This window comes from Acinetobacter sp. CS-2 (genome assembly GCF_016599715.1).
In the GTDB taxonomy this organism is placed as follows: Bacteria; Pseudomonadota; Gammaproteobacteria; order Pseudomonadales; family Moraxellaceae; genus Acinetobacter.
Map to the genome: position 1 here is coordinate 980,414 of NZ_CP067019.1, position 57,671 is coordinate 1,038,084.

General features: G+C 42.4%; 51 protein-coding genes, 3 tRNA genes, 1 other RNA gene and 2 pseudogenes (1 of these 57 cut by a window edge). 30 read left to right on the forward strand and 27 right to left on the reverse strand.

What is annotated here, in order from left to right; genetic code table 11:
• Together JFY49_RS04560 and JFY49_RS04565 are read right to left on the reverse strand one after the other, a co-directional pair.
• Positions 1 to 445 carry the 5' portion of a DUF1376 domain-containing protein gene (locus JFY49_RS04560; protein ID WP_200224046.1) on the reverse strand. 50 nt of this gene lie to the left of the window's left edge, so only the first 445 of its 495 coding nucleotides appear in the window; the start codon lies at positions 443 to 445; its stop codon lies beyond the left edge, outside the window.
• A 48-nt stretch (positions 446 to 493) separates the two neighbouring features.
• Positions 494 to 763 (reverse strand): hypothetical protein, encoded by a 270-nt coding sequence (locus JFY49_RS04565; protein WP_200224048.1) that lies wholly within the window; start codon positions 761 to 763, stop codon positions 494 to 496.
• Positions 764 to 1,106: 343 nt separating this feature from the next.
• Here JFY49_RS04565 and JFY49_RS04570 point away from each other — a divergent pair, with 343 nt between their 5' ends.
• The 4 genes from JFY49_RS04570 to JFY49_RS04585 all read left to right on the forward strand — a co-directional run bounded on the left by JFY49_RS04570 (position 1,107) and on the right by JFY49_RS04585 (position 4,545).
• A complete protein-coding gene (locus JFY49_RS04570) occupies positions 1,107 to 1,310 on the forward strand; it encodes a helix-turn-helix domain-containing protein (protein ID WP_200224049.1) in 204 nt (67 codons plus the stop codon).
• A gap of 391 nt (positions 1,311 to 1,701) precedes the next feature.
• Positions 1,702 to 2,898 carry a reverse transcriptase family protein gene (locus JFY49_RS04575; protein ID WP_200224051.1) on the forward strand — a complete coding sequence of 399 codons (1,197 nt, stop codon included), beginning with the start codon at positions 1,702 to 1,704 and terminating at the stop codon, positions 2,896 to 2,898.
• Position 2,899: 1 nt separating this feature from the next.
• The gene (locus JFY49_RS04580) at positions 2,900 to 3,604 is read left to right on the forward strand and encodes a retron Ec48 family effector membrane protein (protein ID WP_200224053.1); all 705 of its coding nucleotides are present in this window, start codon (positions 2,900 to 2,902) and stop codon (positions 3,602 to 3,604) included.
• Positions 3,605 to 3,942: 338 nt separating this feature from the next.
• Positions 3,943 to 4,545 carry an HAD family hydrolase gene (locus tag JFY49_RS04585; RefSeq protein ID WP_200224055.1) on the forward strand — a complete coding sequence of 201 codons (603 nt, stop codon included), beginning with the start codon at positions 3,943 to 3,945 and terminating at the stop codon, positions 4,543 to 4,545.
• Positions 4,546 to 4,763: 218 nt separating this feature from the next.
• Here the strand turns inward: JFY49_RS04585 and JFY49_RS04590 are convergent.
• A pseudogene (locus JFY49_RS04590) lies at positions 4,764 to 4,916 on the reverse strand (integrase); the annotation flags it as partial.
• Positions 4,917 to 5,036: 120 nt separating this feature from the next.
• Here JFY49_RS04590 and JFY49_RS04595 point away from each other — a divergent pair.
• Entirely contained in the window at positions 5,037 to 5,861 is an 825-nt protein-coding gene (locus tag JFY49_RS04595; protein ID WP_200224057.1) for a calcium-binding protein, read from the forward strand.
• 477 nt (positions 5,862 to 6,338) lie between these two features.
• Positions 6,339 to 6,926, forward strand: coding sequence for a 1-acyl-sn-glycerol-3-phosphate acyltransferase (locus JFY49_RS04600; protein ID WP_200224059.1), 588 nt, complete (start codon positions 6,339 to 6,341; stop codon positions 6,924 to 6,926).
• A 121-nt stretch (positions 6,927 to 7,047) separates the two neighbouring features.
• Here the strand turns inward: JFY49_RS04600 and JFY49_RS04605 are convergent, their stop codons facing one another.
• Both JFY49_RS04605 and JFY49_RS04610 read right to left on the reverse strand, forming a co-directional pair.
• Entirely contained in the window at positions 7,048 to 7,290 is a 243-nt protein-coding gene (locus tag JFY49_RS04605) for a hypothetical protein (protein ID WP_413784591.1), read from the reverse strand.
• Positions 7,291 to 7,569: 279 nt separating this feature from the next.
• On the reverse strand, positions 7,570 to 8,304 hold the full coding sequence (locus JFY49_RS04610) for a sulfite exporter TauE/SafE family protein (RefSeq protein ID WP_200224063.1): 735 nt from the start codon (positions 8,302 to 8,304) through the stop codon (positions 7,570 to 7,572).
• Between the two features lie 241 nt (positions 8,305 to 8,545).
• On the opposite strand from JFY49_RS04610, the gene JFY49_RS04615 reads away from it, so the two are divergent.
• Positions 8,546 to 8,752, forward strand: coding sequence for a hypothetical protein (locus tag JFY49_RS04615; protein ID WP_200224065.1), 207 nt, complete (start codon positions 8,546 to 8,548; stop codon positions 8,750 to 8,752).
• 81 nt (positions 8,753 to 8,833) lie between these two features.
• On the opposite strand, the gene rsmD is transcribed toward JFY49_RS04615, so the two are convergent.
• Positions 8,834 to 9,391 (reverse strand): 16S rRNA (guanine(966)-N(2))-methyltransferase RsmD, encoded by a 558-nt coding sequence (gene rsmD, locus JFY49_RS04620; protein ID WP_200224066.1) that lies wholly within the window; start codon positions 9,389 to 9,391, stop codon positions 8,834 to 8,836.
• Between the two features lie 3 nt (positions 9,392 to 9,394).
• On the reverse strand, positions 9,395 to 11,419 hold the full coding sequence (gene mrdA / locus JFY49_RS04625; protein WP_200224067.1) for a penicillin-binding protein 2: 2,025 nt from the start codon (positions 11,417 to 11,419) through the stop codon (positions 9,395 to 9,397).
• A 235-nt stretch (positions 11,420 to 11,654) separates the two neighbouring features.
• Between mrdA and JFY49_RS04630 the strand changes: the two genes are divergently transcribed.
• From JFY49_RS04630 to JFY49_RS04645, 4 genes are all read left to right on the forward strand, one after another.
• Positions 11,655 to 12,173: a hypothetical protein gene (locus JFY49_RS04630; protein ID WP_086195128.1), complete on the forward strand. Its 519-nt coding sequence runs from the start codon at positions 11,655 to 11,657 to the stop codon at positions 12,171 to 12,173.
• Positions 12,174 to 12,237: 64 nt separating this feature from the next.
• Positions 12,238 to 13,554, forward strand: coding sequence for a hypothetical protein (locus JFY49_RS04635; protein WP_166171004.1), 1,317 nt, complete (start codon positions 12,238 to 12,240; stop codon positions 13,552 to 13,554).
• An 82-nt stretch (positions 13,555 to 13,636) separates the two neighbouring features.
• Positions 13,637 to 14,296, forward strand: coding sequence for an adenylate kinase (adk, locus tag JFY49_RS04640; RefSeq protein ID WP_086194920.1), 660 nt, complete (start codon positions 13,637 to 13,639; stop codon positions 14,294 to 14,296).
• A gap of 83 nt (positions 14,297 to 14,379) precedes the next feature.
• A complete protein-coding gene (locus JFY49_RS04645) occupies positions 14,380 to 14,589 on the forward strand; it encodes a hypothetical protein (protein WP_180176365.1) in 210 nt (69 codons plus the stop codon).
• A gap of 43 nt (positions 14,590 to 14,632) precedes the next feature.
• Here JFY49_RS04645 and nth read toward each other — a convergent pair whose 3' ends face one another.
• Together nth and JFY49_RS04655 are read right to left on the reverse strand one after the other, a co-directional pair.
• Positions 14,633 to 15,328 (reverse strand): endonuclease III, encoded by a 696-nt coding sequence (nth, locus tag JFY49_RS04650; protein ID WP_200224068.1) that lies wholly within the window; start codon positions 15,326 to 15,328, stop codon positions 14,633 to 14,635.
• Positions 15,328 to 16,122 (reverse strand): RnfABCDGE type electron transport complex subunit B, encoded by a 795-nt coding sequence (locus JFY49_RS04655; protein WP_200224070.1) that lies wholly within the window; start codon positions 16,120 to 16,122, stop codon positions 15,328 to 15,330. Before JFY49_RS04655 ends, nth begins: the two co-directional genes overlap by 1 nt.
• Before the next feature lie 334 nt (positions 16,123 to 16,456).
• Between JFY49_RS04655 and gdhA the strand changes: the two genes are divergently transcribed.
• On the forward strand, positions 16,457 to 17,800 hold the full coding sequence (gene gdhA, locus JFY49_RS04660; protein ID WP_180176367.1) for an NADP-specific glutamate dehydrogenase: 1,344 nt from the start codon (positions 16,457 to 16,459) through the stop codon (positions 17,798 to 17,800).
• A 71-nt stretch (positions 17,801 to 17,871) separates the two neighbouring features.
• Here the strand turns inward: gdhA and JFY49_RS04665 are convergent, their stop codons facing one another.
• From JFY49_RS04665 to rlmH, 3 genes are all read right to left on the reverse strand, one after another.
• On the reverse strand, positions 17,872 to 18,639 hold the full coding sequence (locus tag JFY49_RS04665) for an META and DUF4377 domain-containing protein (protein ID WP_200224790.1): 768 nt from the start codon (positions 18,637 to 18,639) through the stop codon (positions 17,872 to 17,874).
• 139 nt (positions 18,640 to 18,778) lie between these two features.
• The gene (locus tag JFY49_RS04670; RefSeq protein WP_200224071.1) at positions 18,779 to 19,555 is read right to left on the reverse strand and encodes a dioxygenase; all 777 of its coding nucleotides are present in this window, start codon (positions 19,553 to 19,555) and stop codon (positions 18,779 to 18,781) included.
• 201 nt (positions 19,556 to 19,756) lie between these two features.
• A complete protein-coding gene (gene rlmH, locus JFY49_RS04675) occupies positions 19,757 to 20,239 on the reverse strand; it encodes a 23S rRNA (pseudouridine(1915)-N(3))-methyltransferase RlmH (protein WP_200224072.1) in 483 nt (160 codons plus the stop codon).
• Between the two features lie 154 nt (positions 20,240 to 20,393).
• Here rlmH and JFY49_RS04680 point away from each other — a divergent pair, with 154 nt between their 5' ends.
• A complete protein-coding gene (locus tag JFY49_RS04680) occupies positions 20,394 to 21,353 on the forward strand; it encodes a M28 family peptidase (RefSeq protein ID WP_200224073.1) in 960 nt (319 codons plus the stop codon).
• Between the two features lie 265 nt (positions 21,354 to 21,618).
• Here JFY49_RS04680 and lon read toward each other — a convergent pair whose 3' ends face one another.
• From lon to JFY49_RS04695, 3 genes are all read right to left on the reverse strand, one after another.
• A complete protein-coding gene (lon, locus tag JFY49_RS04685) occupies positions 21,619 to 24,045 on the reverse strand; it encodes an endopeptidase La (RefSeq protein ID WP_200224075.1) in 2,427 nt (808 codons plus the stop codon).
• A 147-nt stretch (positions 24,046 to 24,192) separates the two neighbouring features.
• Positions 24,193 to 24,780 carry a 5-formyltetrahydrofolate cyclo-ligase gene (locus JFY49_RS04690; protein ID WP_180176371.1) on the reverse strand — a complete coding sequence of 196 codons (588 nt, stop codon included), beginning with the start codon at positions 24,778 to 24,780 and terminating at the stop codon, positions 24,193 to 24,195.
• Positions 24,781 to 24,828: 48 nt separating this feature from the next.
• Entirely contained in the window at positions 24,829 to 25,209 is a 381-nt protein-coding gene (locus JFY49_RS04695; RefSeq protein WP_180176372.1) for a MerR family transcriptional regulator, read from the reverse strand.
• A gap of 82 nt (positions 25,210 to 25,291) precedes the next feature.
• On the opposite strand from JFY49_RS04695, the gene JFY49_RS04700 reads away from it, so the two are divergent.
• Positions 25,292 to 28,384: a heavy metal translocating P-type ATPase gene (locus JFY49_RS04700; protein WP_200224077.1), complete on the forward strand. Its 3,093-nt coding sequence runs from the start codon at positions 25,292 to 25,294 to the stop codon at positions 28,382 to 28,384.
• 171 nt (positions 28,385 to 28,555) lie between these two features.
• Here JFY49_RS04700 and ssrS read toward each other — a convergent pair.
• The 3 genes from ssrS to JFY49_RS04715 form a co-directional block, all read right to left on the reverse strand.
• Positions 28,556 to 28,739: non-coding RNA, 6S RNA (gene ssrS, locus JFY49_RS04705), on the reverse strand.
• Between the two features lie 100 nt (positions 28,740 to 28,839).
• The gene (locus JFY49_RS04710) at positions 28,840 to 29,124 is read right to left on the reverse strand and encodes a cell division protein ZapA (RefSeq protein WP_086194931.1); all 285 of its coding nucleotides are present in this window, start codon (positions 29,122 to 29,124) and stop codon (positions 28,840 to 28,842) included.
• Positions 29,125 to 29,126: 2 nt separating this feature from the next.
• Entirely contained in the window at positions 29,127 to 29,678 is a 552-nt protein-coding gene (locus JFY49_RS04715; protein ID WP_166170981.1) for a hypothetical protein, read from the reverse strand.
• A gap of 64 nt (positions 29,679 to 29,742) precedes the next feature.
• Between JFY49_RS04715 and JFY49_RS04720 the strand changes: the two genes are divergently transcribed.
• The 6 genes from JFY49_RS04720 to JFY49_RS04745 all read left to right on the forward strand — a co-directional run bounded on the left by JFY49_RS04720 (position 29,743) and on the right by JFY49_RS04745 (position 35,781).
• Complete coding sequence (locus tag JFY49_RS04720; protein WP_180176374.1) at positions 29,743 to 30,375, forward strand: UPF0149 family protein; 633 nt, start codon at positions 29,743 to 29,745, stop codon at positions 30,373 to 30,375.
• 75 nt (positions 30,376 to 30,450) lie between these two features.
• Positions 30,451 to 31,782 (forward strand): Xaa-Pro aminopeptidase, encoded by a 1,332-nt coding sequence (gene pepP, locus JFY49_RS04725; RefSeq protein WP_200224079.1) that lies wholly within the window; start codon positions 30,451 to 30,453, stop codon positions 31,780 to 31,782.
• A 444-nt stretch (positions 31,783 to 32,226) separates the two neighbouring features.
• Positions 32,227 to 32,463 (forward strand): DUF378 domain-containing protein, encoded by a 237-nt coding sequence (locus JFY49_RS04730; RefSeq protein WP_200224081.1) that lies wholly within the window; start codon positions 32,227 to 32,229, stop codon positions 32,461 to 32,463.
• A 440-nt stretch (positions 32,464 to 32,903) separates the two neighbouring features.
• The gene (gene ubiH / locus JFY49_RS04735; protein ID WP_200224084.1) at positions 32,904 to 34,112 is read left to right on the forward strand and encodes a 2-octaprenyl-6-methoxyphenyl hydroxylase; all 1,209 of its coding nucleotides are present in this window, start codon (positions 32,904 to 32,906) and stop codon (positions 34,110 to 34,112) included.
• On the forward strand, positions 34,109 to 35,356 hold the full coding sequence (locus tag JFY49_RS04740; protein WP_200224087.1) for an FAD-dependent monooxygenase: 1,248 nt from the start codon (positions 34,109 to 34,111) through the stop codon (positions 35,354 to 35,356). The genes ubiH and JFY49_RS04740 overlap by 4 nt, the downstream gene beginning before the upstream one ends.
• A gap of 176 nt (positions 35,357 to 35,532) precedes the next feature.
• Positions 35,533 to 35,781 carry a hypothetical protein gene (locus JFY49_RS04745; RefSeq protein ID WP_086194938.1) on the forward strand — a complete coding sequence of 83 codons (249 nt, stop codon included), beginning with the start codon at positions 35,533 to 35,535 and terminating at the stop codon, positions 35,779 to 35,781.
• Between the two features lie 80 nt (positions 35,782 to 35,861).
• Here JFY49_RS04745 and rsmI read toward each other — a convergent pair whose 3' ends face one another.
• Positions 35,862 to 36,701, reverse strand: a complete 840-nt coding sequence (gene rsmI, locus JFY49_RS04750) for a 16S rRNA (cytidine(1402)-2'-O)-methyltransferase (RefSeq protein WP_200224090.1) — start codon at positions 36,699 to 36,701, stop codon at positions 35,862 to 35,864.
• Between the two features lie 12 nt (positions 36,702 to 36,713).
• Here rsmI and JFY49_RS04755 point away from each other — a divergent pair.
• The 4 genes and pseudogenes from JFY49_RS04755 (at position 36,714) to JFY49_RS04770 (ending at position 39,697) form a co-directional block, all read left to right on the forward strand.
• Positions 36,714 to 37,651: pseudogene (locus JFY49_RS04755) on the forward strand (penicillin-binding protein activator).
• Positions 37,648 to 38,076 (forward strand): YraN family protein, encoded by a 429-nt coding sequence (locus JFY49_RS04760; RefSeq protein ID WP_180176380.1) that lies wholly within the window; start codon positions 37,648 to 37,650, stop codon positions 38,074 to 38,076. The pseudogene JFY49_RS04755 and the gene JFY49_RS04760 overlap by 4 nt, the downstream one beginning before the upstream one ends.
• A 60-nt stretch (positions 38,077 to 38,136) precedes the next feature.
• A complete protein-coding gene (locus tag JFY49_RS04765; RefSeq protein WP_200224093.1) occupies positions 38,137 to 38,820 on the forward strand; it encodes a BON domain-containing protein in 684 nt (227 codons plus the stop codon).
• On the forward strand, positions 38,810 to 39,697 hold the full coding sequence (locus tag JFY49_RS04770) for an alpha/beta hydrolase (protein ID WP_200224096.1): 888 nt from the start codon (positions 38,810 to 38,812) through the stop codon (positions 39,695 to 39,697). The genes JFY49_RS04765 and JFY49_RS04770 overlap by 11 nt, the downstream gene beginning before the upstream one ends.
• Position 39,698: 1 nt before the next feature.
• Here the strand turns inward: JFY49_RS04770 and nudC are convergent, their stop codons facing one another.
• From nudC to dnaQ, 3 genes are all read right to left on the reverse strand, one after another.
• The gene (nudC, locus tag JFY49_RS04775) at positions 39,699 to 40,472 is read right to left on the reverse strand and encodes an NAD(+) diphosphatase (RefSeq protein WP_200224098.1); all 774 of its coding nucleotides are present in this window, start codon (positions 40,470 to 40,472) and stop codon (positions 39,699 to 39,701) included.
• Positions 40,472 to 42,118 carry a chemotaxis protein gene (locus JFY49_RS04780; RefSeq protein WP_200224100.1) on the reverse strand — a complete coding sequence of 549 codons (1,647 nt, stop codon included), beginning with the start codon at positions 42,116 to 42,118 and terminating at the stop codon, positions 40,472 to 40,474. Before JFY49_RS04780 ends, nudC begins: the two co-directional genes overlap by 1 nt.
• A 126-nt stretch (positions 42,119 to 42,244) precedes the next feature.
• Complete coding sequence (gene dnaQ / locus JFY49_RS04785) at positions 42,245 to 43,717, reverse strand: DNA polymerase III subunit epsilon (RefSeq protein WP_180081400.1); 1,473 nt, start codon at positions 43,715 to 43,717, stop codon at positions 42,245 to 42,247.
• Between the two features lie 221 nt (positions 43,718 to 43,938).
• Between dnaQ and JFY49_RS04790 the strand changes: the two genes are divergently transcribed.
• From JFY49_RS04790 to JFY49_RS04815, 6 genes are all read left to right on the forward strand, one after another.
• Positions 43,939 to 47,217, forward strand: a complete 3,279-nt coding sequence (locus JFY49_RS04790) for a lytic transglycosylase (RefSeq protein ID WP_200224102.1) — start codon at positions 43,939 to 43,941, stop codon at positions 47,215 to 47,217.
• 28 nt (positions 47,218 to 47,245) lie between these two features.
• The gene (locus JFY49_RS04795; RefSeq protein ID WP_180042733.1) at positions 47,246 to 49,084 is read left to right on the forward strand and encodes an extracellular solute-binding protein; all 1,839 of its coding nucleotides are present in this window, start codon (positions 47,246 to 47,248) and stop codon (positions 49,082 to 49,084) included.
• Between the two features lie 39 nt (positions 49,085 to 49,123).
• Positions 49,124 to 50,188 carry a microcin C ABC transporter permease YejB gene (locus JFY49_RS04800; protein ID WP_180042732.1) on the forward strand — a complete coding sequence of 355 codons (1,065 nt, stop codon included), beginning with the start codon at positions 49,124 to 49,126 and terminating at the stop codon, positions 50,186 to 50,188.
• Positions 50,188 to 51,201 carry an ABC transporter permease gene (locus JFY49_RS04805; protein WP_180042731.1) on the forward strand — a complete coding sequence of 338 codons (1,014 nt, stop codon included), beginning with the start codon at positions 50,188 to 50,190 and terminating at the stop codon, positions 51,199 to 51,201. The genes JFY49_RS04800 and JFY49_RS04805 overlap by 1 nt, the downstream gene beginning before the upstream one ends.
• On the forward strand, positions 51,176 to 52,765 hold the full coding sequence (locus JFY49_RS04810; RefSeq protein ID WP_200224792.1) for an ABC transporter ATP-binding protein: 1,590 nt from the start codon (positions 51,176 to 51,178) through the stop codon (positions 52,763 to 52,765). Before JFY49_RS04805 ends, JFY49_RS04810 begins: the two co-directional genes overlap by 26 nt.
• A gap of 100 nt (positions 52,766 to 52,865) precedes the next feature.
• Entirely contained in the window at positions 52,866 to 54,110 is a 1,245-nt protein-coding gene (locus JFY49_RS04815; protein WP_200224104.1) for an NADH:flavin oxidoreductase/NADH oxidase family protein, read from the forward strand.
• Positions 54,111 to 54,435: 325 nt separating this feature from the next.
• On the opposite strand, the gene JFY49_RS04820 is transcribed toward JFY49_RS04815, so the two are convergent.
• The 5 genes from JFY49_RS04820 to JFY49_RS04840 form a co-directional block, all read right to left on the reverse strand.
• Positions 54,436 to 54,511: transfer RNA gene (locus tag JFY49_RS04820), tRNA-Glu, on the reverse strand.
• Between the two features lie 10 nt (positions 54,512 to 54,521).
• Positions 54,522 to 54,597, reverse strand: a tRNA-Glu gene (locus tag JFY49_RS04825).
• Between the two features lie 127 nt (positions 54,598 to 54,724).
• The gene (locus JFY49_RS04830; protein ID WP_200224106.1) at positions 54,725 to 55,618 is read right to left on the reverse strand and encodes a hypothetical protein; all 894 of its coding nucleotides are present in this window, start codon (positions 55,616 to 55,618) and stop codon (positions 54,725 to 54,727) included.
• An 81-nt stretch (positions 55,619 to 55,699) separates the two neighbouring features.
• Entirely contained in the window at positions 55,700 to 57,118 is a 1,419-nt protein-coding gene (locus JFY49_RS04835; RefSeq protein ID WP_200224108.1) for an amino acid permease, read from the reverse strand.
• A gap of 110 nt (positions 57,119 to 57,228) precedes the next feature.
• Positions 57,229 to 57,304: transfer RNA gene (locus JFY49_RS04840), tRNA-Glu, on the reverse strand.
• Positions 57,305 to 57,671: the final 367 nt, after the last annotated feature.

Sequence of the window (57,671 nt, forward strand, 5' to 3'; positions counted from 1 at the left end):
TTTGAGGTGAAGATGAAGATGAAGATGAAGGGCATTCTTTAGGTAATGCTTGTGCATTGCTAGAGCATTGCGAATCTGATGCATTAGCATTGCTTGTGTTTTTATTCCAACGTGCTTGTGCTGCAACTTTTCCACGTTCGGATTTCAGCTTTTGATTCTGAATGGCTTGTTCTTTCAAAGCGGTGAAGTAGTTAGATTGAATGAAACCATTCACTTCCTCAAAAAGATTTAAGGCTTTTAAGGTAGTCATTAGACTCTTTGTTTTAGGACTCGTTAGCTTTGTTACACTCATCAGAATGTGAGGGGCGTTTGGTATAGGACCATTCTTCCAAAAATCCATCATGAGAAAAAGAGTAGCACCTACTTGCTCACTCGAAAGGCGAGTAAATTTTGCTTGAAGATCACCAATGTACAACGGCATCCAGATTGTTGTGTCAGTATTCATTTTGAACCTACAAAAGGCAGGGTCATTTCAATCATGACCCTGAATAAATTAAGAAATGACTTTTAGAAATTTAGTACGAGCTGTTTGGATGAGATCTTCTAAGTCGTAAATATTGAAATCATGAGAAATTGGATAGTTATCACATAAACGATCAGCCCAAAGGCGTACTGCTTGATGGTCATTAAAGCAAGTATTAACCCTGAGTTTAGGTGCTAAATGATCTAAGCGTGGAATTTCAAATTCCTTAATAATATGTGTTGCCATTACATTTGCAGCTTCACATACAACGACACCATCAAATACAGATTTATTAAACATATGGGATCTCCTGACAGCCGAAATAAGGCAGTGCAAGGAAATAGGGATATCGTTTATGCGTTAATTTCATTATCATTGGTGAATACCTCATGATTTGCGTCTTGGTGGTATCTCAGGTTTGTTTGGATTACTTATGTTTCACTTTGGCGAGAGAGGTATAAGTAACTTGGACAGGCCTGAGTTGTTTCTGTTTCTATTAAAATTTATGGGGAATTATCTGTAGCTATGGCATAATTAACCCCATGAAAAGTACTAGGAAACTAGGAATATTTATTCCTTAAACGTAAATTATCATACTTTTACGTTATTTCAAGTATTTTTTACTACTTAAGTGGGAGAAAATATGATTAAGTCAAACTTAGCTGTATTGCTAGCTGAAAGAAAAATGAGAGTTGCGGATCTTGTAAAAGAGACGGGAATTAATAAAAGTACGCTTTATAAGCTGTATAACGATGAGTCCGTACGTATTGATTTTGAGACAATTGATAAGATTTGTTTGGCTTTGGATATAGAAGTTGGGAACTTGCTCATCTATAAAAAAGAGTAATAGGCTTTTGTTAAGTGATCAAATTTTTGTTTTAGGACTAATGAGATGGATAATAATAAAGTATATGGTTCTGTTAAAGAAAAAATATATGATTGATTTAAATTGTTTTTTATATATAATTTAAAGACCCCAAGCGTTTCGTTTGGATGTCGATGTCGCATTAAAAAAAGTATCTATTTGCTGATTATTCTTAATTAGCGTTGGGGAAACCTAACATGTGTGGAGGGGATCCGGGTTCCGTCACTTCCTCTGCCAAGCAAGTAGCTGATAAGTGAAGTTAATAGTTGATTTGGTTTATTCTTGGATATGTATGCGATGAGACATAAATTAATTATTTTCCCTTTGTTATGCCTGAGCATTAAGGGTAACTTCACTTATATCAAATACTAATATGACTATTCCTGATAAATATTTATTTAAATTAAATACAACAAACAAAATATCCTCACTTAATAATTTGGCATCAGCTCTAGGAGTTACTTTATCGGATTTAAAATATGCAGCAAATTTACCTGATAATAAAAAATATGAGCATTTTTTTATAAAGAAAAGTGATGGCAGGGAAAGACTCATTCATAAGCCATGTAAAGAAATACGAAATATTCAAAGGCGAATTAACCATCGTATTTTTAAGCCATTAGTAATTTGGCCAGTATATTTATTTGGGTCAGTTCCATCTGAAAAACATGAGCCTGCACATGATTATATTAATTGTGCAAAAAGACATTGTTTAAGCAAATCTGTTTTGAAATTGGATATTAAAGACTTTTTTGATAATATCGATGAGTCATTAGTTAAAAAAATATTTAGAGAATTTTTTAAGTATTCAGAAAGTGTGGTTAACATACTTACAAAAATTTGTTGTGTGAATGGTCATGTTCCACAAGGAGCATTAACATCTAGTTATATCGCTTCATTATGTTTATTTTCGATTGAACCTTTGTTGGCACAGCGTCTAAATAATAAGAACCTAAGATATACTCGTTATGTAGATGATATTACGATTTCAACTACTAAACATAAATTCGATTTTAATGCGACTATTAATATAGTAGAAAATTTACTAAATTCTGTTGATTTACCACTAAATATAGAAAAAATAAAAACGGAATATTTTTCTACGGAACCACTAAAAGTTCATAACTTAAGAATTGATTTTAATAAACCTCGATATGATAAAAGTGAGACTAAAAACTTAAGAGCTGCAATTAATAGGCTTTCTATACAAAAGAAAATACCCAATTATAGATCTCACTATTTTTATAGATCAGATTATAATCGTTGTGTTGGGCTGATTAATAAAATTAGTCGTGTAAATAATCCTTGTTCTAATCGTTTTTTTAAAAAAATAAAAAAAATTAAACCTTTGCCAAATCCTAACGATTTAGAATATGTAAGAAAGAGTATATTTGAGTTAATAAGGGACTCCTTAACCCATAAAAATACCTATCGTTACAGAAAGAAATTTTTTAGAACACAGCAAAGATTAATTTTTATTAGATCTCATCCGCAATATATATATGAAGGGTCTGCTAATGCTCTAAATATATTGCTACAAAAATATCGACTAAACTATGAAGAGAAGTAAAGTGGAAAAATTTAATAAAAAAATAGATGTTTCTATTAAAATTATTATTTTTTCAAGTTTTATAATTTTTGTGATATTTTTTTTGGTTACAACATATCAACTCTATAAAAATGGAGTTGATGTCTGTTTTGTGGATGATTGTCTAGGTAATTTTCTAGAATATTATGAAAATACTTTAAAGATTCCACCTGCTACACTTGCTATATTAACATTGATTTTTTTGTGGCATGCCTCAAATATTTATGTTCACACATATAATACAACTCATAAGAATAATTTAAATACGCAGATGGTAAACACTCAGACTACATATTTAAATCATTATAAAAATTTTTCCGAAATTTTAGATCATTATTTGAGTAAGGTTGAATTTATTAGTATTCAAAGTATTGATAAATTTGAGTTTTATCACTTCATTCATAATGATTCTGTCAATGGTGATTTTAATATATCACAAAGATATAATGAATTCATTGATGATATTAATAACAATATTTTAAATTTACAAAATAATCCAATAAGAGATAAGGAATATAGGTTTCATATAGATGAGATTGTAAAAAAATTTTCTATGATTGGTTTTTCACTTCCCAATTGTCCACGTAAAGAGTTTATGAAAATTGAATTTAATTGCTATATATTACTTAATTTAATTAATAAAAGTAAAAATATTAAAGAGATAAATAGTCCATCTCATTGTTTTTAATTTAAAATCAAAATTCTTTTAATTTAACCTGGATTCTTAAGCAGAATTCGGGTTGACTTACGATAAAATCACTCGTCAATTTTATTAAATGCATTTAAATTTATTATGTGATTTTTCTTGTTAATATCAACTAAATGTTTAGTCATTTCTCTGCGATCTTTTAACCAGCGAGCATGATTGTAAGATGCGCGAGTCATATCACTATGTGCATGGGACTAACTGTAATCCTGCTAATTTGAATAAATAACTATTCAATGTGTTTTTAGTTAAATGCAAAAAAAAATCTTAGTCTTTATTAGGCTAAACTCACCATAAAATCTTTATTCGTAGTTAAAAATATGAGCCACTTTCCTAAAGTTCTTGTGTTTGATGCTTTTGGGACACTTGTCAAAATTGGTGCGAGCCGATCCCCATATCGTAAGTTGATGAGATGGTTAAAAGCTAATGGTAGAAAAACAAGTGCAGATGATGCAGGCATAATTATGTCGAATCCTGTTGACGTTGCACAATTAGCAAGGATTTTTGGAGCAGAACTACCAGAACAACTTTGCATGGAAATCAACAATGATCTTGAGTTTGAGTTAAGTACAATTCAGCTCTATGAAGATACAGTTCCTACACTTCAAATTTTAAAACAAAGTGGTTTCAAAATTGCTCTCTGTTCTAATTTGGCTCTGCCTTATGGTGAGCAACTCAAAAAAATACTTCCTAATCTTTTTGATGTCATTGTTTTTAGTTATGAAGTCGGGGCTATCAAACCTGAGCAGCAAATTTATGGGGTAATTCAGGCATATTTTGGCTGTGAATTTTCTGAAATGTTGTTTATTGGGGATCATCCTATTTTGGATGTTGAAAAACCCATTTCTTTAGGAATGTCGGCAAGACTTATTGAACGCCAAAAAGACCAAAAACTGTTGGATGTCATTCACTGCTTAATTTAAAGAAGGTAGATTGTCAGGCTACGTACAACAGTGCTATGAATCTCACTACGTTAAATATGACCACGATCGATTCTGATGAGAAAAGTAAGAGACTCCTGATTGTGTTGAAATTGCAGGAGTCTTTGAGCAGAAAAAATGAGTTTAACTATAGTTTTGTACGCATTTTATTGCTATCAATACTCGTAGTTTTTTTGAGATTAGATAGTTTATTTTTGGTGTTATTCATGCCAATGATCAATAGCATCAGCTAAATGCTGCATCATCTGTCTTCGATCTTTTAACCAACTCGCATGGTTGTAAGAAGCTCGGGACATGTCGCCATCCACATGGGCTAACTGTAATTCAATCCAGTCCTTATTGTAATTCTGCTCGATCTAGGTCTAAGTTTCACGGTTGAAAACACTGCATTACTAGGTCTTTTAGGTCCGACTTCAACACTCACGATTACTGCAATTGACGGCGGTGATATCGATAACTGGGCAATTAATGAGTTGCTTGCGACAGTAAGATTACAATCTGACGGCATTAACTTGTTAACTGTCTTACAAACCTTAAATGGCGGATTAACGCTGGATGTCAGTGTATTGGGTACTTTCACCATTACAGCAACTGACAGCTATAATTCAACAGATAGCGATATTATCGCTTCTCTTGCTGATGCAGCGGTTCTTGAAGGTCTAATCGGTCAGAGCGGTAGTCCTGATATTATTCAAGGAACTTCTGGAAATGATGTTTTGGATAGTAGCTTATTAGGATTCAGCAGTGAACGTCTATATGGCTTTGATGGTGATGATGTCCTGAATGGCAATGATGGTAATGACTTGTTACGAGGTGGTACAGGTAACGATACATTAAATGGTGGTGCTGGTAATGATTTACTCATTGATGGTAATGGTTATGACACTATGAATGGCGGTTCAGGCAATGATACGATTATGATATCTGGCACTGGATTTGAATCTGTGAATGGTGGCTTAGGCATTGATACTTTGACATTATTGGGAGGAATCAATCTTGATCTATCCTTGCATAATAACATCACAGGTATTGAGCACATTAATTTGGGTAATGAAGCAGAAGGATCAACACTTACTCTGACAGCTCAGGATGTTCTAGATATTTCTGATACTGATATATTGGCAATCTACGGTGATGCTGCTGATAAAGTTACATTGGAAACAGGTGCTATTAAAGGAGCTGTTATTACAGATGCCAATAATGTCACTATGACTGAGTATACTTGGAGTGATTCTAGTGCCAAAGTATGGGTTGAGAATGAGATCGTTGCTGCAGGTGGTGTAAATATCATTATCTAAAACTCATCTTAGATATGTTGCAAAGGCAGCATATTGGGTCAAACCCAAATCCCAGTTTTAATCTCTTAAAACTGGGATTTTCTTTAAGTAAGTCTGAACTAATAAACTTAAGAAGGTACGCATCCGGCGAACTCATCTTACCAATCTATCCTATAAGCTGTAAGTGTCCAGTGGACCCCACTTTTCCTACCTCATTAACACCATGATAGTGTTCACTAAATTAAATGGAATGAATAGCCACCGACTTTATTCGGTCTTTTTTACATGGTTTAGATATGGAACTTCGGCTTAAGATCATCAGTTTATGATCTTAATGTGGAAATGGGTGCAAAATAAAACAGCAGCCCTTAGCTATTTTATTTGAACTTGACAGTTATGTCTTGATCTATTAACTGGTTGATTATTATTCACAATGCACTTTTATATTTCAGCGACCTTGTTAAAATTTGCGCACTTGATTAAGTGGCGGTGCGGTAAGTGTTTGAGAAATTAGCTGAACAAAGTTTAAAAATGATGGGCTGGGAAATCGATAACCATTGGCCTCTTGATCTGGATCAGTGCGTCATGATTGCTGCACCGCACACCAGCAACTGGGATGCCTTATATGCACGTCTGGCACTCAAGGCCTTAGGGGTCAACGTTCGTATTACCATTAAAGACAGCTATATGAAATTTCCTTTTGGTCCATGTGTACGCGCAATGGGCGGAATCGGAATTGACCGTACAGCGAAAAAAGAGGGTGAGCCACGACCAAGTATGGTTCAGGTGATGTCGGATTTATTTAAAACCCATCCAAAACTGGTGATGTTGGTTACACCGGAAGCAACGCGTGCCAAACAGAAACAATGGAAGACTGGTTTCTACCATGTGGCAGTCAATGCAGGCGTGCCCATTGCATTGGCTTATATGGATTATGCCAAGAAGAAAACCGGGGTGGGTAAAATTGTTTATCCTAGTGGTGATTATGAAAAAGATATGGCTGAAATTATGGCTTTTTATGCACAAATTCAGGCCAAATTTCCAGAACAGTTTAGCGTGGATACACGTTATTACCATGAAACCTAAGTGAAAACGTACGGTTTCCCTGACTGATCTTCAAGCGAAGCCAAGAGATGCAGATGGCAACATCTTGGCTCGATGCACATGATGGATCAGTCACTGTGAAATTCAATTTTCGCTTAAAAAATTATTGATTTTGTGCCGGGTTAATCCCGCCTAAATGTTGGCAAGCTTCCTGATAAATATAATATTGTTCCTCGATCACTTCTGTTAATGGCACCTTAAATAACTCCTCTCCATCTTTATAGCTTTGTACATAAGATTCGGCTTTCTGGCGGCTAGAAGCGAGTGCCTGTTCATGATAGGAGGTAATCGAAGTATGCGCCATTTGTGCGGTTTCAATTCTATTGCACTGAAAATTTGTCAGCATTTTTTCTGCATGTTTCAGCTCATGAGAGGTGGTCAGAGAACAGCCAGATAGAAGAATCATTCCTGCTAATAAAATTAAGGTTTTCATTTCTAGGAAAATGGATGATGGGGTTAGGTTATTGTATAAAGTTTTCCTGCCAATATATTTGATCTGCCCGACTGATTGGGTGTTTTTTGTTTAAGTGAGATTTATTGTAATTTTGACCGGTTGTTATAGATAAATAAGGTTGCAATATCTCAACATATAAACCTGATTTTTTTTGGAGGTAGACACTACTCTTTAGAGCAGTGTATTGAAAATCAGGAAACAGCCAGAAGCAAATAAAAGGCTTAAAACCGTATGTTTAAATTGTGTTTCCGAAATTTTATAAAATAATTTTGCCCCTAAAATGGCGGGAAAACTGACACTGATCAGCAAAATTGTCATATAAGGCCAGAGCTGGATGTCAAGCGTGCCTTGCAGTAAATAGGCCAGTAAGGTAAACAGCTGAATGCCAAAATTAAAATGTCGTAAAATGTAACGTTGTTGCTGTTTGGGAAGATTTTTCAGCATGACCCAGGCAGAAGGCAACGAACCGCAAAAACCGCCTAAACCACCCAGAATTCCGCCCAAAAATCCAACCAGACTGTCTGCCAGTTTTCCGGATTGTTGCAGCCGTGGAAATGCCGGATTGAAAAACATCACCGGACACCACAACATCAAAAATAAGCCTAAAACGACTTTAAAGGCTTCGGGCTGAATAATATGCAGCAGATATGTGCCCAAAGGTACGCCAATCAGCCCGGCAATTAAATAAGGCAGCACCAGTGCTTTATTTAGATGTGGATGCTGCTGTTCATTGGACAATGAAATGACATGGCTCCACACCGAAGCAAAGACCACCAGTGGGGCAGCAATTTGCGGGGGGAGGACCCACACCCAGAATGACATGGCAATGAGGGCAAAGGCAAAGCCCGTCAGTCCCTGTACAAAACCTGCGACCATTGCCCCAACAATAAATAACAACCAAGTCATAGCGATCTGTACAGATGAAAAATCGGTAGTATTCAAAAGATCAGTCAAAAAGCCAAGCATATGTTTAGCAGGATTTATGCAAACCTAAGGAGAACTTTGTATAAAACCGCTTCAGCATTCAGGACAGAAATTGTTCCTGTGAATAAAAAAGACATAAATGACTACAAAATTTCACATAGACTCCCATCGCTCTTCATCAAAGCATCTAATACTGAAGTCACGCCGTAAAGAGGTGATGAAGATGATGAAAAAAGTGATCTTACTTTCTGTATTGGCAGTGTCATTAACTGGTTGTGTCCTGGATCCTTATGATGACGATTATGGTGGTCATCGAGACCGTAACGGGCATTATGACCGACACCATCATGGTGACCGTGACTGGCACAATAAAGACCATCCGGACTGGGATCATGATAGAAATGACCGAGACTGGCGCTATGGTCGTTAATTAATCTATCACCGATCTGAAATTGACTGACTACATTTAACAAAAAAGGATTCCATTCAGGAATCCTTTTTTTATTTTTAATCAGGATGCATTTTTTTGATACAGTCCTGCACGGACTGTTCCAGCCTTGCTTTGTTTAATCTGTTGCCAAGAAGCGGGGAGTTTAAGCTGATTTAACTCGCGATCGGCCTCCACATAGATAAAGGCACGGTCTTTAATCAGCGGGTCAGCAAGTTGGGCCAGTTCTTCCCATAAATCCAGACTATAAGGCGGATCTAAAAAAACCAGATCAAAGGACTGTTTCAGGGTAGGTAAGGTTTGCTGTGCCGTGGCGACTTTGAGTTTGGCATGTTGGCTGGTCACTTTCAGCAACTGCAAATTATCGGTTAAAAAAGCAGCTTGTGCACGGTTCGGTTCAATCATTACCACCTGTGCTGCACCGCGGGATAAAGCTTCAAAACTTAAAGCTCCTGAGCCGGCACAGATATCGAGAACCTGTGCATTTTGAATATCCCACATCAGCCAGTTAAACAAAGTTTCACGGACACGGTCGGGTGTAGGGCGTAAACCTTCAACACTGGCAAAAGGAAGCTGACGGCGTTTCCATTCACCGCCAATAATACGGAGTTGATTTTTCATAGATCAGTCACCTTCAACTTCTGCGGGTTGTGCGCCTGATGCGGCTTGAGTAGCATGCTGTGTCGCTGCTGCTGTTGTATTGCTCTGAACATTGGTCGCGGTGTCCACTGGTGCCGTGCCACTTGGCAATTCACCTGGTTTGATGCCTGCGGTCATGAGGCCGCCACTAATTTGATGGCCCGCAGGACGGATCGGATTCTTTTTACGGGTGTATAACCAATAGTCAAACAGAGGACGAGCCAGCTGCGCGGCCGAACCACCGTGTTTACCATTTTCCCAAACAATCGCAACCGCAATCTCAGGATTTTCAGCCGGGGCAAAACCAATAAATAAACCATGGTCAAGCTGACGTTCACTTAATAATGCTTCGTTGTATTTTTTACCTTGGGCAATACTTTTGACCTGTGCAGTCCCGGTTTTTCCTGCAATATGATACAGCGGGGTACGAATACCACGACCTGTACCGGTCTCGATAACATCAATCATGGCATCGCGCATTTTAATCCAGTCTTCGGGTTTGCCGTTAAACTGAATTTTACCATCTGGTGCATTACGCATTTGAAAAGGTTTGGCGCCGTGACTTTCACGCAGTACGTGAGGTGTAATATGCGCACCTTGGTTTGCAGTAATTGCAGTAGCCATAGCCAGTTGCAGCGGCGTTGCAGTAAAGGCACCTTGTCCGATACTGACGGAAATGGTTTCACCTTTTAGCCATTTGCTCTTACGGGTCCGCATTTTCCAGTCCGGGTTCGGATACAAACCGGTACTTTCACTCGGTAAATCGACGCCAGTTTTTTCACTAAAGCCAAATTGGCGCATCCAGGCATTCATTTTTTCAATGCCCATGCGGTAGGCCAAAATATAATAATAGGTATCACAAGAAACCACTTGAGCTTTATGCAGATTGACCGTGCCATGACCTGATTTGCGCCAATCACGGAATTTATGCGAATCGCCTGGTAAAGAAAAATACCCGGGGTCTGAAATGGCGGTGTTCCAATCCACGATATTGTAATGCAGCCCACCTAAACCAAACATCGGTTTAATGGTTGAACCTGGAGGATAGGCACCTTGTACAGCACGGTTATACAGCGGCTGGTCAAGATTGTCACGTAGTGCACTATAGTCGGTATTGCTAATCCCGGTCACAAATAAATTCGGGTTAAAACTTGGACTGGAAACCAGGGCCAGAATTTCTCCTGTTTTCGGATTTAGCGCCACAATGGCACCGCGACGACCCGCCAGTTGCTCGGTGGCTGTGACCTGTAAGCCATAGTCAATTGAAAGGTACAAGTCATTTCCGCGTACCGGCTCTTTACGACCTAAATTACGTAATACGTTACCGTGAGCATCAGCCTCGACAGATTCATTGCCGGGCAAGCCATGCAACAGATCTTCATAAGATTTCTCCACCCCAATTTTACCAATCAGGTTGGTGCCGGCATATAAGTCTTTGTCAATCGACTTCAATTCTTTGTCGTTAATACGCCCTACATAACCAATCACGTGCGCAAACAGCTCACCATGCGGATAGTAGCGCGTCATCTGGGTTTCAATATTGACCCCGGGAAACTCAAACTTGACTTCGCTAAATTTAGCAATATCGGTTTCGGTTAAATTTAATTTTAATGATACACGTTCGGTTTTTTTAGCGGTCTTGATGCGGCTGCTAAAACGGTCGATATCTTCTTGGGTCAGCCTTAGAATCGGGGTTAAACGCTTGACTGTATCTTCAATATCTTTTACATCAGCCCGGGACATAGTCGCAGAAAATACCGGATAATTATCTGCCAGCAAAATACCATTACGGTCATAGATATAGCCGCGTGCAGGTGCCAAAGGCTGTAGCCGGATACGGTTCTGGTCTGAAGCGGTTGAAAACTCATTATAATGCGCAATTTGCAGATAGGCATAACGGGCAACAAGCAGGAGCAGAAAGAATGCCACAATCCCGATGGAGATAAAAACCCGATTGCGATAAATGCGCTTTTCTTGCTGAACATTTTTTAAAGGAAAGTGCTGCTTCATACGCGATCGACTTACATACAGGGGAGTGAAAAATCTGGTGGCATATTCTAACGCAAGTCAGCATTTTTTGATATTTGTTCTGGCGAACTGTTAGGCGGGTTTAGTTTAAACTTTGACTTTACAGACATTAAAATTGTAAAGTGCAGTATATAAGAGTTCTGATAATTCTGCTAAAGTCAAAATTCAAAAAAAGGACTGTACTAAAAAATAAAATTTAGGGACAACGATGAAAATAATCACAAAAGTGTATCCTTTGCTGGCTTTTTTTGCGCTGGTAAATATTGCTCATGCACAAGACCATTCATATTTACCTGAAGCGAAATTGACATCAGACAGTGCTAAAACATGGAATATCGGGGCTGGATTTACCAAAAAGCTTCTTCATCTGAATGCAGAATGGGTCAATCCTTATGGCATCGCCTATGCAAAAGCGGGTGTGTTTTATAATGATGACTATAATGCCGGTGCTCAGGTTGGGTTTCGTTATCCTTATTACCTTACCGGAAAAGATAAAAACGGTTACTACCTGGGTGTCTATGCAGGGCATCTGGAAAGTAAACACATCAACAATGAATATGAAGCAAGACTGGGTGCGGGTATAGATTTAGCCTATGTATTGCTCAGTAAAGAACGGATTAGCAGTTTTAGTATCGGGATTGGGGCTGGCGAAGAGATGACGGATCAGAAGGGTAATGTGGTTGCAGAGACAGAACCCATGCTACAATTTTCCTATACTCTAAGTGTCGGTTTATAGTGAGAATAGTGAGCTTTTATAATTAAGTATTTTGTGATTAAAAAATTAAATATGGAAATCGTGCATGTTTGAGTACGTCAACGAATTGTGGCAAACCTTCTTGAATCGCCCTGATTTCTGGGCAGTACTTAGCATCATTCCTGTGACAGCTTTTGTAACTTGGGCACATGTGTGGATGGCACTGAAAATGGTGTTTTACCCCCTGACGTTTTGGGGATTCCACTTAGGGCCACTCCCTGTCGGCTGGCAGGGGATTGTGCCACGTAAAGCCGGTCGCATTTCAGGAATTATCACCGACAATACCTTATCGAAATTGGGTTCTTTACGTGAATTTCTGGATGCCATGGATCCGGAAGATATGGCACGGATTATCGGTGAGCAGGTCGGTTTTGAACTTGAACATCTGATTGATGAAATGATGATCGACCGTAATGCGGTACTGTGGGAAAACTTACCCTATTCAATTAAGCGCCGTATCTATTCGCAAGCGCATAAACAGCTGCCAGGTATTTTAAGAGAATTAGTGACTGAGCTGACCATGAACGTCGAGTCACTTGTGGATATGCGGGAAATGGTGGTGCGCCAAATGGAAGGTGATCGCCGTTTAATGGTGAACATGTTCCTGAAAGTGGGACGTAAAGAAATCAACTTTATCTGGCATATCAGTGCATTAATTGGAATGTTCTTCGGTATATTCCAGATGATTGTCTGGTTTGTTGTACCCTGGCACTGGACGGTTCCTTTCTGGGCAGCGGTGTGGGGTTTCCTGACTAACTGGATTGCCATCTGGATGGTGTTTAATCCGCTGGAACCGCATTATATCCGCTATCCACAGTTTTTTGCGCGTACTGAAAGTCGCACGTTCCCGTGGATCAAACCGGTGATTCCACATATTGGCACCTATAATATCCAGGGTGCATTTATGAAACGTCAGGATGAGGTTTCCGATGTTTTTGCCCGAGTAGTCACAGAAGACTTAATTACGTTAAAATCCATTATGACTGAGATGATGTATGGCGGGAAGAAAGATAAAACTCGTCGTATCGTCAAACGCCATATTAACGAAATTATGGAAACTCCGATTGTTCGAACCTCTTTGCAGCTGTCTTTAGGACCAAAAGAGTATGCAAAACTCAAGACGGACTTGATCGATCGCTCGATTGAAATTACGATGGTGCCTGTATGCGACCCGGCCTTTAATGCGAGCCGTGCACAGAAAATCTATCAAATGTTTAGAGACCGTATTCGCGAGTTGACGCCAAGAGAGTTTCAGAATTTATTACGTCCGGCCTTTCAGGAAGATGAATGGATTCTGATTGTCTTGGGTGGCGTAACCGGATTTATCGCGGGTACAATACATTTGTTTGTGGCTTTCTTATAATTAGATGCTGGACTACATGACGAATAAAGAGATTCGTTATGCAAACGCATCACATATATTTGTTAAATGAGGATGTTTTTTTATGCGCATTATATTACTCGGACCACCTGGAGCAGGTAAAGGTACACAGGCTCAGTTGATCTGTAAGCGCTACAATGTCCCACAAATTTCAACCGGTGATATGCTCCGTGCTGCAATTCGTGAAGGTACTGAATTAGGTCTTAAAGCTAAAAGCGTGATGGAAAGTGGCGGTCTGGTATCAGACGAGCTTATCATCGGTCTGGTTAAAGAACGTATTGCTCAACCTGATTGTGTAAACGGTTGCATTTTTGATGGTTTCCCTCGCACTATTCCTCAAGCAGAAGCTTTGGAAAAAGAAGGCATCAACATTGATCACGTGATTGAAATTGATGTTCCAGACGAAGAAATTGTAAAACGTCTTTCTGGTCGCCGTCAGCACCCAGCTTCTGGCCGTGTTTACCATGTGGTTTACAATCCGCCTAAGGTGGAAGGTAAAGATGATGAAACGGGTGAAGAGCTGGTTCAACGTCCTGATGACCAGGAAGAAACCATCCGTAAACGTTTAGGTTCTTATCACACTGAAACTGAACAATTGGTAGGTTTCTACCAAGGTCGCGCAGCATCAGGTGAAAATGCACCGACTTATGACAAGTTAAACGGTCTGCGTCCAATTGAAGAAGTTCAAACTGATTTGTTTGCCATTCTAGATCAATCAAAATAATCGTATTTCGATGATTTTGACAATCGAAGAGCCCTAAGTCATATTAGGGCTCTTTTTATTATGCTCTCAAAAAGGACGCTGCTGTGAAGTTTGCTGTATTAGGGTTAATGGTCGTATTTCTGGCAGTATTGTTTGCTTTGTTCTATGTCAGTTTCAAGATGCTGAAAAAAGTACGTCAGCAAGAGCGTAGCGAAAATGCTGGTAAGGTGCCTGTGCGTCGACTGCATCCCAAGTTACAGGCAGAACTCGAACAAAAACGCCAGCAAGAACAGGCAAAACAAAATAAAAAATAATGGCTTTTAAACGGAGCACATCACCTGGCTGAACTCATCTCACTTATGATTCAGCTTCAATGTTCTTGACAGGAATCGCACGGCCAGCACCAAATTCAAAACGATCTGGCCAGTTGCACACATCACACACTACACATTCATGACATTTGGGCTTGCGTGCAATACAGGTATAACGACCGTGTAAAATCAGCCAATGATGGGCATCGACTATAAATTCCTTGGGAATGACTTTGACCAGCCGGTGTTCAACTTCAAGCACATTTTTGCCAATAGCCAGACCGGTACGATTACCTAAACGGAAAATATGTGTATCGACTGCCATGGTCGGATGGCCAAAAGCGGTATTCAGCACCACATTGGCAGTTTTACGCCCCACACCTGGTAATGCTTCCAGATCAGCCCGATTGTTGGGCACCACACTGTTGTGTTTTTCCATCAGTATCTTGCAGGCTTTAATTACATTCTCGGCTTTAGCGTTATATAAGCCGATGGTCTTAATATATTCTTTTAACCCTTCAACACCTAGAGCATAAATGGCTTCCGGGGTGTTGGCCACTGGAAACAGCTTGTCGGTGGCTTTGTTGACACTGACATCGGTGGCTTGAGCCGAAAGCGTAACGGCCACCAAAAGTTCAAAAGGATTGCTGTAATTCAGTTCGGTTTTAGGGCTAGGTCTTTGTTCACGTAAGCGTTCAAAAAAAATCTGAACCTGCTTTCTGGTCATGTTTTTAACCGCCATCATGAAGCTCCCAGAACAATCAGCTGCTGTTGCAAATCATCCAGCAGGTCACGTTTCTTAAGGTCTTCACGAACACTGAGCTGTTTTTCTAATTTTTTGATTTGGGTGCGAATTTTTGCCAGTTGAATGGTGGTTGCTGCATCGTGGCTTACCACAGGATCAGCTGTTTTTTCTACCACTTGAATCTCTGGAACCAAGTCACTTTGCGCTGAAAATTGGGCAAATAAGGCCGTATCAATATTGGCACGCACCACCGGACCTTTGCGGTTAATCCGGCGTTTCTCTTCACGCTGAATATGGGCGTAATAGCGCTTGCGCAGGTCAGTTTGTTCAGCAATACGCGCCTCTTCTGAAGGCACGACGTGGTTGTCTTCCACAAGGTCAATACAGTCGACTGGGCAGGGCGGAATACAGAGTTCGCAACCGGTACACAGGTCAGTCAAAATGCTATGCATGAGCTTACCTGAACCAATAATCGCATCGACCGGGCAGGCGTTGATGCACTTGGTACAACCAATACATTCATCTTCACGAATAATCGCTTTCATACGTTGTGGACGACCATCACTTTGAATTGGCCAAACACTTTCTTCTGCTTTGAGTTTTGGGCGACCCAGCAATTCAGCCAAAGCATCGGCAACGGGTTGTCCGCCTGGTACACATTTATTGGCCTCTTCACCTTCACTTATGGCTTTTGCATAAGGGAGGCATCCATCTCGGTGGCCGCAAAGTCCGCATTGTGTTTGCGGCAACAGGGCGTCAATTTTTTGAATCAAGCTAATTTGAGTGTTCATGTATAACCGGGAGTGCTGGGCAAGCAGCGTGAAACAATGTGCTGGAGAGCAATACTAGCATGTTTTTACATAGAATTCCTGTGCGCAAAAATGGGACTAAAAATGCATTAATATTGGGCAAAATATTACATTGATATATAGCTAAAAGTTATTAAATTTATAAATAAAAAGACTAAATAATTAAATTAAATATATGTTCTATATAGAAAATTGAAGTTTTTTTCAAAAAACTATTGCTGAATAGGTGCAAGTGATATTTAATGTTTTGCGCCAAAATATATCATTGATTGAAATTTTGACCAATTTTGATCCATTTTCTGCTGAGGATTAAGCGTTGAAATACAACAGCCTTAACGACTTCCTAAACTACGTTAAATCACGTGATCAACATCAACCAGAGTTTCTACAAGCTGTAGAAGAGGTAATGACTAGCCTTTGGCCATTCATTGAAAAGAATCCAGAATATGCTGATCATGGATTACTTGAACGTCTTGTAGAACCTGAACGTGCGATTCAGTTCCGTGTTTCATGGGTAGATGACAAAGGCCAAACTCACGTAAACCGTGCTTTCCGTGTACAGTACAACTCAGCTATTGGTCCATTTAAAGGGGGGATGCGTTTCCACCCTTCAGTGAACCTTTCAATTTTGAAATTCCTAGGTTTTGAACAAACTTTCAAAAATGCCTTGACTACATTGCCGATGGGCGGTGGTAAAGGCGGTTCAGACTTTGACCCTAAAGGTAAGTCTGAAGGCGAAATCATGCGTTTCTGCCAGGCATTAATCATCGAGTTGTACCGTCATCTGGGTTCAAATACTGACATTCCTGCGGGCGATATCGGTGTAGGCGGCCGCGAAGTGGGCTACATGGCAGGTATGATGAAGAAGCTCAGCAATGACACTTCATGCGTATTCACTGGTAAAGGCTTGACTTTCGGTGGTTCACTGGCTCGTCCTGAAGCAACGGGTTACGGTACGGTTTATTTCGCGGAAGAAATGCTGAAAACTCGTGACGATAGTTTTAAAGATAAAGTGGTGACTATTTCTGGTTCTGGTAACGTAGCTCAATACGCTGCTGAAAAAGCCATGTTCCTGGGTGCAAAAGTGGTTTCACTTTCTGACTCTGCGGGTACTGTATTCGTTAAAGACGGTTTCACTGAAGAACTTCTTGCTGAAGTAATGGAACTTAAAAACGTTCAACGTGGCCGTATTTCTGAGTTTGCGTCTAAACACGGTTTTGAATATATGGAAGGTCAACGTCCTTGGGGTATCAAGTGTGACATCGCGCTTCCATGTGCAACTCAAAACGAATTAGATGCAGACGATGCAGCTCAACTTCTTGCAAATGGCGTGATTTGTGTTGCTGAAGGTGCAAATATGCCGTCTACGCTTGAAGCAGTGGAAAAATTCGTTGAAGCGAAAATCCTTTATGCGCCAGGTAAAGCATCGAATGCAGGTGGTGTAGCGACTTCTGGTCTTGAAATGTCTCAAAATGCATTGCGTTTAGGCTGGACGTTTGAAGAAGTTGATGAACGTTTACACGCGATTATGAAAGAAATTCACCGTAACTGCGTGAAATACGGTACTAAAGAAGATGGTACTGTGAACTATGTTGATGGTGCGAACATTGCTGGCTTCGTAAAAGTTGCCGATGCAATGCTGGCTCAAGGCGTATTCTAAGTCTGACTTGGTTTAAGCTTTAAAAGAACCGAGGCTATGGCCTCGGTTCTTTTATGTCTTGAGTAAATGCTTTACTTAACCGTTGAGCGTTCAACCGTCATGTCATGAATATAAGCATATTTCGACTGATCTGCAGCAGGATGCTTGATTTCATAACGCTTGACCCGGATGATTTGTCGCTCATTGGGGTTATGGGTAAAACCTTCGATTTGATCATAGAATAAAGTCCAGTCTTTATCGACTCGGGTTTTTATCCCGCTTTCACTGTATTTAATTTCACGGACCTGCAAGCAGGTTTGTGCTGCAACACCAGTACATGGCTTAGTTTCAGGTGAAATTTCCAGAAAAATGGTTTCAGCCTGAGAGTTGTATTTTGTTTCAGGTGTCATGGTGCCAGTGAAAACATATTTCTGACCTGTGGCTGAAATGATGGTCAATGTTGGTTGTTGTGAATTTTTTAAATCTAAAATAAACGGTACTTTGCGGTTATTAAACAGATCTTTGGCAATGTTTTCTTGCTGCATGGAGGCGTCCGGACATGCCATTTGGGTTCCCATGAGGGGACCTGTCACGATCTGATTATTTTCAACTTTCCAGCTGCTACCCATACTATTACAGCTGGTAGCAATGCTCAAACGGCCTTGATCGTCAAAATTCAGTACCAATGGTTTAGGTGCAGTACCGGTACGGGTACTCCATTGATAAGAAGCTAAAGTCTGATCGGCTTTTTGTTGATGTAACACTGACATGGCAACATCTCCAGCTTTTTGAATATCGCCAGACTGACATGCGGCAAGCATGAGAGGGAAAAGGGCTATCGCTAAAAGTTTAACTTTCATTTTTAAAGTACGTGGTTTTGAAGAATTTTTATTAGAATAAAGCATGAATATTCAAAAAATATGGATACATTTTGGTGAATTAGGTATCAAAATGTATCCATAACTATAATTTTGTTAATAATTAATAAAAAGTTATGAATTAATCAAAACGATAAATATCCATACCCAGCGAACCCATGCTGAAACTGCTATGCACGATATTGAAACGATGTCCGGTCCCCATCGCAAAGAACAGGGGAGCAAAGTGTTCTAAGGTAGGATGATTACGCTCTACATAAGGGATACTTTGCCAGTCCAGAACCGCAGCATAATCGCTGTGATTCATTTTGCTGACCACATAATTCCGAAAAGTCGATGCCCACTCGGGTACAGTAGCAGCTTCACCATGCCATGCCAATTCACGCAAGTTATGGGTAATACTTCCTGAACCGATCATTAATATTTGTTTTTCACGTAATGGTGCCAGGGTTTGACCAATTTTATAAATCTCCTCAGCAGACATGTTCATCGGTAAAGAGATTTCTACCACAGGAATATCAGCCTCGGGATACATATGCAACAATGGCATCCACACGCCATGATCACGTGGACGAGTGCTGTTGGCATGGGCTGTAAAGCCGGCATTTGCCAAAAGATGCAGAACCTGTTCTGCAAGTTCAGGTTGACCCGGTGCCGGATAGCGGATTTCATACAGCTCAGGCGGGAAACCACGAAAGTCATGCCAGGTTTCTGGACGAACGCTACTACTCACTTCAAGCGCATTACTTTCCCAGTGCGCAGACATCACAATAATAGCTGCAGGTTTAGGCAAATTTAAGCTCAATCGTTCCAGAGCAGGACCTACCTGTTCCGGATTCAGCGCCAGCATGGGTGAGCCATGTGAAATAAATAAACCGGGTAAAGTTTGTAGATTCATGTTGATGCGCCTAATTTAAATAACATCGATTGAGGCTATGATGCCAAATAAAGAGAAATAGAATAAATACAATTTATATCAACATTTTGTTCTGTTTATGGAACGATAATGGTTGATCAGAACAGGTGTATGATTCAGGCTCAGAAATACGTTCTCTTTACAGTATTTTGCCGAGCTTAAATCATCCTGTTCTGAACCTGCTTAGCCCGCCCGGTGATAAGGATGATTATGGTTAATACTCATTGCGCGGTAGAGCTGCTCGATCAGCATGACGCGAACCATAGGGTGAGGCAGGGTGAGTTTGGATAAAGACCAGTGCCATGCAGCAGCTTTACGCACCGCTTCGGAGTGACCATCCGGACCGCCAATCGCCAAGACCACATCATTACCGTCCAGCATCCATTGTTTCATGGTTTCAGCCAGTTTTTCAGTACTGAATTCTTTACCCCCGACTTCAAGGGCAATCAGGGTTTCATTATGTTTCAGTGCATTCAGAATGCTTTCACCTTCAATCTGGCGATATTTCAGGATATCGGCTTCAGAATCATTTTTTCCGCGTTTTGCCATAGGTAATTCTATAATTTGGGTCTGCACAAAAGGCTGGATACGTTTGAAGTAATCTTCAAAACCTGTGAGCACCCAGGCTGGCATTTTTTGACCGATGGTAATAATACGGATTTTCATAAGATTCGATGATTTAAGACTCATCTTTATTATAAACGCTAAAACTGATTTTACTTGTTTTTGAGCAACAAATTGCAATTGAAAAGGCGTGCCAGATGCTGCTTTAATCTTCAGTAATGGATTGAATATACATAAGAAGAGAGGAAGATAATAAATGAGATTAAAAAAGGATAAAAATTTAGGCTTATGGTTGAGCACCTTCCTTTGCACTCTTTTGTTCAATACTTCAAGTTGGGCATTACCGAGCATAGCACCCGCCAGTAGCGATAATTTAAAGGTCTATCTGGAGCAAATTATAGGTCAGCAGGGGCATCGTAATTATAAAAACTCACAAGAGCTACAACGCGTTTCTGCCTGGATTAAAGAACAGATGCGTTTGTTTGGCATACCCTGTCAGTATCAAAATTATTCGGTGAATGGTTTGGGCTATCGCAACGTAGTATGTACCTTAACAGCAGGTCATGCTGACAAAGTGATTGTCGGCGCGCATTATGATGTGTTTGGTGAAACTCAAGGTGCAGATGATAATGCTTCCGGAGTAGCAGGGGTGATTGAAACCGCACGCATACTGTCACAGCAGAAATCGCAACTGCCCTATAATGTTGAATTTGTATTTTATACCTTGCAGGAGCCGCCATTTTTCAAGACTGAATATATGGGCAGTTTTGTACATGCAAAATCCATCCAGGCTCAGAAAGATCACATTCGCGGCGTTTATATTTTAGAGATGATCGGGTTTTTTGATGAAAATCTGGTACAGGAGTATCCTGCCGGCCTGAAATGGGTTTATCCGCAACATGGTAACTTTATTGCGGCTGTCAGTAATTTGCAGTCGTATGATTTGGGTGCAAAATATTGTGAATCCATGCGAATACTGAAGCGCCTGGAGTGTCAACGACTGGTCGCACCGTCTTTTATCACGGGGATGGAGTTTTCAGATCATCTAAATTACTGGAAGCTGGATATTCCCGCCATGATGATTACAGATACGGGGCATTTTCGTAACAGGTACTATCACAGCGCCAAGGATACCTTGAAAACTTTAAATATTGCCAAAATGGCCAGTGTCATAGATGGTCTGGCTTATAGTTTAATAATTCAAGCTGATGAATAAGAACGCATAAAAAACGCAGTCCCCTAATGAAATATTGGGACTGCGATCAAAAGGTCATCCACCTGGAGATGTAGATGACCATTCACATAACTTATTAATAACTTTTTAAGTAGAAATAAATCAGAAACCTACAGCGCATCACTATCTATACCATATTAAATGGGGATGAGCTGCTGGTTTTTCAAGCTGATGTGTTATGAATATTGTAAAAAATTTACACAAAAAAAGAGAGCCGAAGCTCTCCTCTTTTTGTAGCAAAATGCAATTAATGACGCGCTGCTTTGCCTTCTGCAATTGGTTTCACGATCGGTGCTTTCACCAAAGGTTTTGGTGCTTCCACCAAGGCCAATGGCAAGATCTCATCGATGCTTTTCACGGTCTTAATTTCAAGGCCGGCTTTAACATTTTCTGGAATTTCCACCAGGTCACGAGCGTTCTCTTGAGGGATGAATACCAGTTTAATACCACCGCGATGTGCAGCTAAAAGTTTTTCCTTCAAGCCTCCAATGCGCATTGCACGACCGCCCAGATTGGTTTCACCGGTCATGGCAATATCAGCACGTACTGGAATGCCTGTGAAAGCTGAAACCAGTGCCGTAGTTAAGGCCAAACCTGCAGATGGACCATCTTTCGGTGTTGCACCTTCAGGTAAATGCACATGAATATCGGTTTCTTCAAATCTTGAAGCCTCAATACCCAAGGCATCGGCACGAGTACGCACCACAGTCATTGCAGCGGTAATGGATTCTTTCATGACATCACCGAGTGAACCGGTGGTAATGAATTTACCTTTACCTTTTACCGCAGCAACTTCAATCGAAAGCAATTCACCGCCAACTGAGGTCCAAGCCAGGCCATTGACACGACCGACTTGCGCTTCTTCTTCCGCCATACCGAAGTCGAACTTATGTACGCCCAGGTAATCAGACAGGTTTTCAGCAGTCACATCGATATGCAGGTTTTTGGCTTTTTTGCTGACCGCTTCTTTTACCACTTTACGGGCAATTTTTGACACTTCACGTTCCAGGCTACGCACACCGGCTTCGCGAGTATAACGACGCACGATGTCACGAATCGCTTCTTCATGAATGGTCAATTCTTTTGCACGTAAACCGTTGTCCTTAATGGCTTTAGGAACCAGATAACGTTCGGCAATATTGACTTTTTCCTCTTCGGTATAACCCGGTAGACGGATCACTTCCATACGGTCTAAAAGAGCCTCAGGAATATTCATGCTGTTTGCAGTACAGATGAACATCACTTCAGACAGGTCAAGATCAAGATCGAGGTAGTGATCGTTGAATTTACTGTTTTGTGATGGATCCAGTACTTCAAGCAAGGCAGAAGCAGGGTCGCCACGGTAATCCTGTGCCATCTTGTCAATTTCGTCGAGCAAGAACAGCGGGTTCTTCACGCCTACTTTTGTCAGTGATTGCACGATTTTACCCGGCATCGCACCGATATAGGTACGACGGTGACCGCGGATTTCTGCTTCGTCACGTACGCCACCTAAAGCCATGCGCACAAATTCACGACCTGTGGCTTTAGCAACCGACTCGCCCAGTGAAGTTTTACCTACCCCTGGAGGGCCAACCAGGCAAAGAATCGGACCTTTGAGCTTTTTCACACGAGATTGTACTGCAAGATATTCCACAATACGGTCTTTGACTTCATCTAAACCGTAGTGATCGGCATCTAAAATCTCTTGTGCTTTCGCCAAATTGATGCTGACTTTGCTGGCTTTATTCCAAGGCGTATCTAAAATCGCCTCGATATAGTTGCGCACCACAGCAGCTTCACTTGAAGCAGGTTGCATGGCTTTGAGCTTACGGAATTCAGATTCGGCTTTTTTACGCACGTGTTCAGGTAAATCCGCTTCTTCCAGACGACGTTCAATTTCAGCGACATCATCTTCAGCACCGCCATTCATGTCGGAAAGCTCGCGCTGAATCACCTTCATTTTTTCATTCAGGAAATATTCGCGCTGGTTTTTCTCCATCTGGCGTTTTACCGAGTCATGCAAGGTTTGTTCAATCTGCTGTTCTTCAGACTGTTGCAACAAATAAGTCATGAGCTCAGTCAAATGTGCTTCAAAGTCATCCTGTTCCAAAAACTTTTGCTTGATATCAATGTTCAGTGGGACACGGGTGGCCACAAAGAACAACAGTTGCAACAAGTCATCGATTTTATTTGCAGCAGTAACCAATTCACGTGCATTACGTAATTTGGCTTCTGCATACTGGGCAAATAAAGTTCGCAGTTCTTGTACACGCGTTGCTTGAGAGTCAGCTGCAACATTGACCGTCATTGGGCTGAGGGCATGTTCTGCTGATAAATATTCATCATGGTCGATGATTTTCACCAGTTTAGAACGGTGTAGACCCTCAATAAGTACTTTTATACAGTTTTCATCATTTTCATGATTCACAACTTGCACAATCTTCGCGACAGTACCGTATTGATATAAGTTGTCGTGATCAATTTCTTCTGTAAGAGAATCTTGTTGTGCAACTACAAATACGAGATTGTCACTGTTACGGGCCACGTCAACTGCTTTGATCGATTTTTCACGACCTACAAATAACGCAATTTGCATGTGTGGATAAACCACCACATCACGTAGCGCTAAAAGTGGTAATACGCTTGGAACCTGTGTATCTAAGGTTTCTTGATTCATAATAATTTCAGACATGGGCACTCCTAATGAGTAACAACAGTGTTGCCATGTTTTTTATAGTGATGGGTATTTTAAAAAATACAAGGGCAGGGCAAATGAAAATGTATAAAAAATGAGTAAATGTGTGATTTTAAAATATTCTTATCAGTCAAAAATACCCATTCAACGCTTAAAGTGTAGGTATTTTGCAGGGGTAAGTAAGGCATCGAGAGGTTGATCCCAGACTTCACGATGTAAAGGCTGCTGAATCAGCTGAAAGGCATGTGCAATACCAAGCCGATAGGGTTTATGGGGGGCGCTGGCCAGGGTTTTATCATAGAAACCGCCGCCCATCCCAATGCGGGTACCGTGAATATCACAGGCCAGCAAAGGCATCATTAAAAAATCCAGCGTCGAAACATGCAGGCCACGCCCGGCCATAGGCTCTTTCATGCCGAGTGGATGATATGAAAATTGATTGTTTCGGTATTGCTGTTGCGTGATTTTGACCCAGTGCAATTGCTGGTTCATGGTGCAAATCATTGGCAGATAAACCTGTTTATGCTGTTTAAAGCAGTATTCAATGATTTTTTGGGTATGGATTTCACCAAAGGCATTCAGATAGATGCCGATTTTTTTGGCATGCTGAAAAGGTTTTAGCCGGATCAGTTGCTGAAATACTTTTTGTTGCGCCTGTTTTTGTTGAAAGCTGGAAACGGCTCTGCGCTGATGTCGAAGTTGCTTGCGTAAAACTTTTAAATCCACTGACATCGGTTATAAATTCCCCAAAAATATATACATTTTCATCGTAAAAGCAGTTTAACTGTTTTTTAGCTCTTTCAAAATCGGGCAACAGCTTTCATTGGTGGTTTTACATTCATCTACCCAGCTGCTTAAACGGGTTTTGAGTGCCTGCAATTCCTGAATTCGTTGATCAATTTTTTCCAATCGTTGCTCAATGACATGTCTCACCTGTTCACGGTCTTCGAGTTGAAGTTGCAGTAATTCCTGTATTTCACTGAGTTGCAAGCCTGCATCTTTGCCTTTTTGAATAAAGCTTAAGGTTTCAATATCTTTGTCATTGTAATAACGGTAACTCTGCGTGGATTCAGGTACGCGCATTAAACCGATGCGTTGATAATAGCGAATGGTTTCGACGTTTACATGACAGTGTTTGGCCAGTTTTCCGATAGTGAGCATAAAATATCCTCAAATGACTTGACTCTGTACTTGGGTACAGACTTTATGCTAACACAATGAAAGAATAAAATAGGTGAGTCGGATGAATGAGCAACAAAAATCTGCCTGCTGTGCAAAACAGGATTCAGTCCTTGAATTAGTGAAAGTTGATCCAGTCTGTGGAATGAACGTTTCGGAAAGTTCAGCACATTATTTTGAATATCTGGGGAAAAAATATTTATTTTGTTGTGATGGCTGCAAACAAAAGTTTATTAAAAATCCTGAAGCTTACCTTCAAGAAACCACGCCTAAATCAGACTGTGGCTGTGCAAATAAAGCTAAAGTTGTAGCGGCCTCATCTTCATGTTGTGGTAGTCAAAAAGCTGAGTCACAACAGTATATTGATCCCGTCTGTGGTATGACCGTGACGGATTTATCCAAGCCGCACACTACATACTTAGATAAAAGTTATTATTTTTGCGGTCAGGGCTGTTTGAATAAATTTCAGGCCAATCCAGAACAGTATTTAGAAAAAAATAAATCTAAAACTTCGGGCTGCGGTTGTGCATCTCAATTAAAAACAGATGAAAAAAAATCTTGCTGCGGTTCTCAAAATCAACCACCCGTAGCGCAATCATTAGGCTGTTGTGCGGGAAATAAAGCACAAACCGTAGAGCAGGTGAGTGAAATAATAGTTGATCCGGTTTGTGGCATGCAGGTTAAAACGGATTCTAAATGGCATAGCAAGTTTGAATCAAAAGATTATTATTTCTGTTCAGAACGCTGTCTGAATAAATTTACCCAGCAACCTGAACAATATCTACAAACTCTGCAAACAGCATCCTCCTGCTGTGCTTCAACAGCAAAAGTGGCAGTTGAAGAAAAGCAATCCAGCTGCTGTGGCGGAACTCATCCTGCATCATCACCTCATTCTGAGGTCGATCCTGTCTGTGGCATGTCGGTAGACACTTCAACCGATTTAAAAACTGATTATTCGGGTAAAACTTACTATTTCTGCAATCCGTATTGCCTGGAAAAGTTTAAAGGAGACCCTGAATTTTATTTGCTTCCAGCAGATCAGCGACCTGTGCCGGAAGGTGCTGCTGACATGGATTATACCTGTCCCATGGATCCTGAAATTGTGCAAAAAGGACCGGGAACCTGTCCAATCTGCGGTATGGCTTTGGAGCCGATGCAACCGACCTTAAATGATGCACCGAATCCTGAGATGGTCGATTTCAGTCACCGTTTCTGGATCACGTTGCCACTGACTTTAATCGTCTTTGTATTGGCCATGGGGTCGCATATCCATGCCTTTATTCCGCAGCATATTCAGCCGTGGATTGAACTGGTGCTGTCTATTCCCGTCATCCTTTGGGCGGGTAAGCCGTTTATCGAACGTTGCTGGACTTCTTATAAAACACGTAATCTGAACATGTGGAGCCTGATTGGGGTCGGGGTGCTGGCGGCCTTTATTTACAGTGTTGTGGCGACAGTTTTTCCATCCCTGATTCCGATGCAGGCGAAAACCGGTCATGGGGTTGCCGTGTATTATGAAGCGGCGTGTATGATCGTGTCCTTGAGTTTGCTCGGGCAAATCATGGAGCTGAAAGCCCGTGCCAAAACCGCTGACGCACTTAAATCCTTGCTGAAACTGCAACCGCATACTGCAAAACTGGTACAGCATGATCAGGTTGTTGAGGTGGATATTGGCATGGTGAAACAGGGCGATATCCTGCAGATTTCATCAGGGGACCAGATTCCACTCGACGGCATTGTGGTGGAAGGCAAAACCTATGTTGATGAAGCCATGATGACGGGTGAACCTGTACCCGTCAAAAAAGAACTTGATGACCGGGTGATTGGCGGTACGGTGAATCAGCAGGGCAGTATACGTATTCAAACCACGGCAGTGGGGGCCAATACCACTTTGGCGAAAATGATTCAGACTGTGGCGGAAGCACAGCGCTCTAAAGCACCGTTACAAAAACTTGCAGATGTATTTGCCAAATATTTTGTGGTGATTGTTTTAGCGATTAGTGTGTTGACCTTTATGGCATGGATGCTGTTTGGCCAAGCGCAATTTGATCTGGCACTGATGTGTGCAGTGGCTGTACTGATTATTGCCTGTCCATGTGCTTTAGGTCTGGCAACGCCGATGTCGGTCATGGCCACCACAGGGCGGGCAGCGCAAAAAGGCGTGCTGTTTAAAGATGCGGAAGCCATAGAAGCCTTGAGCAAAGTCACCACTTTAATTGTCGATAAAACCGGAACCTTGACTGAAGGTAAACCGAGCCTGAAAGAGATTAAACTGCTTTCAGATACAGCTCAGCAAACGCAAGTGGAACAATGGATTGCCTCGATTGAGCAATATTCAACTCATCCGATTGCCCAGACTTTAACCAAGCTTGTTCCACATGAGCAACTGTTGAAAGTCATTGATTTTGAAGATGTCACCGGTTTTGGGGTGAAAGGTCAAATTGAGGGTCAAACCCTGTATGTGGGCAGTCAAAAGCTGATTGATCAATTGGGTTTACAGCTGCCTGATCATGTTCAGACACAGCTGGATGCGCAACGCGAGAGCGGTAATGTGATTAGCTTTCTGGCCAATGAGCAGCAAGTTCTGGCTTATATCTCGATTCATGATGCGATTAAACACAATGCCCATCAGGTGATTGATCAACTGATGGCCGATGGTATTGAAGTGGTGATGGCGACTGGTGACCACGAGCAGAATGCCAAACTGGTCGCGGCTGAGCTGGGGATTCAGCAGGTTTATGGCAACTGTACCCCGACTGAAAAATTAGATATCGTGAAAAAATTTCAGGCTCAAGGAAAAGTTGTGGCGATGGCTGGCGATGGCATTAATGATGCACCGGCACTTGCCCAGGCCAATGTGGGGGTGGCAATGGGCAATGGTACCGATATTGCCAAACAGACGGCTCAAGTGACTTTGGTCAAAGGAGATATCCGAGGCGTAGCCGATGCTATTCATATGGCAAAGTTAGGCGTGAAGAACATGAAACAGAACCTGGCCTTTTCCTTTGTCTATAATGGCTTGGGTGTGCCTGTGGCAGCGGGTGTTTTTTATCCCCTCACTGGACTGCTGTTGACCCCGATGCTTGCAGCGGTTGCCATGTCGCTCAGTTCATTATCAGTAGTCATCAATGCTTTGCGGCTGCAAAAGTCTAAATAACTGAATGCCAGAACTTAAGTGATATACCCAAGATGAAAATCTTGGGTATTTTTTGCATAAAATATTGATGAATATGGCGGAGAATGAAATGAAATTTAAAAACGAAAATTCTTTAAAATGTAAAATAGATGAATAAGTATTGTAATAAATGACACTTAGAATAATAAGAAAAAACACTCCGAAGATGCCGCTGCATGTCGTTACCCTGAACCCGAAGAAGTTCAAGGTGGACGCGACGCATACTTGCTGGGTTTCCCATTCGAAGATGGGCATACACTCTAAATATGCAGAACACAATCCGTAGATTTAAGTATCGGCAGGGATATAGACGCGCTGGCGAACACCTCAGAGATAGAGTAAGTATAACCAATAATGAGGTGTTGGCAAATCCTCAATGTGCAACAACTGTAAAGTTAAATCACAAATGTTGATAGTTTATTCAATTTAATAGGAAATTAAACCAAATCATTGAGGTCTTCTAAAATAGTCGCCAGCAAGCGATCACAATGTGCATACTCTTGCAAGGATTTGTTCATTGAAAGCACTTCCTGCATCAATTCAAGTGCAACCATAATAATCAGTTTACTCGGCTCAACACGGGGTGCTTTACGGCGAAAATCATCATATTTTTCATTTAACAATTCAGCTGCACGTTCTAAACCAGCTTTTTCCTTTTCTGTGGTTGCTAAACGAAAATTATGACCCAGCACACGCAGTTCAACGGCAATTTGTTCACTCATGATTAAATATCCTCATTTGCATCGGCTGGGTGAGCAAGCTGTTGAATTTCTTGCGCATGCTGATCTTGAGCAGTACCTAAAATTGCAAGACGCTGAATAATGGCTTCAACTTTGGCTTTAGCATGTTCATTTTTTTGTAACAATCTTTCACGTTCCTGTTGCAAGCCCTGAATTTCCTGTTGAGCAACACGGTGATCATTTTGCATTTTTTCTTTAATGACACGTAATTCATTACGTTCAGCCAGAATTTCCTGAAAACGGTTTTTAAGATCGGTACAACTTTTTTCCAAACGGCTATAGCGGTCTGCTAAAGCAGCTGCATCACTATTCAGTTGCTTGAATTGCGATTGGGTTTCGCTTAATTGCTCACTCAGATTATCTATTTCTTCTTGTTTTTGGGTAATGATGCCATTTTTTTGCACAATTTGGGCATGATAGTGCTCGTTGGAATCTGCTTTTGCAGCATTAAGTGCAGCATTTTCACTTTCATAATGCGCAAGTCGCGTTTTTAAAACGCCAATATGCGCCTGTAGACGCTGTAATTCTTCTAACATATCGTGGTCGCACAGTATCGCAAACAAAGGTAATATATAAGAAGTATAGAGATTGGATAAGCGAATGCAAGACGATATTTCAGGTTGGTCGGAATGGCACCACAATTTTTCAAAAATTGAAGAGATTTCAAGCCCAAGTGAGTTACATGGGTTACTAACGGGTATTGTTTGTGTTACTCAAGCACCGACCGGTGATGAATGGCAACAAATTTTAGCCACGCTTGAAATTCCTGCGCTAGAGCAGCAGGTTTTAGAGATATTAGCCGATGAAGCAGAAGATATTGCCCATGCTTTATCTGAAGATGAACTCGACTATTTACCTTTGCTTCCGGATGATGAACACGTTCTTGCGGATCGTGTACAAGCCTTGGCGGACTGGTGTGCCGGGGTGGTATTGGGATTTGGTCTGGCATCAGGACATATCCGTCCGGATGAAATGGAACTGATTGAACATCTGCAAGATGTGGCAGCGGTTGAATTTGATGAGTCGGATGATGACGAAGAAGGCGAAGAAAGCTATCAGGAACTTTACGAATTTGTGCGCTTGATTCCTGTGAGCCTGTCATTGGGGCGTAAAAAAGTGGAAATTGCAGAAACTCCATTGCTGCAAAATATCCAGCCGCAGTTGCAAAAAAATAGCGCGACTACAGAAGCCAGCAGTGTTGTTGAAATGTTTACCCCGCATCGTCCGAGCTAATTCGGACGATTGTGTTCAAGAACAGATCCTTTAAAAGTTATCACCTACTCATAAAAGACAAAAGTACACTTAATGATGAAACTGACTCAAGCAGATTTTCAGGAACGTCGTGACCGCCTGGCAGAAGAAATGGGTCCGCACAGTATTGCAATTATTGCCACCAGTCCGGTTGCTATGCGTAACCGCGATGCGGATTATAAATTCCGTGCAGACAGCAGCTTTTTCTATCTAACGGGCTTTGCAGAGCCTGAAGCAGTAGCCGTGATTGAGACTTTTGAATCGATTGATGAAGGTTATACCTATAGTCTGTTCTGCCGGGAACGTAACCGCGAGATGGAAATCTGGAACGGTTACCGTGCCGGTGTAGACGGTGCAGTGGATGATTACGAGGCGGATGAAGCCTATGCCATTGATCTGCTGGATGAAGAAATTATCGAGAAACTGCACAATAAACAAAAACTGTTTTATCGTATTGGTCATCAGGCCGATTTTGATGCCCGTGTAGCGAAATGGATTGCCAAAGCTAATGGTGAATCACGCAAAGGTACTTCGGCACCTGCGCAAGTGATTCAGCTGGACCGAATTGTCGATGAAATACGTTTGCATAAATCTGAACAGGAAATCAAGTTGATGCAACTGGCATCGGATATTTCAGCAGAAGCGCATACCCGTGCCATGCAAACGGTGAAACCGGGCATGATGGAATATGCACTTGAAGCAGAATTGAATTATATTTTTGGTAAAAATGGCTGCGTGCCTTCTTACAATAGTATCGTTGGGGGAGGAGAAAATGCCTGCATTTTGCATTATGTGGAAAATGACCAAGTGCTGAAAGATGGTGATCTGGTGCTGATTGATGCGGCTTGCGAATATCAGTTATATGCCTCAGACATCACCCGTACTTTCCCGGTGAATGGTAAATTCAGCCCTGAGCAAAAAGCCTTATATGAGCTGGTGTTAAAAGCACAACTGGCTGCGATTGATGCAGTACGTGTCGGTAATTCTTACAAAGAGCCGCACAATGTCGCGGTACGCATTCTTGTTCAAGGCTTACTTGATTTTGGCATTATGCAGGGTGATATTGAGGAAATTATCGAAAAAGAAACGTTCCGTCAGTTCTATATGCATGGTACCGGTCACTGGTTGGGTATGGACGTACACGATGTCGGTTCATACAAACTAGACGGCGAATGGCGTGCTTATGAAGAGGGTATGGTAGTGACGGTTGAACCGGGTTTGTACATTGCACCGGATGATGAAACTGTCGATGCAAAATGGCGTGGTATTGGTATCCGTATTGAAGATGATGTGGTCGCTACCGAAAATGGGCCACTGGTGCTCACCAAAGATGTGGTCAAAACAGTTGAAGATATCGAAGCATTGATGGCAAAAGCCAAAGTAGCCTAAGCGATTTTTAGGATGAAAAGCCGATCAGATGATCGGCTTTTTTATTAAAGATATGGTCTGATTGGAGCATGATTTTTAGATTTTTCCATAAAAACCAATCTTACAGTTGTGGTGTATATAATCGATGTAACTATTGCTCATCATAACAAATTCCAGATCAATTGGGTGGTTTGACTGTTTTTGATTTTCTTACGACGAGATTAAAAAATTGCAATATTTGATGTAATTCGGGTGGATATGCATTAAATGCGAAAAATGATTTTATTTACGTTTATCTCGAATAACTTAAATAAAACCAACCCAGTTAAAATTTAAAGTTTAAAAACTGACACGAATTCAACATATAAAATCGGTTTTTAGCATCAAAGCAACATATTAAATCTGCTTTTCTTCAGATAATTCTTCTGATCCTTAAATAAACTAAAGAACAGTGGGAGAAAAATGATGAGATTAAATACTATCGACTGGATTGCTTACGCTTTGGCGATTATTGGTGGCCTGAACTGGGGCTTAATAGGTGCATTCGATTTCAATTTAGTCGCTGCTATTTTTGGTGAAATGAGCGCTCTATCTAGGATTATTTATATCTTGGTCGGCTTGTCGGCACTATATCTGATTTATACAGGCACAAAATTAGGCCGAACAGTACATCATGAGCCTCAGACAAGAGTGGTGCGTTAGCAGACTGAATACAAAGCTCAATTAGAAACCTCATTAAGGCGATTTTCTGTAATTTATATCATCGTGTTATGAGAATTTCATTTGAGTCTGTAAAAAACGGAGCTTAAGCTCCGTTTTTGCTTCTACATTGCAAGCTGAAGGTTTCTGTGGGGGAAGCTTCACAGCCATATAGACTTGAAACCGATTGTTTCCACATGTTTTTTCATGGTTGAGATTTAAGCAATACCCCATGATGTTTACAGCGTAAGCGCTAAACACTTTTTATGGAGCTAAGACAGCTAGATAATCGGCTTAGTCTGGCTGAAATCCATTTATAATTGGATATCATCTAAAAGTGCAGTGCTAATTCATTATAAAAATGAATTTCTTTGAGGTAATATAAAATCAATCAAGATTATAAGTATCTCAACCTGATAGATACGACATAAAAGGATCAAAACATGCAGCAAGAAGTAATCATCGTAGGCGGTGGTATGGTCGGGCTAAGTTTAGCCTTGATGTTGGCTAAGGCAAATATTGCAGTGAAGCTGCTCGAAGCAATTAAGTACCCCAATTATGATGATGCCAATCTTGTACCCTATCATTCCAGTTTTGATGCACGTAACAGTGCCTTGTCACGCCGTAGCGTACAAATTTATCAGGAACTCGGCTTATGGAATGCCTTGCAGGAACATGCCACGCCAATTCTGGAAGTGCATATTACCGAACAGAGCAGCTTTGGCAAGGCACGTTTAAAAGCAGAACAGGAAAAAGTCGAAAGTTTTGGTCAGGTCATTGAAAATGCCTGGCTCGGCCGTGTGTTGCTAACAGAAGTACGCAAACAGCCATTGATTGAACTGATTGATGGTGTTCAAGTGACCTCACTGACCCAAGATGCTGATTTTGCTTATATCGCAGCGCAACGTGGTGAAGAAACCTTAGCTTTACAATCCAGGCTGGTCATAGCTGCCGATGGCCGCGATTCATTTTGCCGTAAAGCCTTGGGCATTGGTGCATCGGTACATGACTATGATCAAGTTGCGATAGTCACAACCGTACAAACCTCAAAACCGCATAACCATGTCGGCTTTGAACGTTTTAGCCCGCTTGGACCTTTAGCGCTGTTACCATTACCGGGTGAATACCGCCGTTCAGTGGTTTGGCCGGTGCAAAAAGGTACAGAAGGCGAATGGTTGGGCGATGAAAATGACCAGCACTTTCTTGATGCTTTACAGAAAACCTATGGTGACCGTGCTGGTAAATTCCAGAAAACCGGTCGTCGTTTTAGCTATCCATTGTCGCAAGTTTTGGCAGAAAAACAGGCCGTTGGACGTGTGGTACTGATGGGTAATGCAGCCCATACGATTCATCCGGTAGCCGGTCAGGGCTTTAACCTATGTATGCGTGATGCCTATGTTTTGCTCCGTTATTTAAGCGAACAAGTCGCACAACAAGCCGACTTAGGTGATGCAGCCATGCTGCAAGACTATGAAAAATCCCGTCTGACCGATCAGCAACGTGTGATCAAGTTCTGTGATTCGGTAGTCCGTGGCTTTAGCAATAGCAACCCTGTTTTAAAATTCATTCGTAATACCGGCTTGGTTGCTTTTGATACCATTCCAGGCATTAAACCGCTGGTTGCCAATTATGCAATGGGGTTAAAAGCATGAACCAGGTTCAATCTGATGTTTTAGATGCTGTCATTATTGGTGGTGGTCTGGTTGGTGGTCTGACTGCATTGTTATTAGCTCAAGGTGGTGTACAGGCAACAGTTTTGGATGCAGCTCCCATTCTGGATGCCGAGAAAACCAAAAGTGTTGCCAACCCGCGTGTATTGGCGCTCAGTCAGGCGACCATTCATTTACTGAAAACGGTCGGTGTCTGGGACAGGCTGGCACGCCAACAGCCATACACAGGCATGCAAGTGTGGAATAAAAATGGCTATGGTGAAATTAACTTTGGGCATGCAACAGAGCAAACGCCATCGGTTGAGCAAGCTTTGGGTTCAATGGTCGAGCCAAGTTTGTTGAACTTGGCCATTCAAGAAAAAATGCTGGAGCAGCTTCAGGATTACCGTACTCAGGTTAAGGTCACAGCTATAGAGCAGGGTGTAGGGGGAATCTGGCAGATTCACCTGGCAGACGGCACCCAATTAAAAACCAAACTGCTGATTGGCGCGGATGGTGCAAATTCCTTTGTTCGTGAACAGGCCTTTATTGATCTCGATATTCTGGATTATAAACAGGCCGGTTTGAGCTGTGCCATTCGCACTGCCCAGCCGCATCAACATGTGGCCCGTCAGATTTTTTTGGAAACTGGTCCATTGGCCTTTTTACCGATGGCCAGTTTAAAGCCGGAACAGCAAGGCTATTGGCAATCCATTGTCTGGACATTACCAGACGATTATGCAGCAGAATATGCCGCTTTAAATGATGCCGATTTTACTGTGTTGCTTACGCGTGAAAGTCATCACATGTTGGGTGAGGTTTTAGAGGCAACGCCACGAGCACAGTTTCCGCTTAAAGCACGTGCCGCACAGCAGTATGTCAAAGCCGGTTTAGCCTTGATTGGAGATGCCGCACATGTGATTCATCCACTGGCCGGTCAAGGGGTCAATATTGGCTGTCTGGACGCAGCCATTTTATGCGATGTACTGTTGCATGATTTGAAACGTGGAGTATGGGCGCATGAACAAAGCTTACAGCGCTATGAACACCGCCGTAAAGGTCAAAACGATGCCATGATGCACAGCATGTCTGCAATTGGATGGATGGAAACGACCCAACTGTTTCCCGTGGTTTGGGCACGAAATTTTGGCTTAAAACAAGTGGAGCAACATGCGGCATTAAAAGATGCCTTCATGGCTCAAGCCAACGGATTGCAGATCTTAAAAGATACACGATATGCGGTTTAAGGCTGAAAAACTGTTTTTTGTACAAATATTTATACAAGGTTACTTTTTTGATTAAAAAAGATACGATTTTTTTTAAATTGACTCTATGCGAAACCTACAGAGATTGTTAAATTTCTTCCTAGTTCGCAATCAATTCAAATTGAAGTGATAGACGTCATTTTTGGGGAGAAAGAAAGATGACAGATATGAATGACTACGATGATGTAGAAGATACTGCAGTAGATGAAGATGAAGCAAAAGCTGCTGAAAAAGGTGCATCTGACAGTGATTCAGTTGCAACTGATGGTGATGTGGCTGAAGCTGAAACACTGACAGTGACTGCTAAACTGAAACAGCGTCAAGCTCTAGAAGATGAGGTGGCTGCTTTCCTTGCGCGTGGCGGTCGTATCACTGAAGTGCCTGCAGACGAGTCAGCAAAAGATTAAGAGATTCTTTTGTCGGGTTTGGCTACAGAATAAAAAGCATCACTTTTCGTGATGCTTTTTGCTTTTCAACTGACAGTTGCTCAGACCTTATTGCTAAGTTCTAAAGCGCGCTGATACGCCACTTTCTTTTTTATTCCGGTTAAATCTGCGGCCAATTGTGAAGCGGCTTTTACGGATAAATCCTGTAATAAACGGGTCAATAGCTGGTCCAGTTTTTCCTGTTCCAGATCCTTTTCTTCAGTTGCACCGCCAATGACCAGCACAATTTCACCTTTTTGCTGGTTGTGGTCAGCTTCAATAAACTGAACCAGTTCTGCCAAAGTCATCTTTTTGATGGTTTCAAAGGTTTTGGTAATTTCACGGGCAAAACCCACGGGACGATTGGCACCAAAAACTTGGGCCATATCTTTCACCGACTCTAAAATACGATGCGGTGCTTCGTAAAAAATCAGGGTTTGGGTTTCATCTTTCAGTTTTTCCAGCTGGCTTAGACGTTGTGACTGGCGAGAAGGCAAGAAACCTTCGAAACTAAAGCGGTCACTCGGTAAGCCGACTGAACTGAGCGCCGCAATGGCTGCACAGGCACCTGGAACAGGAATAACACGAATATTGTGCTCTTGGGCTGCACGAACCAGTTTAAACCCCGGATCGCTAATCAGCGGCGTACCTGCATCACTGATCAGTGCCATATTTTCGCCATTCAGCAAGCACTGGATCAAGATGTCAATTTTATTGCTTTCATTATGTTCGTGACAGGCAGTCAGTGGAGTTGATATATTAAAGTGCTTTAATAATTGAGCGGAAGTACGTGTATCTTCTGCAGCGATGATACTTACAGACTTTAGAATATCAATAGCACGATAAGTAATGTCATCTAAGTGCCCAATTGGGGTCGCTACAACAAATAACTGAGCACTCATAAGGTTTCTCCAATGTTGAATAATAATAAAAAATTAATTGGCTTCATCCTGTATTGCATTTTCAATCACGCTCAAGCTGAAGTGCTGGTCATTTTACCCGAATCGGGACCTTTGGCGCGAGCCGGATTAAGTGTCAAACAAGGTTTTATGAGTGCTTATCAGGCATCAGAGCTGGAAACCCCCATTAAATTTGTAAACTCGGACAAAAAACCAATTGCGCAGTTGCTTAAACAAAATGTCAATAAAAAAACCAGATGGTGATTGGACCTTTAGCCCGTCAGGATGTGGAAGCTGTAATCAAGGCAAAGCCGAAGGTTCGGGTTTTGGCCCTAAATGAAGTATCCTCACAATCTGCAAAGGTAGGACAATTTAGCCTGTCCAAGCAGGATGATGCGGTGGCACTGAATCAGGTATTGCAAGATGACAAAATCAAAGAGCTTTATGTGTTGCAGCCAAAAGATGCTGAAATTGCTAATGAACTGTTTCTGATTTCTTTACTCACTCAAACAAATTACCGCCTGAATTTAATCGAAGAAGCACCCAAAAAGTTAAATAAGCATACCGGTTTATTGTTACTGGGGAATAATGCCTGGCTGAATAAGCTGCTCCAGTTGCCGCATAAAAACATTTATATTTTAGCAAATATCGTTGAACAAGGTCAGACATTGCCGGTAGGGGTGAAATTTTGTGATGCTCCTGCCTTATATGGCTCGGAATGGCCAGATGTCATCCAGGCTGTTCAAGCAAATGTCATTCCCATGGCCTATCAGCGCCTGATCGCTTTTGGTGGCGATGCCTGGTATATTGCGAGTCAGTATTTGGCTGAACCCAATTTAAAAAGTATGCAGTTTCAGGGACGTACCGGGCTAATTCAAGTTAATAATAATCAAATCCAGCGTATTCCACACTGTTATGAAAATACCAAAAAGGGAATTCGGGCATTGTTATGACAAAGCTTGCGGCACATTTAAATTTGGGACAATGGGCTGAACAGCAGGCTTTAATATTATTGCAGGCTCAAGGCTTTCAGCTACTTGTGGCAAATTATCATTGCCGTTACGGGGAAATTGACCTGATTGTACAGCAGGCTCAGGAACTGATTTTTGTCGAAGTCAAAGCACGTTCAGTCACCCAGTATGCTCAGTCCTTCGAAAGCATTTCTTTTTCCAAACAGCGCAAAATTATGAAATCGGCGCTGTGCTTTTTGCATGCCCATCCTGAATTGCAAACCTTTTATTGTCGTTTTGATGTGATTTGTTTTGATTTTCTTCAACAATTTGCAAAAACCATACAGCAAGATTTTTCTAAATTCACTTATGATCAACAATGGATTGAAAATGCTTTTACTTTTGATGAAGAGTTTATTAATCTTTGAACAAAATCATAGCGTAAATGCTGACATAAAATAGAACTGAATAATGAGGAGTCTTGCTGAGTGTTTAACCGTATTGCAATGACGTTACTGTGTGTAGCAAGTTTATCTGGTTGTGCAAGTTTTATCTCGAGTGGCACAGGATCGGCCCCGGTAGGTACAGAAAGTGGCGCCCGTTCTCTTGGGCAGGTGTTTATCGATTCCTCTATAGAACGTACTGCTAAAATTAATTTATATAAATTAGACAGTCGCTTTAAACAATCTCGTGTCAATATTGAAAGTTTTCATGGCAATGTATTGTTAACTGGTCAAGTGCCGGATGCACACTTAAAACAGTTGGCTGAAGATAATGTCCGTGCCATGAGTGATGTAAAAACCGTGCATAATTACATTGCTGTGGGTAACCAGATTGGTTATAGCACTATTATGCAAGATACCACGGTAACTGCGAATACACGTGGTCTGATTATGAAAGCCGTGGTGGTGTCTGATAGCAAAGTGCGCATTCACACCGAAGATGGTGTTTTATATGTGATGGGACGTTTAAATACTGCAGAAATTAATGATCTGAATCAGGTGCTGCAACAAGTCGGCAATGTCACCAAAATTATTACTCTGATTGACAATGTGGAACAGTCCGCTATAAAGACTTCAAGTTTTAGTAGTCCTGTCGTGAATGCACAGCCTGTCGAACAGACACCAGTGGCTATTGATCCGGATCAAGCAGAGCCCATCTATGCTCAATAAGGTTGTACAAACAGTTAGAAAGGAAATCCAGCAAAAAGTAGAAAAAGTGCAAATCCTGTACAAGGATTTTCGCCTTTACGATTTTGGTAGCTATGCCTTAAACCGTTTAACCCCGCGTAAAGGCTATACGGTAATTGAAAACATTGCTTATGGCTTGAAAGCACGGCAACGCCTGGATATTTTTACCAGCGAAGTGCCGCGTGAACAGCGTGCTTTAATTGTATTTGTGCATGGTGGGGCATGGCTGCATGGAGATAAAAAAGATTACCGCTTTGTGGGAGAGGCTTTCGCCAGAGAAGGCTATGATGTTGCGGTGATCAATTATCATCTTGCCCCCGAGCATGTATTTCCCAGTTATATTGATGATCTGAGCCTGGCATTAAACTATTTGACTCAGCATCAGTCCAGATACAATATTCAGACGGAAAAACTGGTATTGATGGGCCATTCAGCCGGTGCATTTAATGTCATGTCGGCACTCTATCATCCGACACCTTACCTTTTGCAATGCCGCAGCCAGATTCGAGCCATTATTGGTTTGTCTGGCCCTTATCATTTTGATTATAAAGATGATCCGATCTGTGCAGATGCCTTTGACCAAAGCGTACCTTATCAACAGGTGATGCCTTATTATTTTGTTGAAACCAATACCGTGCGACATTACCTGTTTTTAGCGGCAAATGATCAGGTGGTTGGTCACAATAACTCCGAAGATCTACATCGTATTCTGCAGGAAAAGGGTAATCATAGCCAGATGATTACCATCCCAGGTACTGGACATGTGTCCATTATGGGCTCTGTTTCCAGTTTGTTCAGTCGCTATTTCCAGACCAAGAAACAAATTTTGGCGGTTCTGGATGAAGCTTTAAAACCCTAGTTTACAGCCATTCACGGGTGTCATCTGCTACGGGATGACCTTCGGTAATATGTTTAATCATGGCGTAGGCAATACTGCCTTTAAATGGAATTTCAGGCAGTTGATCCATTTTAAAGAATTGCGCGTCACTAATTTCTTCTTCCTGAAGCTTGATGTCACCGGAAGCATATTCAGCCCGAAAAGCCAGCATCAAGTTACTCGGGAAAGGCCAAGGCTGGCTGGCAAGATACTGGATATTTTTTACTTTTAATCCCACTTCCTCAAAAGTTTCACGGCGTACCGCTTCTTCCAGTGTTTCTCCTACCTCAACAAAACCGGCAATCAGACCATACATATTACTTTTGTTGTTGGCATTTTTAGCCAGCAGAATTTCATCTTGACCACGGGTAATGATGGTGATGACGCAGGGCTGTACCCGCGGATATTGATGATAACCACATGCTGGGCAAACCATGGCATATTCAGTCGCATGGGCTTCAGTTGGATGTCCACAATGACTACAGAACTTGTGGTTGCGGCGCCATTCTAACAGCTGGATGGCACGACTGGCGGCTTCAAACTGTTGGGTATTCCACAAGGTTAACAATTGACGGATAGGAACCAGTTGCAAGCCTGCTGGAATAGGCTCATTTTCCAGAAGGTCACGGGCAATCACCTGATCACCCGTGTTGAAGTGAAGGTCACTTGCTAAACGTTCTACCCGAGGGAGCTGAAAGTTTTCATCGACTAAAAGTTGATGTTGATGGAAGATATAAGCAAGTGACAATTCAGACATTAGGCAACAGTTTTCAGTTTTTCGCTACTTTGCAATGCTACATCAAACATGGACTGCAGGACAGGCTGTTTCGATTTTAAATTGTCGATCAGCATGTCGGCACTGGCTAAAGTATCGAGGGTGTGGTTGATTTGTTCAGCAGTGATCGTTGCAGAATTTTCAATTTGCTGTTGAATAAAGGTCGCAGTCGTATTCAATGAAGTTCGACCCGATTCGGCATTTAAGAACAGCAGGGCACCGCCAATTTCACGCAATTGGGTTGGAATATTCTCAAGCGCAGCCAGATTTTGATCTTGCAGGTACTGCATCAAGATTTGGCTGGAAAGCTCAATCACGGCTCTAGTTTCGTTCAGTAAAGCCTCATGTGCTTCATCTAAACGGTCTAAAGAAATGTTCATATTATTTACACGAAGTTGTAAACGGCTTGAGGTGTAATGGCGTTCAAGGACTCCAATTGAGTTCATTGCTGACAAAATGCAATTCATCAACTGCTGTGCAAAATTTTCATCTTTTAAGATATCACCTTGGCTGAGTGATGCGGCCTGACGCGATAAATCGTTATATGCTTCATTCAGGTTCAATACTTTAAAGATATTGGCAAGATTGAGTAACTGAGCTTGTAGTTGCTGCGTTTTCTCAGCGGTCATGTTTTGATAGTTGAATTCTATATCATTACGAATTTGCGCCATTTCTGTGGTCACAAGTTCACTAATGGTATGCATGGTATCAAAATCAGGACCATAAAGATGGCGGCTAAATACCTGCAATTGGGTATCGGTCAAATGATCTTCACCAATGTTTAGCTGGCTACGGATATGTTGAGCCGTCTCATCTTCCTGACTAATACACAAGCTTAAGATGTTGGCTAGATCAGACAGACTTGGCTTGAAGCGATCTGGAGCACTAAAATATTGTGCCATATTGCGTTCAATACCGATCAGGGTGCGTAAACGTGCATCATTGATCAATAAATGGTTCACCTGATTAAATGCCACATGCACCAGATTCCAGTATTGTTTGCTTGGCGTATTTTCTGCCAGACCTGCCAAATAGGCACCGACCAGTTTGATCGCCTGCAGGTCAAATTCAGTTTCTTCCTGTTTCAGCAGCTTGTTTAAAGACAGTTTGTACAGGCGATGTACATATTGTGACTTTTCCAGACTTGGTGCTTGAGGCAGCTTAAAATCAGGAGTAATACAGTCCAGTAATGGCTCGATATACTGACCTTCATGGCTAATCGGTTTACCCAGCACAATTTCCAGACGATTCAGGGTTTCGAGCAGGAATTGTGGAATTTTAACTTCGCGTAAGCAAATAAATTCGATGTAACGTTTCAACATGGTGGTGCCTTCACTTAGGGCCACCACTTCCTGAGTATTAATTTGCGCAAGATTCTGCATAATCTTGCGCATTAACTCTGCTGAGTACTGGGCAATTTTAGCCAGACTTTGCATATCAATGAGCGCAAGCACCTGGGCACATTGTTCAAACTGATTTAGTGCATCGTCAATACCAAAGGGTAAAGTGTGGTCTTCTGCCAAAGAACTCACCGCTGATTCAACTAATTTAATGGAGTTATCAACCTCATTTTTTATTATCAGCAATGCAGTCGGGTCAAAATGAATAGAGGTTTGGTAAGAAGACATGGATCTGCACCTTTCCTAGTGTTTTATCTGTTTATGAGTAGCCCGTTCAAGGCCAAACTTCTTTACGTTTAACTATAACGTAACTGTTAAACGTTTAAATACAAAAAACCACTAGAAATGTAGATTTTATTTTGCAAAAAGACAAGCTGTTCCATGTTTTTCTTCAAATTGTTTGACCCAATTCTCATGTTCTGCTAATTCTTCGGCTGAAGGTAAAATCACAGGCAGCTCTATTTGTACAGTGGAGCGGGCTGCTTGACTCTGTTGTTGCTCGGCTTCGGTCAGGGTATCCATATCGAAAGACACCTGACCGCCGGTCATGGCTAGGTAGACATCAGCCAGAATTTCGGCATCGAGTAAGGCACCGTGGAAAGTACGGTCACGCTGCGGAATTTCATAACGGCGCACCAAAGCATCGAGAGAGTTCTTTTGTCCCGGGTGCTTGTTCTTGGCCATGGCCAAGGTATCGGTCACTTCACAGACTTCCGATAAGGTCACAAAGCCTGCACGTTTGAACTCCATATCGAGGAAGTTCATATCGAAGGTGGCATTATGCGCAATAATTTCTGCACCTTTTAGGTAGTCAAACAGCACATCGGCAATTTCTGCATAAAGCGGTTTGTCTTTCAGAAACTCATCTGAAATACCGTGAATATTTTCAGATTCACCCACCGGTTTTTGCGGGTTGATATAAATATGAATCGAACTGCCAGTCAGTTTGCGGTTGACCATTTCAATCGCGCCCACCTCAATAATCCGGTCCGTGTCCTGAAAATAGAAACCGGTGGTTTCGGTATCCAGAATTAGCTGGCGAGGACCATGAACTTCTTTGCTTCGTGGCGTAATCATGATATGCGGGTGCAGGGGTTTATCCGAAGCAGTCGTAATGTTAGGTACAATCGTGTCCAGATCTTCACTTTGTTCCTGCATACTATTTGCCTGATCGGTTTCTTGTTCTGTGTTTTCTAACAATGTGCTTTCTAAGACTTCACTTTCTGAAGGCTCATTTACTAAAGACTCATTGTCTAAAATTTCATTGTCATCTTGCAGCTCGGCTTCCATCAGGTCGAAACCAAAGGGGTCATCTAACAACCAGTCTTTTTCAGCTTTTTTTTTATCCAGCATGTCGGCTTGTTCTAAAACAGTTTCGGCAGATGATAATAGATTTTTCATGGCTTTTAAGGTTTGATCGGCGCCCCGATTGGCCAGTTGATCGGCCATCTCATTACCCGGATGTCCGGCATGACCTTTGATCCAGTTCCATTCAATGTCACGACCCTGACAAGTCGCATCCAGTAATTTCCACAGGTCCGGATTTTTGACATCTTTCCAGTTTTTCTTTTTCCAGCCATGAATCCATTCGGTAATGCCTTGTTTGACATATTTGGAATCGGTCCAGATGATCAGTTTGGCATCGTGTGGACAAAACTGAATACCTTCAATTGCCGCGGTGAGTTCCATGCGGTTATTGGTGGTTTCCGCTTCTCCGCCACACAGTTTATGCTTTTCCGATTCTGTAATGATATATGCACCCCAACCGCCTAAACCAGGATTGCCGCGACACGCGCCATCGACATAGAGAGTGATTGTTTGAGTCATATAAACCAAATCCGAACGCTAAAATGAGAGTCAAATAAACCAAGTGATTGGCATATTGTATAACGCAATTTCACTTTAAAAGTGTATTACACGGTTATTTTTTAAATTCTTGTAACATTTATAGTGAAATCGCGCTAAATTAATCCCTTGTGTCTCCCTCATGCTTCACTACAATGGCAGATCTAAAAAATAAATTTTATACGAGTTGTTTGGATTTTTTTATGTATAAACCAACCGCGATTTTGTGGCAGCCTACATTACCCAATTTTTTAAAAATAACAGTACTGGGTTCAGCTTTAGCTGCATTGGGACTGTCAGGCTGTTCTTCAAGCCAAAGTGTGACACATGGCTCAAAATCGAAAATGGTGGGTTCATCCGGATACCTGGATGCCGACAGCTTGGATTCATTGGAAGATTTATTGTCTGCAACAGACATGAGCGCAGTAGAAGGCGATCGCCTGCTGATCTTGAAACATGGTGATGTCTGGAAGCGTATGACCGTCGGTTTCAAGATGGATCAGAGCCATTGGGACTCCCGTATTGAAGCACAGCGCGGCTGGTTCATTTCCCGACAACCTTATCTGGACCGTTTAAGTGCCCGTGCTTCACGTTATCTTTATCATACGGTGAAAGAAGCGGAACGCCGTGGTTTGCCAACAGAACTGGCTTTATTGCCGATTATTGAAAGTTCCTATGACCCTGCAGCGACCAGTAGTGCAGCCGCTGCCGGGATGTGGCAATTTATCCCAAGTACCGGACGGATTTATGGTTTAAGACAGACCAGTCTGTATGATGGCCGTCGTGATGTGGTGGAATCGACCCGTGCAGCTTATGAGTTTTTAGGTGGACTATATAACCAGTTTGGTTCATGGGAACTGGCTTTGGCGGCTTATAATGCGGGTCCGGGACGGATCCAGCAGGCGATTAACCGCAATAAGGCAGCCGGCTTGCCTACAGATTACTGGTCACTGAAACTGCCTCAGGAAACCATGAACTATGTGCCACGCTTCCTGGCCGTAGCGCAAATTATTAAAAATCCGGGGGCCTATGGGGTGTCTTTACCACCGATTGCCAACCGTCCTCACTTTAGGGAGGTATCGGTCGGGCCGGTAAACTTAAATGAAGTCGCCTCCATTACCGGTTTAAGCCGTGCCGAGCTGTACCAGTTAAATCCAGGACATCGTGGGGACTGGGTTGATGAGCAAAGCCCGATGAAGATCATTATTCCTGCGGATTTAAGCCCTGCTATTGATGCAAGGCTCAAGAAACTCTCACCGAGTTCAGGTGCGCTATGGGCAAGCACGGCAAAACCCTTTACTCCGGAAAGAAGCAATCCGCCTGAGTTAAATATGCAAGTGATTAATCCGGCCAAAACAGCACCACCGGTATTAGCTACAAACACGCCTAAAAGTTCTCAGCCAGCCACTGCTACCCCAGTGAATGCGGCAAATCCTGTGGCAGTAACAAAGCCTTCAAGTAGCAAACGTATGGCTACGCCTCAAGGCCCTGATGCCTTGGCATCTTTTGCTGCAAATAGCGATATTCCAAGTGCACCACGTATTCCTGTTGCGGTGAGTCAGGTGGCGAATGTCAAGCCTGTGACGGTAGAACCTCCATTGTCTGCTGCTGAGCGTGAGCAGATTATGGCGGCAGTGAAAGCAGAAGGTGAAAATAAAACGCTAGAACAGGTACTGCAACCGGTAGCCAGTAAAGCTGAACAGGAAAAAGTCGTAGCAGAAATTAAAGCGATTGCACCGCAAGGCACCGAAATAGTCGATCCGTTTGACGGCAAAATCAAGTTAACGGCCATTCAAACCAGTTTGTCGGTCGCTGAACAGCAAGGTAAGGAGTTAACCAAAGGTTTTGCTTATCCAAAAGGTGTGGCGGAAAGTACCAAGCCTGATTCAGATGAAGCCAAACGTAACCAGGGCAAAAATTACGTTAAGACAGATACTGAAATTGTAGTGGTTGCACCGAAAGGAAAACGCAGTACCTATACCGTTCAACAGGGCGATACTTTAGCCGTTATTGCCATGAAAAATGGCCTGAACTGGCGTGATGTAGCCAAATGGAACCAGATTGATCCAAACTCTCCGCTGTACGTGGGAACCAGTATTTATTTATATGATGCCAAACCACAAAATAGTGAAAAAAATACCGAAACTTCATCATCGGCCAAGTCTAAAGCACAGCCTGAAACCTATGTAGTTCAGGCCAATGACAGTCTGACCGGAGTGGCCAGCCAGTTTGGCTTGTCGGTGAAGCAGCTGGCAGATTTCAACAATTTATCGGTCAGCAGCGGTTTACGTGTCGGGCAAAAATTATCGTTAAAAGAAACTGCTCAAAGTCATTCCGATATTGTTGAAACTAAGAACAATAATTCAAAATCCGCTGCTAAAGTGAAAACCAAATCTTATGTGGTCAAACGTGGTGAATATCTCAAACTGATTGCTGACCGTTATGCATTATCCAATCAGGAGTTGGCCGATTTAACCAGCGGATTAACTGCAGGCAGCAGTTTAATGGTGGGACAAAAAATTAATGTGCCACTGCATGAAGTAAACAGCAAGCCGGAAGAAAAAGTGAGTCCGGTTAAAATAGATCCGGTAGTTATTGAGCCATCCTATAAAACGGAAAATTATCAGGTGCAACGTGGCGATACCCTGTCGAGTATTGCAGCCAAATCGAAAATTTCCTTAACCGAACTGGCACAGCTGAATAAATTATCCAACAACAGTGGCGTTCGGGTAGGTCAAACTTTGAAGATTCCTGTAAGTTCAACTGTTCCGGAGAGTTATACCGTGCAATCCGGGGATAGTCTGTCGGCCATTTCTGCCAAATACAATTTAGGCATGGATTATATTGCCAATATCAACGGTATTAACCGCAATACGGGTTTACGTGTAGGACAGCGTTTGAAACTGACGGGTGAAGAACCTGTCGCAGCATCTAACAAAGTAGAAGCGAAAATTGAAAAAGTCAGCTTTGAAAAGAGTGATAGCCATGTAGTTAAATCTGGCGAGACATTAAGCAATATTGCGAAAAAATATCATTTACAGCTGGATTATTTAGCTGCATTGAATGGCTTAACCCGCAATTATACGGTCCGTATTGGGCAACGTTTAAAAATTGACGGGGATCTGCCAAAACTGGATGCTAAAGTGGATGAGCCTATCGCAAAAGCAGTGAAATCATCTAAAAATACCGATGCTTATACCGTGAAAGCGGGCGAGTCTTTAAATGCCATTGCCAACCGGACAGGGGTATCGGTTGCTGAATTGGCGGCGATGAATGATTTGAATGTTCGTGCCGGTTTACGTGTGGGGCAGCAGATTGTTATTCCTAAAACTGTGGTTGAATATAAAGTCAAACGTGGCGATACCCTGATTGGGCTGGCCAGCCGTTATGGTCTGGAAAGTTCCAAACTTGCAGAAATGAATGATATGCAACCCAATAAACAATTGCGCATTGGTGATGTGATTAAAGTTCCAAACTTATAATAAATGCAAAGACAGGGAGTCAGTTTAGATGTCATTTGCCAGGGCGAAATATTGGGGTTTTGCATGGGGGCTTAGTCTTTTGACACAAGGGCTATGGGCTGCCGTGCAGACTAAGCCCTATATTGCCATTCATAGCCAGCCGAAATATGCTGGCTTGTCGGTCATGCCCTATGCCAATCCCCAGGCGCCTAAAGGTGGCTATTTAAGTACTGCCAGTAATGGGACTTTTGACAATTTAAACAGTATGAATGGCAAAGGCAGCTCAACCGATGGGGTGGAATACCTGTTTGATTCGCTGATGTCGAATTCGCTGGATGAGCCGGGGGTGATGTATCCTTTGCTAGCGGAGAAAGTGACTTATGATCCCAAGCAGACCCAATTTGTCATTTTCCATCTCAATCCCAAAGCACGTTTTAGCGATGGCAGTGCAGTGACTGCCGAAGACATCAAATTCACTTTTGATACGTATCAAACCAAGTCCAATCCGGGACTGCAAATGTATCTGGCCGATCTGGATAAAACCGAAGTATTGTCTAAATATGCAGTCAAGATGAGTTTTAAGTCTGCCAATAATGCAGAGATGCCGCTGATTCTGGCGCAAATGCCAATTTATTCAAAACGCGATTGGCAGAAGAAGGATTTCACTCGGGTCACCATGCAACCGATTTTGGGATCAGGTCCATACTTGATTGATCGCATAGATGCAGGACGCAGTATTAGCTATAAACGCAATCCAAACTATTGGGGTAAAGACTTAGCGGTTAATAAAGGACGATATAACTTTGATCGCCTGAAATATGTCTATTACCGCAATCTGGATATTGCCTTTGAAGGCTTTAAGTCGGGCCAATATACCCTGCATGAAGAATTTACCGCACGTAAATGGGTGACTGAATATCATTTTCCCGCCGTCCAAGCAGGCATGGTGGTGAAATACCGGTTCCAGCACCAGAACCCGATTCCAACACAAAGTTTTGTCTTTAATACCCGTCGTGCGCCTTTTCAAGACATCCGGTTTCGCCAAGCCATCACCTATGCTTATGATTTTGAATGGCAAAACAAGGCGCTGTTTTACGGACAGTATCGACGCTTACAAAGCTATTTTGCCAACAGTGAATTGGAAGCCAAAGGCACGCCCAGTCCTGCAGAGCTGGCCATTTTAAAACCCTATCTAGCCCGACTGAATCCGATTCAGCGGCAGGGAGTGCTGCAAAATTGGAAATATCCGGTGTCGGATGCCAGCGGATTTAATCGCAATAATCTGCTGACTGCACGCCAGTTGCTCATCAAAGCCGGCTATACCTTTAAAAATGGCCGTTTGCTGGATACCCAAGGCAAGCCGATCCGGATTGAATTTTTAATCCATCAGGATGGTTTGCAGCGTACCCTGATGCCCTTTATTCGCAATATGAAACGTTTGGGTGTGGAAGTGGCGATCCGCCATGTCGATGTGCCGCAGTATATCGAGCGCATGCGGACCAAGGATTTTGACATGACCACCAACGTGATGCCGCAGTCGCTCAATCCGGGCAATGAGCAGGCACAGTTCTGGGGCAGTGCATCGGCAGATCAGCCGGGAAACTACAACTATGCCGGTATTAAAAATCCTGTGATTGATGCGATTGTACAGCAGGTTATTCATGCACCGAGTCGTGAGCAACTGGTGCTGAAAACCCGGGTGCTGGATCGTTTATTGCGTGCCGGTTATTATCAAATTCCGACCTATGGCAAGGGTGAAAACTGGTTTGCTTACTGGAACATGTATCATCAACCGAAAGTGAAACCGAAGTTGTCATCGGGCATTGACTACTGGTGGAGTGATGCCGGGCAAGCGCAAAAAGTGACCCGGTATTTAGGTCAAAAATAAACAATAAGTCATAACGCAGGCACAGGGAACACTGTTTCGATGGGCATATATATATTAAAAAGACTGCTGCTGATTATTCCAACGCTGTTTTTCATTTTGTTGATTAACTTTGTGGTGATCCAGATTGCGCCGGGTGGACCGGTTGAGCAAGCCATTCAACAGGCAGAAGCTTTTCAGGGCCTGGGTGCAACGGGTGGCGAAACTGCTGCTGCAAAAAATAATTATCAGGGAGCAAAAGGTTTAAGTGCAGAAATGGTGGAAAAGATTAAAGCCCAATACGGCTTTGATCAGCCTGCGCACATCCGCTTCTGGGACATGCTGAAAAGTTATGCCAGCTTCGATTTCGGCAGCAGTTTTTTTAAAGACAAGCCGGTGACGCAATTGTTGTGGGAAAAAATGCCTGTGTCCCTGTCTTTGGGTTTATGGAGCACTTTGCTGATTTATCTGGTGTCTATTCCCTTAGGCATTAAAAAAGCCCGTCAGCATGGCATGCTGTTTGATAAATCTACTTCGCTGTTACTGGCGATTGGTTATGCCGTGCCTGCCTTTGTATTTGCGGTGTTACTGATTGTGTTCTTTGCCGGTGGTTCCTATTTTCAGTGGTTCCCGCTGCAAGGTTTGGTATCGGAAAATTTTCACAGTCTAAGCTGGCTGGGCAAAATCAAAGACTATTTCTGGCATATGACCTTGCCTTTACTGGCGATGGTGATTGGCGGTTTTGCTGGGTTGACCTATCTGACCAAATATTCCTTTATGGAAGAATTAAACAAGCAGTATGTACTGGCAGCGCGCTCTAAAGGCCTGACAGAATCACGGGTACTCTATGGTCATGTTTTTCGTAATGCCATGCTTATAGTGATTGCCGGTTTGCCTGAAGCGCTGATCGGGATTTTCTTTGTTGGCAACCTGTTTATTGAAATTATCTTCAATCTGGATGGTTTGGGGCTGCTGGGCTTTGAAGCCATCCAGCAGCGTGATTATCCGGTTATTTTCGGAACCCTGTTCTTATTTACCTTGCTGGGTCTGATTCTGCGATTAATCAGTGATGTGCTGTATCAGGTGATTGACCCGCGGATTAATTTTGATTCGCGAGGTGCTGAATAATGTCCCCGTTAATGCAAGCACGCCTGAAACGCTTTCAGGAAAATAAACTCGGTTTTGGCTGCTTAATCCTTTTTGCCGTGATTTTTGTGTTGTCGCTGGCTTCTGAACTGATTGCCAACGATAAACCGCTGTTGGTAAGCTATAAACATTCACTGTATGTGCCGGTGTTCAAGTCTTATCCAGAAACGACTTTTGGCGGGGTGTTTGAAACTGAAGCTGATTATAAAGACCCGGTCGTGCAGCAATTGATTGATGAAAAAGGCTGGGCGATCTGGCCACTGATTCAATATTCCTATCAAACACCCAATTTGGAACTGGCAGTACCGGTGCCATCTGCACCGACCTCGCAAAACTGGTTAGGTACCGATGATCAGGGACGTGATGTATTGGCCCGTATTCTATATGGTTTGAGGGTTTCACTGCTATTTGGTTTTGCACTCACAATTGCATCAGCGCTTTTAGGTATTGCTGTAGGTGCGATTCAGGGCTATTACGGTGGCTGGGTCGATTTATTGGGACAGCGTATCCTGGAGGTATGGGGCGGTTTGCCGATGCTATTCATGGTGATGATTCTGGTCAGCATGTTTACTCCAAACGTCTACTGGCTGTTTCTGATCATGCTGTTATTTGGCTGGACCACTTTGGTCGGTCTGGTACGTGCGGAATTTTTAAAGGCGCGTCATCTGGACTACGTCCGTGCCGCACGTAGTCTGGGCGTCACAGACCGAACCATTATGCTGCGCCACATCTTGCCCAATGCCATGAGTTCCAGCCTGTCACAGCTCCCTTTTATGCTCACAGCCAACATCACTGCACTGACGGCATTGGACTTTTTAGGCTACGGTTTACCACCGGATGCAGCCTCTTTAGGCGAGCTGTTGTTGCAGGGTAAATCCAACCTGAATTCACCATGGCTGGCACTATCCGGCTTCTTTACTCTGGCCATTGTCCTATCTTTACTGATTTATATTGGGGAGGCGACACGTGATGCATTCGATCCAAGACGCCAATAATCCGCAAGCCTTGTTAAGCGTGCAGCATTTAAATATCCGGCAAGCAGAGCATGTGCTGGTAGCTGACCTGAATTTTCAGTTGCATGCCGGTGAAACCGTTGCACTGGTCGGTGAAAGTGGTTCGGGTAAGTCGATTAGCAGTTTGGCTTTACTCGGACTGTTACCCAGTACTTTGAAGATTCAAGGTCAGGCCTTATTGGGACAGCAAAATCTACTGGCACTGAAAACTGAACAGTTACGACAAATTCGTGGCCAGAAAATTGCCATGATTTTTCAGGAACCGATGACGGCTTTAAATCCCTTGCACAGGGTGGAAAAAATTATTGGTGAAACCTTATTGCTGCAAGGCTGGTCCAAACAAAAGGCCAAAGCACGAATTATTGAATTATTAAAAGATGTCGGCATTCCCGACCCTGAAGAGAAATTGCGCCGTTATCCGCATGAGCTTTCTGGCGGACAGCGGCAGCGCGTGATGATTGCCATGGCACTGGCCTTAGATCCGGACATTCTGATTGCCGATGAGCCGACCACAGCACTGGATGTTACCTTGCAAGCACAGATTTTAAAACTGCTTAAATCTTTGCAGCAAAGCCGAAATATGGCGATGATTCTGATCAGCCATGATCTTAATCTGGTACGTCGCTATGCCGATCAGGTCATTGTAATGAACAAAGGTGTAGTAGAAGAACAGGGCAGCGTAGCGGAAATATTTCAATATCCGAAACAGGCCTATACCCGAGATTTACTGAATCATGATTTTGGTGAGGCGCTACACATTCCAGAAGCTGAAAATTTATTGACCTTAAAGCAGGTTGCGGTGAAGTTCCCGATCAAGCAGGGATTACTCAACTGGGTCAAAGACTATTTTATTGCGGTCGAGCCTTTGGACTTACAATTAGCCCAAGGTGAATCGATTGGTATTGTCGGTGAAAGCGGTTCAGGTAAAAGTTCACTGGCTTTGGCTATTAGCCGTTTGATCAAAAGTGACGGTGAAATTGTGCTGCTCGGTACCGATTTAAACCAATGCAATGAAAAACAGTTACGGCCTTTACGTGCCGAATTTCAGATGGTGTTTCAAGACCCGTTTAGCAGTTTGAATCCGCGTTTGAATGTCGAGCAAACCATTGGTGAAGGCTTGGGCTTAAAAAAACTTTCTGCTACAGACATATCTCAGCGGATTGATGAAGCACTGGAAAAAGTAGAATTGCCGATCAGCTTTAGAACTCGTTATCCACATGAGCTGTCAGGTGGACAACGTCAGCGTGTCGCCTTGGCACGCGCTTTGGTGTTGAATCCTAAACTGCTGATACTGGATGAACCGACCTCGGCGCTGGACCGTACCACGCAGCGCGCCATAGTGAAATTACTCAGACGTTTGCAGCAAGAGCATCAGATCAGTTATCTGTTTATCAGCCATGACCTGCAAGTGGTCAAAGCCCTGTGTCAGAAAGTGCTGGTATTACGTCGTGCGCAGGTCATGGAATTTCAAACGACTGAGCAGCTGTTTTTAAATCCGCAAACTGAATATACCCGTCAATTAATCGAAGCAAGTCAGTATGTTTAAAACTACTGACAAGTCATATTGTCAAATAGCCTATTGACGAATTGTATATTCAGGTTAGAGTTTTCACTCTATATAAATACAAATAAGTCAGGATTGAGAGATGAGCCATCTTGCTGAAGCCATTACCATTCGAAATATCACTTTTAAAAACAGAATAATCAAAGCCGCAATGAGTGAAGCCTTGGCAAATGACGCAGGTCAGCCCAGCCAGTTGCATTTTAATCTTTATGAAACCTGGGCCAAAGGTGGTTTGGGCTGTGCCATTACCGGTAATGTCATGGTGGATGTTCGAGCCAAAAATGAACCGGGCGTGGTGGTGATTGAGTCAGAACGCGATTTGGCCAAGCTACAGCAATGGGCAACGCTCGGCAAGAAATATGGCATGGTGCAACTGGTGCAATTGTCCCATCCCGGCCGTCAGTGTCCCAAAGGTTTAAACAGGGAAACCGTAGCACCTTCGGCTGTATCTTTTTCTCCTGCGCTGGCAACCACCTTTGGCACACCACGTGAATTACGTGAAGATGAGATTCTCGACATTATCCAGCGTTTTGCCATTTCTGCACAAATCTGCGAAAAAGCTGGCTTTGAAGGCATACAGTTGCATGGGGCACATGGTTATCTGATCAGCCAGTTTTTATCGCCATTGACCAACAAACGTCAGGATCAATGGGGTGGTCCGATTGAAAACCGGATGCGCTTCCTGCTGGAAATTTATAAGGCTGTCCGTGCGGCAACCTCGGATCAATTTATCATTTCCGTGAAACTGAACTCGGCTGATTTCCAGCGTGGCGGCATTACCGAAGATGAAGTAGTTGCGGTCTTTAAAGCCATAGATGCTGTTGGAATCGATCTGATTGAGATTTCTGGCGGAACCTATGAAGCTCCGGCTATGGCGGGCGCGAAAGAGGATAAGCGCAAAGCCAGTACCATTGCCCGTGAAGCCTATTTCCTCGATTTTGCCGAGAAGATTCGTAAAGAAGTGAAGTGTCATTTAATGGTGACTGGTGGTTTTCGTACCGTAGCGGGTATGAATGCGGCACTCGACAGTGGAGCCTGTGATTTTATTGGTATTGCCCGCCCATTGGCAGTGGAAACTGATCTAACCGATCGTCTGATTGCGGGACAGGATGTACGTTATGCGGTGGATAAAATCAAAACCGGCATTCCCATGGTCGACAAGATGGCAATTATGGAAATCATCTGGTATGCCGCACAGTTTAAAGATATTGCACGTGGTAAACGTCCAAATCCAAAACTGTCACCGCTGAAAGTTTTTTTGAAATATGCCAAAAACAATATTACCGCGATTATTAAAGGGCAGATTAATTCACGCCGTAGTGCTTAATGGGATGAGTAGGCTTTAGACCAGTAAGACTGAAACTGCACAGCAGACCATTGTCCTTTTTCCAATGTACGTTAAAAGGCAGGTCTGCTTTGGATCTGTTGCAGATAACGCTGCAAATGCCGTATTTGATTGCATGCAGGCCAAGAGTGGAAACCAAAACAACAGATCTACACGCCTAAAATGATCACCTGCTAAATAGTTATTTTTTTAGATGTTTAGATGTGTAGCAAAGATCAAGCAATGTTGAAATTCACTCTATTTAAAAACAAAAAAGCCTGATTCATGATGATCAGGCTTTTTTGTTGAGATATTGCTATCTTGAATATGGCGACCCTACGGGGATTCGAACCCCGGTTACCGCCGTGAAAGGGCGATGTCCTAGGCCTCTAGACGATAGGGTCATCTAAGTATTGGCGTCCCTACGGGGATTCGAACCCCGGTTACCGCCGTGAAAGGGCGATGTCCTAGGCCTCTAGACGATAGGGACGTTTCAGAGGTGGGCGTATAATAGGGTGGATAGGACACCCTGTCAAACCTTTTTCCGGGATAATGTTTAAAAATGGACTCAACTGAATAAAAATAAAACAAATGTGTGAAATGTGTTTTGAAAATCACTATTTTTCTGCGCTTAAACCCTCAATGATGCTGTTGATCACCGCTGGATGCTGTAAGTAACCGATAATACTGTGAGGATTATAAAAAGATGTAGTAATTGCCTGGTTAATGATGGGTGGCTGAAAATTGAAAGGTGCTTCTGATAAAGGAAAAGCAGTCAAAAAATCATCGGGTGAATAAAAATTAAACCAGTCACCCTGCAGTTGGAGTGGTCTGGAAATCGGGGTGACGAGTTTTTCCTGAATGACTCTAAAAGCCAGGGGAGAGCCTAAGGTAATAAAGCGCTGAATTCTAAAATGTGGATATTGATGCAGCAGGTTGTAGGTAATGACCGAACCGAGGGAATGCGCCACAATAATATGATCTAGCTCGGGATGTAGATAAGACATGATCCGATGGTGAACTTCATGCATGAAATCGGGGTTAGATAAATATAAATAGGTTTCAATCAGGAATTTATGAATAAATGTTTCATGCAGCTTGGGATAATGATTCAGAAATAGTGCCAGTTCCTTAAATGCATGATCTCTGGTGAGTGCGCTAATGAGGACTAATCGCTGAGTGAATGACTCAGAGCATTCGGGATTTATACTTGGTAATCTGCTCGCACAGGGATGCTGTTCCGGGACAATGGTAGTGTTATGTTTTAAATGAAAGGGAAGATGTAAATGGGAGATGGACTTGGGTAAAAAGGTCTCCAGATCCAGGCTGTTATATAAATGATGTTTGCTGAGCAAGTCGCCATAAAAAGGAAAGCGCACTTCCAGAGCGTTAAGATCAATATTTTGCCGGGAATTGCGTAGGCCTGTCTGAAAAGCGGATAGCCAATGCTGTTTTAATGAAGGTTGATCGTAATTCTGTTGATTCATGCCGTGAATAAAAATGATTTTCATACATGGTCAGAGCTTTTGTAGAAGTGATTATCTTTATTGAGCTTAAAAAAAAGAGCGGTACTTGACCACTCCTTTTCTGTGTTAGTTTTGCTTTCGGTAGAAAACATGATAACTGAGATAACAACCCGCAATAAACAGCAGGCAGCCAATAAAGCCGGCCAGCATTTCCGGATCTGCTGCCATACTGATACAGGTAATAAAACAGAACACAAAACCTAGAATCGGTACAATCGGGAACAGCGGTGCTGCAAAGCCTAGCTCTTGCACGGTATGACCGGCCTTATACCACTGACGACGGAAATTGAACTGACTTAAGCAAATGCTCATCCAGACCACCACCATAGTAAATGCAGCTACACCAAGCAGGTTCTTGAAGATGGTTTCCGGTGCAAACTGCTCTGACAATAACCCCGGAATCGCACCAAGCATGGTGACAATAATCGCCACAAAAGGAATGCCACGGTGGTTCACTTTAGAGAACACGGCAGGTAACTGCTTTTTGTCAGATAAAGACCACATCATGCGGGATGCGGCATACAAACCCGAGTTGGCTGCCGATAATAGCGCAGTGATAATCACAAAGCGGATGATATCTTCCGCATGTGAAATACCAATATAAGTAAATACCGTTACAAACGGACTGCTACTGACACCTTCAGCCCCCAAGCCCGCCATCTGATGCGGTAACAGCGCGCTAATCACCACAATGGTACCGACAAAGAAAATCAGTAATCGCCAGATGGCAGCATTGATGGCTTTGGGTACGTTTTTAGCCGGGTCCTGAGTTTCACCTGCGGCAACACCAATCAGTTCAGTTCCGGAGAAGGCAAAGTTGACAATCAGCATGGTGGCGAAAATTGGAAATAAGCCTTGAGGAAACCAGCCCTGAGCCGTAATGTTGCTAAATAAAGGCGCGGAGCTGTGACCCTGAAAGGAAAGCACACCAAAAATTGCCAATAAGCCGAGAATAATAAAGCTAATTACGGTCACGACTTTGACCAGAGATAGCCAGAATTCAGACTCTGCAAATAACTTTGTTGAACTCATATTGAGCCCAAAAACAATGGCTGCAAAAACGAGGGTCCAGATCCAGACTGAAATTTCCGGAAACCATTCCTGCATCAGCAAGGCTGCGGCAGTAAATTCGGTTCCAAGGGTGGCAGTCCAGGTCAGCCAGTACAACCAAGTAATCATATAACCGGTACCTGGACCAATATATCTGCGTGCATAGGTACCAAACGAACCTGATTCGGGCATGTGCACCGCAAGTTCGCCCAGGCAAAGCATGACTGCATAGGCAATTAAACCGCCTAATACATAGGAGATGATGGCACCTACAGGCCCCGTTTGTGCAATGACTTCACCCGAACCTAAAAATAACCCCGTTCCGATTGCGCCGCCTAGCGAAATCATGACCAGGTGTCGAGTACTCATAGCGCGTTTTAAAGGCGCAGAATTGCCCTGATGCGTAGCATCATTCGGAGTATGAGATGACTGCATAAGAGAAAAATAAAAAGAAAAATGAAGCGAGTTATTGTAGTGAAAAACTACAAATCTGCAATGCAATAATGATAAGTGTTGAAGCTTGAATGATCGTATAGCACGATATATGGCGACCCTACGGGGATTCGAACCCCGGTTACCGCCGTGAAAGGGCGATGTCCTAGGCCTCTAGACGATAGGGTCGTTAGGAGGTGATGCGTATATTATGGATTTTTAATAAAGCTGTCAAACCTGTAATTGCGTTATTTTTAAAATATTGAATTAACTGCATAAAAAATGACAAGTAAAAAATATAAAAGTGCCGTTTTTAAAACGCTACTTGATCTGTCGCTTTAAAACAGTATGAATTTTTAGCACGATATAACTTGTATTAATGCACCGTCTAGGAATAACTGAAACAGATGGTCCGTTGTGATCTCTCTGTTTAGCGATGGCTTAGGTTTTCCAGTAGACGAATACTGCGAAGACTGATAATAGTGCATAAGATAAATAATAAATTGAACGTATTATTTTAACTGTAGGTTAGGTGAATTTTAAATAAATCAAAGTT

Bases quoted from the DNA above. Each gene is read 5' to 3' on its own strand.
- JFY49_RS04565 (WP_200224048.1), bottom strand. From the start codon at position 763: ATGTTTAATAAATCTGTATTTGATGGTGTCGTTGTATGTGAAGCTGCA.
- JFY49_RS04570 (WP_200224049.1), top strand. From the start codon at position 1,107: ATGATTAAGTCAAACTTAGCTGTATTGCTAGCTGAAAGAAAAATGAGA.
- JFY49_RS04575 (WP_200224051.1), top strand. From the start codon at position 1,702: ATGACTATTCCTGATAAATATTTATTTAAATTAAATACAACAAACAAA.
- JFY49_RS04585 (WP_200224055.1), top strand. From the start codon at position 3,943: ATGAGCCACTTTCCTAAAGTTCTTGTGTTTGATGCTTTTGGGACACTT.
- JFY49_RS04605 (WP_413784591.1), bottom strand. From the start codon at position 7,290: ATGCTGACAAATTTTCAGTGCAATAGAATTGAAACCGCACAAATGGCG.
- JFY49_RS04610 (WP_200224063.1), bottom strand. From the start codon at position 8,304: ATGACTTGGTTGTTATTTATTGTTGGGGCAATGGTCGCAGGTTTTGTA.
- JFY49_RS04615 (WP_200224065.1), top strand. From the start codon at position 8,546: ATGATGAAAAAAGTGATCTTACTTTCTGTATTGGCAGTGTCATTAACT.
- rsmD (WP_200224066.1), bottom strand. From the start codon at position 9,391: ATGAAAAATCAACTCCGTATTATTGGCGGTGAATGGAAACGCCGTCAG.
- mrdA (WP_200224067.1), bottom strand. From the start codon at position 11,419: ATGAAGCAGCACTTTCCTTTAAAAAATGTTCAGCAAGAAAAGCGCATT.
- JFY49_RS04635 (WP_166171004.1), top strand. From the start codon at position 12,238: ATGTTTGAGTACGTCAACGAATTGTGGCAAACCTTCTTGAATCGCCCT.
- adk (WP_086194920.1), top strand. From the start codon at position 13,637: ATGCGCATTATATTACTCGGACCACCTGGAGCAGGTAAAGGTACACAG.
- nth (WP_200224068.1), bottom strand. From the start codon at position 15,328: ATGGCGGTTAAAAACATGACCAGAAAGCAGGTTCAGATTTTTTTTGAA.
- JFY49_RS04655 (WP_200224070.1), bottom strand. From the start codon at position 16,122: ATGAACACTCAAATTAGCTTGATTCAAAAAATTGACGCCCTGTTGCCG.
- JFY49_RS04665 (WP_200224790.1), bottom strand. From the start codon at position 18,639: ATGAAAGTTAAACTTTTAGCGATAGCCCTTTTCCCTCTCATGCTTGCC.
- JFY49_RS04670 (WP_200224071.1), bottom strand. From the start codon at position 19,555: ATGAATCTACAAACTTTACCCGGTTTATTTATTTCACATGGCTCACCC.
- rlmH (WP_200224072.1), bottom strand. From the start codon at position 20,239: ATGAAAATCCGTATTATTACCATCGGTCAAAAAATGCCAGCCTGGGTG.
- JFY49_RS04680 (WP_200224073.1), top strand. From the start codon at position 20,394: ATGAGATTAAAAAAGGATAAAAATTTAGGCTTATGGTTGAGCACCTTC.
- lon (WP_200224075.1), bottom strand. From the start codon at position 24,045: ATGTCTGAAATTATTATGAATCAAGAAACCTTAGATACACAGGTTCCA.
- JFY49_RS04690 (WP_180176371.1), bottom strand. From the start codon at position 24,780: ATGTCAGTGGATTTAAAAGTTTTACGCAAGCAACTTCGACATCAGCGC.
- JFY49_RS04695 (WP_180176372.1), bottom strand. From the start codon at position 25,209: ATGCTCACTATCGGAAAACTGGCCAAACACTGTCATGTAAACGTCGAA.
- JFY49_RS04700 (WP_200224077.1), top strand. From the start codon at position 25,292: ATGAATGAGCAACAAAAATCTGCCTGCTGTGCAAAACAGGATTCAGTC.
- JFY49_RS04710 (WP_086194931.1), bottom strand. From the start codon at position 29,124: ATGAGTGAACAAATTGCCGTTGAACTGCGTGTGCTGGGTCATAATTTT.
- JFY49_RS04715 (WP_166170981.1), bottom strand. From the start codon at position 29,678: ATGTTAGAAGAATTACAGCGTCTACAGGCGCATATTGGCGTTTTAAAA.
- JFY49_RS04720 (WP_180176374.1), top strand. From the start codon at position 29,743: ATGCAAGACGATATTTCAGGTTGGTCGGAATGGCACCACAATTTTTCA.
- pepP (WP_200224079.1), top strand. From the start codon at position 30,451: ATGAAACTGACTCAAGCAGATTTTCAGGAACGTCGTGACCGCCTGGCA.
- JFY49_RS04730 (WP_200224081.1), top strand. From the start codon at position 32,227: ATGAGATTAAATACTATCGACTGGATTGCTTACGCTTTGGCGATTATT.
- ubiH (WP_200224084.1), top strand. From the start codon at position 32,904: ATGCAGCAAGAAGTAATCATCGTAGGCGGTGGTATGGTCGGGCTAAGT.
- JFY49_RS04740 (WP_200224087.1), top strand. From the start codon at position 34,109: ATGAACCAGGTTCAATCTGATGTTTTAGATGCTGTCATTATTGGTGGT.
- JFY49_RS04745 (WP_086194938.1), top strand. From the start codon at position 35,533: ATGACAGATATGAATGACTACGATGATGTAGAAGATACTGCAGTAGAT.
- rsmI (WP_200224090.1), bottom strand. From the start codon at position 36,701: ATGAGTGCTCAGTTATTTGTTGTAGCGACCCCAATTGGGCACTTAGAT.
- JFY49_RS04760 (WP_180176380.1), top strand. From the start codon at position 37,648: ATGACAAAGCTTGCGGCACATTTAAATTTGGGACAATGGGCTGAACAG.
- JFY49_RS04770 (WP_200224096.1), top strand. From the start codon at position 38,810: ATGCTCAATAAGGTTGTACAAACAGTTAGAAAGGAAATCCAGCAAAAA.
- nudC (WP_200224098.1), bottom strand. From the start codon at position 40,472: ATGTCTGAATTGTCACTTGCTTATATCTTCCATCAACATCAACTTTTA.
- JFY49_RS04780 (WP_200224100.1), bottom strand. From the start codon at position 42,118: ATGTCTTCTTACCAAACCTCTATTCATTTTGACCCGACTGCATTGCTG.
- dnaQ (WP_180081400.1), bottom strand. From the start codon at position 43,717: ATGACTCAAACAATCACTCTCTATGTCGATGGCGCGTGTCGCGGCAAT.
- JFY49_RS04790 (WP_200224102.1), top strand. From the start codon at position 43,939: ATGTATAAACCAACCGCGATTTTGTGGCAGCCTACATTACCCAATTTT.
- JFY49_RS04795 (WP_180042733.1), top strand. From the start codon at position 47,246: ATGTCATTTGCCAGGGCGAAATATTGGGGTTTTGCATGGGGGCTTAGT.
- JFY49_RS04800 (WP_180042732.1), top strand. From the start codon at position 49,124: ATGGGCATATATATATTAAAAAGACTGCTGCTGATTATTCCAACGCTG.
- JFY49_RS04805 (WP_180042731.1), top strand. From the start codon at position 50,188: ATGTCCCCGTTAATGCAAGCACGCCTGAAACGCTTTCAGGAAAATAAA.
- JFY49_RS04810 (WP_200224792.1), top strand. From the start codon at position 51,176: ATGCATTCGATCCAAGACGCCAATAATCCGCAAGCCTTGTTAAGCGTG.
- JFY49_RS04815 (WP_200224104.1), top strand. From the start codon at position 52,866: ATGAGCCATCTTGCTGAAGCCATTACCATTCGAAATATCACTTTTAAA.
- JFY49_RS04830 (WP_200224106.1), bottom strand. From the start codon at position 55,618: ATGAAAATCATTTTTATTCACGGCATGAATCAACAGAATTACGATCAA.
- JFY49_RS04835 (WP_200224108.1), bottom strand. From the start codon at position 57,118: ATGCAGTCATCTCATACTCCGAATGATGCTACGCATCAGGGCAATTCT.